This is a genomic window from Rhodobacter flavimaris (assembly GCF_021378075.1).
Classification (GTDB): Bacteria; Pseudomonadota; Alphaproteobacteria; order Rhodobacterales; family Rhodobacteraceae; genus Rhodobacter; species Rhodobacter flavimaris.
In genome coordinates, this window is sequence record NZ_JAJUOS010000015.1 from 1 (window position 1) to 57,671 (window position 57,671).

The 57,671-nt window shown below is 63.9% G+C and carries 49 protein-coding genes and 3 pseudogenes (1 of these 52 running past the window's edge); 33 read left to right on the plus strand and 19 right to left on the minus strand.

Annotated elements, in window-relative coordinates:
* From LZA78_RS15785 to LZA78_RS15815, 7 genes and pseudogenes are all read right to left on the minus strand, one after another.
* Positions 1–124, minus strand: a pseudogene (locus LZA78_RS15785) (electron transfer flavoprotein subunit beta/FixA family protein); the annotation flags it as partial.
* A gap of 54 nt (positions 125–178) precedes the next feature.
* A complete protein-coding gene (locus tag LZA78_RS15790; RefSeq protein ID WP_233677880.1) occupies positions 179–1,102 on the minus strand; it encodes a branched-chain amino acid ABC transporter permease in 924 nt (307 codons plus the stop codon).
* A 13-nt stretch (positions 1,103–1,115) separates the two neighbouring features.
* Positions 1,116–2,006: a branched-chain amino acid ABC transporter permease gene (locus LZA78_RS15795; protein ID WP_233677881.1), complete on the minus strand. Its 891-nt coding sequence runs from the start codon at positions 2,004–2,006 to the stop codon at positions 1,116–1,118.
* Between the two features lie 73 nt (positions 2,007–2,079).
* Entirely contained in the window at positions 2,080–3,285 is a 1,206-nt protein-coding gene (locus tag LZA78_RS15800; RefSeq protein WP_233677882.1) for an ABC transporter substrate-binding protein, read from the minus strand.
* Between the two features lie 37 nt (positions 3,286–3,322).
* A complete protein-coding gene (locus LZA78_RS15805) occupies positions 3,323–4,021 on the minus strand; it encodes an ABC transporter ATP-binding protein (protein WP_438811091.1) in 699 nt (232 codons plus the stop codon).
* Positions 4,022–4,071: 50 nt separating this feature from the next.
* A complete protein-coding gene (locus LZA78_RS15810) occupies positions 4,072–4,830 on the minus strand; it encodes an ABC transporter ATP-binding protein (RefSeq protein WP_233677884.1) in 759 nt (252 codons plus the stop codon).
* Positions 4,831–4,897: 67 nt separating this feature from the next.
* Positions 4,898–6,538: an acyl-CoA synthetase gene (locus LZA78_RS15815; RefSeq protein WP_233677885.1), complete on the minus strand. Its 1,641-nt coding sequence runs from the start codon at positions 6,536–6,538 to the stop codon at positions 4,898–4,900.
* Between the two features lie 189 nt (positions 6,539–6,727).
* Here LZA78_RS15815 and LZA78_RS15820 point away from each other — a divergent pair, with 189 nt between their 5' ends.
* The 3 genes from LZA78_RS15820 (at position 6,728) to LZA78_RS15830 (ending at position 9,820) form a co-directional block, all read left to right on the plus strand.
* Complete coding sequence (locus LZA78_RS15820) at positions 6,728–8,719, plus strand: hybrid sensor histidine kinase/response regulator (RefSeq protein WP_233677886.1); 1,992 nt, start codon at positions 6,728–6,730, stop codon at positions 8,717–8,719.
* Entirely contained in the window at positions 8,716–9,432 is a 717-nt protein-coding gene (locus tag LZA78_RS15825) for a response regulator (protein ID WP_233677887.1), read from the plus strand. The genes LZA78_RS15820 and LZA78_RS15825 overlap by 4 nt, the downstream gene beginning before the upstream one ends.
* Before the next feature lie 94 nt (positions 9,433–9,526).
* Positions 9,527–9,820, plus strand: coding sequence for a hypothetical protein (locus LZA78_RS15830; protein ID WP_233677888.1), 294 nt, complete (start codon positions 9,527–9,529; stop codon positions 9,818–9,820).
* A 3-nt stretch (positions 9,821–9,823) separates the two neighbouring features.
* Here the strand turns inward: LZA78_RS15830 and LZA78_RS15835 are convergent, their stop codons facing one another.
* Both LZA78_RS15835 and LZA78_RS15840 read right to left on the minus strand, forming a co-directional pair.
* The gene (locus LZA78_RS15835) at positions 9,824–10,516 is read right to left on the minus strand and encodes a class I SAM-dependent methyltransferase (RefSeq protein ID WP_233677889.1); all 693 of its coding nucleotides are present in this window, start codon (positions 10,514–10,516) and stop codon (positions 9,824–9,826) included.
* The gene (locus LZA78_RS15840; protein WP_233677890.1) at positions 10,513–11,502 is read right to left on the minus strand and encodes a glycosyltransferase family 2 protein; all 990 of its coding nucleotides are present in this window, start codon (positions 11,500–11,502) and stop codon (positions 10,513–10,515) included. The genes LZA78_RS15835 and LZA78_RS15840 overlap by 4 nt, the downstream gene beginning before the upstream one ends.
* Before the next feature lie 217 nt (positions 11,503–11,719).
* Between LZA78_RS15840 and LZA78_RS15845 the strand changes: the two genes are divergently transcribed.
* The 4 genes from LZA78_RS15845 to LZA78_RS15860 all read left to right on the plus strand — a co-directional run bounded on the left by LZA78_RS15845 (position 11,720) and on the right by LZA78_RS15860 (position 17,044).
* Entirely contained in the window at positions 11,720–13,216 is a 1,497-nt protein-coding gene (locus LZA78_RS15845) for a glycosyltransferase family 39 protein (RefSeq protein WP_233677891.1), read from the plus strand.
* A 198-nt stretch (positions 13,217–13,414) separates the two neighbouring features.
* Positions 13,415–14,146 carry a hypothetical protein gene (locus LZA78_RS15850; RefSeq protein ID WP_233677892.1) on the plus strand — a complete coding sequence of 244 codons (732 nt, stop codon included), beginning with the start codon at positions 13,415–13,417 and terminating at the stop codon, positions 14,144–14,146.
* Positions 14,147–14,186: 40 nt separating this feature from the next.
* Positions 14,187–16,055 (plus strand): MFS transporter, encoded by a 1,869-nt coding sequence (locus LZA78_RS15855; RefSeq protein ID WP_233677893.1) that lies wholly within the window; start codon positions 14,187–14,189, stop codon positions 16,053–16,055.
* Positions 16,052–17,044: an ABC transporter substrate-binding protein gene (locus LZA78_RS15860; protein WP_233677894.1), complete on the plus strand. Its 993-nt coding sequence runs from the start codon at positions 16,052–16,054 to the stop codon at positions 17,042–17,044. Before LZA78_RS15855 ends, LZA78_RS15860 begins: the two co-directional genes overlap by 4 nt.
* A gap of 30 nt (positions 17,045–17,074) precedes the next feature.
* Here LZA78_RS15860 and LZA78_RS15865 read toward each other — a convergent pair whose 3' ends face one another.
* Positions 17,075–17,356, minus strand: coding sequence for a DUF4242 domain-containing protein (locus LZA78_RS15865; RefSeq protein ID WP_233677895.1), 282 nt, complete (start codon positions 17,354–17,356; stop codon positions 17,075–17,077).
* A gap of 160 nt (positions 17,357–17,516) precedes the next feature.
* On the opposite strand from LZA78_RS15865, the gene LZA78_RS15870 reads away from it, so the two are divergent.
* Positions 17,517–19,214, plus strand: coding sequence for an AfsR/SARP family transcriptional regulator (locus LZA78_RS15870; protein WP_233677896.1), 1,698 nt, complete (start codon positions 17,517–17,519; stop codon positions 19,212–19,214).
* A 4-nt stretch (positions 19,215–19,218) separates the two neighbouring features.
* On the opposite strand, the gene LZA78_RS15875 is transcribed toward LZA78_RS15870, so the two are convergent.
* From LZA78_RS15875 to LZA78_RS15905, 7 genes are all read right to left on the minus strand, one after another.
* Entirely contained in the window at positions 19,219–20,400 is a 1,182-nt protein-coding gene (locus tag LZA78_RS15875) for an aminotransferase class I/II-fold pyridoxal phosphate-dependent enzyme (protein ID WP_233677897.1), read from the minus strand.
* Between the two features lie 102 nt (positions 20,401–20,502).
* On the minus strand, positions 20,503–21,711 hold the full coding sequence (locus LZA78_RS15880; RefSeq protein WP_233677898.1) for an MFS transporter: 1,209 nt from the start codon (positions 21,709–21,711) through the stop codon (positions 20,503–20,505).
* 82 nt (positions 21,712–21,793) lie between these two features.
* Complete coding sequence (locus LZA78_RS15885; RefSeq protein WP_233677899.1) at positions 21,794–22,726, minus strand: LysR family transcriptional regulator; 933 nt, start codon at positions 22,724–22,726, stop codon at positions 21,794–21,796.
* Positions 22,727–22,736: 10 nt separating this feature from the next.
* The gene (locus LZA78_RS15890) at positions 22,737–23,822 is read right to left on the minus strand and encodes a saccharopine dehydrogenase family protein (protein WP_233677900.1); all 1,086 of its coding nucleotides are present in this window, start codon (positions 23,820–23,822) and stop codon (positions 22,737–22,739) included.
* A 9-nt stretch (positions 23,823–23,831) separates the two neighbouring features.
* Positions 23,832–24,596 carry an amino acid ABC transporter ATP-binding protein gene (locus LZA78_RS15895; RefSeq protein ID WP_233677901.1) on the minus strand — a complete coding sequence of 255 codons (765 nt, stop codon included), beginning with the start codon at positions 24,594–24,596 and terminating at the stop codon, positions 23,832–23,834.
* Between the two features lie 10 nt (positions 24,597–24,606).
* Entirely contained in the window at positions 24,607–25,269 is a 663-nt protein-coding gene (locus LZA78_RS15900; protein WP_233677902.1) for an amino acid ABC transporter permease, read from the minus strand.
* Positions 25,270–25,366: 97 nt separating this feature from the next.
* Complete coding sequence (locus tag LZA78_RS15905; RefSeq protein ID WP_233677903.1) at positions 25,367–26,209, minus strand: transporter substrate-binding domain-containing protein; 843 nt, start codon at positions 26,207–26,209, stop codon at positions 25,367–25,369.
* Positions 26,210–26,514: 305 nt separating this feature from the next.
* Between LZA78_RS15905 and LZA78_RS15910 the strand changes: the two genes are divergently transcribed.
* The 9 genes from LZA78_RS15910 (at position 26,515) to LZA78_RS15955 (ending at position 36,774) form a co-directional block, all read left to right on the plus strand.
* Positions 26,515–27,672, plus strand: coding sequence for an NAD(P)/FAD-dependent oxidoreductase (locus LZA78_RS15910; RefSeq protein ID WP_233677904.1), 1,158 nt, complete (start codon positions 26,515–26,517; stop codon positions 27,670–27,672).
* Positions 27,669–27,929, plus strand: a complete 261-nt coding sequence (locus tag LZA78_RS15915) for a 2Fe-2S iron-sulfur cluster-binding protein (RefSeq protein WP_233677905.1) — start codon at positions 27,669–27,671, stop codon at positions 27,927–27,929. The genes LZA78_RS15910 and LZA78_RS15915 overlap by 4 nt, the downstream gene beginning before the upstream one ends.
* Entirely contained in the window at positions 27,922–29,226 is a 1,305-nt protein-coding gene (locus LZA78_RS15920; RefSeq protein WP_233677906.1) for an NAD(P)/FAD-dependent oxidoreductase, read from the plus strand. The genes LZA78_RS15915 and LZA78_RS15920 overlap by 8 nt, the downstream gene beginning before the upstream one ends.
* Positions 29,223–30,620 carry an aldehyde dehydrogenase family protein gene (locus LZA78_RS15925; RefSeq protein ID WP_233677907.1) on the plus strand — a complete coding sequence of 466 codons (1,398 nt, stop codon included), beginning with the start codon at positions 29,223–29,225 and terminating at the stop codon, positions 30,618–30,620. Before LZA78_RS15920 ends, LZA78_RS15925 begins: the two co-directional genes overlap by 4 nt.
* The gene (locus LZA78_RS15930; protein ID WP_233677908.1) at positions 30,620–31,276 is read left to right on the plus strand and encodes a dihydrodipicolinate reductase C-terminal domain-containing protein; all 657 of its coding nucleotides are present in this window, start codon (positions 30,620–30,622) and stop codon (positions 31,274–31,276) included. The genes LZA78_RS15925 and LZA78_RS15930 overlap by 1 nt, the downstream gene beginning before the upstream one ends.
* 9 nt (positions 31,277–31,285) lie before the next feature.
* Positions 31,286–32,176, plus strand: coding sequence for a 4-hydroxy-tetrahydrodipicolinate synthase (gene dapA / locus LZA78_RS15935; protein ID WP_233677909.1), 891 nt, complete (start codon positions 31,286–31,288; stop codon positions 32,174–32,176).
* 127 nt (positions 32,177–32,303) lie between these two features.
* Positions 32,304–33,455 carry an aminodeoxychorismate synthase component I gene (locus tag LZA78_RS15940; RefSeq protein WP_438811090.1) on the plus strand — a complete coding sequence of 384 codons (1,152 nt, stop codon included), beginning with the start codon at positions 32,304–32,306 and terminating at the stop codon, positions 33,453–33,455.
* Positions 33,410–34,066, plus strand: a complete 657-nt coding sequence (locus tag LZA78_RS15945) for an aminotransferase class IV family protein (RefSeq protein WP_233677910.1) — start codon at positions 33,410–33,412, stop codon at positions 34,064–34,066. Before LZA78_RS15940 ends, LZA78_RS15945 begins: the two co-directional genes overlap by 46 nt.
* Before the next feature lie 530 nt (positions 34,067–34,596).
* Positions 34,597–36,774: a cyclic nucleotide-binding domain-containing protein gene (locus tag LZA78_RS15955; RefSeq protein ID WP_233677911.1), complete on the plus strand. Its 2,178-nt coding sequence runs from the start codon at positions 34,597–34,599 to the stop codon at positions 36,772–36,774.
* A 320-nt stretch (positions 36,775–37,094) separates the two neighbouring features.
* Here LZA78_RS15955 and LZA78_RS15960 read toward each other — a convergent pair whose 3' ends face one another.
* Positions 37,095–37,361: an SDR family oxidoreductase gene (locus LZA78_RS15960; RefSeq protein ID WP_233677912.1), complete on the minus strand. Its 267-nt coding sequence runs from the start codon at positions 37,359–37,361 to the stop codon at positions 37,095–37,097.
* 8 nt (positions 37,362–37,369) lie between these two features.
* On the opposite strand from LZA78_RS15960, the gene LZA78_RS15965 reads away from it, so the two are divergent.
* From LZA78_RS15965 to LZA78_RS16015, 11 genes and pseudogenes are all read left to right on the plus strand, one after another.
* Positions 37,370–37,963 carry a LysR substrate-binding domain-containing protein gene (locus tag LZA78_RS15965; protein WP_233677913.1) on the plus strand — a complete coding sequence of 198 codons (594 nt, stop codon included), beginning with the start codon at positions 37,370–37,372 and terminating at the stop codon, positions 37,961–37,963.
* A gap of 833 nt (positions 37,964–38,796) precedes the next feature.
* Positions 38,797–39,705, plus strand: coding sequence for a hypothetical protein (locus LZA78_RS15970; RefSeq protein ID WP_233677914.1), 909 nt, complete (start codon positions 38,797–38,799; stop codon positions 39,703–39,705).
* Between the two features lie 375 nt (positions 39,706–40,080).
* Positions 40,081–40,179: pseudogene (locus tag LZA78_RS15975) on the plus strand (IS5/IS1182 family transposase); the annotation flags it as partial.
* Between the two features lie 369 nt (positions 40,180–40,548).
* Positions 40,549–41,904 (plus strand): annotated as a pseudogene (locus LZA78_RS15980) (IS1380 family transposase).
* A 371-nt stretch (positions 41,905–42,275) separates the two neighbouring features.
* Entirely contained in the window at positions 42,276–46,919 is a 4,644-nt protein-coding gene (locus LZA78_RS15985; RefSeq protein WP_233677915.1) for a beta strand repeat-containing protein, read from the plus strand.
* Positions 46,920–47,219: 300 nt separating this feature from the next.
* Complete coding sequence (locus tag LZA78_RS15990) at positions 47,220–47,903, plus strand: IS1/IS1595 family N-terminal zinc-binding domain-containing protein (protein WP_233677916.1); 684 nt, start codon at positions 47,220–47,222, stop codon at positions 47,901–47,903.
* A gap of 667 nt (positions 47,904–48,570) precedes the next feature.
* Positions 48,571–49,389 carry a phosphonate ABC transporter ATP-binding protein gene (phnC, locus tag LZA78_RS15995; protein ID WP_233677917.1) on the plus strand — a complete coding sequence of 273 codons (819 nt, stop codon included), beginning with the start codon at positions 48,571–48,573 and terminating at the stop codon, positions 49,387–49,389.
* A gap of 50 nt (positions 49,390–49,439) precedes the next feature.
* Complete coding sequence (gene phnD / locus LZA78_RS16000; protein ID WP_233677918.1) at positions 49,440–50,351, plus strand: phosphonate ABC transporter substrate-binding protein; 912 nt, start codon at positions 49,440–49,442, stop codon at positions 50,349–50,351.
* Between the two features lie 62 nt (positions 50,352–50,413).
* A complete protein-coding gene (phnE, locus tag LZA78_RS16005; RefSeq protein ID WP_233677919.1) occupies positions 50,414–51,268 on the plus strand; it encodes a phosphonate ABC transporter, permease protein PhnE in 855 nt (284 codons plus the stop codon).
* Positions 51,265–52,599: a phosphonate ABC transporter, permease protein PhnE gene (phnE, locus tag LZA78_RS16010; RefSeq protein WP_233677920.1), complete on the plus strand. Its 1,335-nt coding sequence runs from the start codon at positions 51,265–51,267 to the stop codon at positions 52,597–52,599. Before phnE (LZA78_RS16005) ends, phnE (LZA78_RS16010) begins: the two co-directional genes overlap by 4 nt.
* Positions 52,600–52,602: 3 nt before the next feature.
* Positions 52,603–53,220 carry an LbetaH domain-containing protein gene (locus LZA78_RS16015; RefSeq protein WP_233677921.1) on the plus strand — a complete coding sequence of 206 codons (618 nt, stop codon included), beginning with the start codon at positions 52,603–52,605 and terminating at the stop codon, positions 53,218–53,220.
* On the opposite strand, the gene phnF is transcribed toward LZA78_RS16015, so the two are convergent.
* Positions 53,217–53,927 (minus strand): phosphonate metabolism transcriptional regulator PhnF, encoded by a 711-nt coding sequence (gene phnF, locus LZA78_RS16020; protein ID WP_233677922.1) that lies wholly within the window; start codon positions 53,925–53,927, stop codon positions 53,217–53,219. The genes LZA78_RS16015 and phnF overlap by 4 nt on opposite strands.
* Positions 53,928–54,019: 92 nt before the next feature.
* Here phnF and phnG point away from each other — a divergent pair, with 92 nt between their 5' ends.
* The 5 genes in view from phnG to phnK are tightly spaced (each overlapping or abutting the next) and all read left to right on the plus strand, a layout consistent with a single transcriptional unit that may run on beyond the window.
* Complete coding sequence (gene phnG, locus LZA78_RS16025) at positions 54,020–54,451, plus strand: phosphonate C-P lyase system protein PhnG (protein WP_233677923.1); 432 nt, start codon at positions 54,020–54,022, stop codon at positions 54,449–54,451.
* Positions 54,451–55,023, plus strand: a complete 573-nt coding sequence (phnH, locus tag LZA78_RS16030; RefSeq protein WP_233677924.1) for a phosphonate C-P lyase system protein PhnH — start codon at positions 54,451–54,453, stop codon at positions 55,021–55,023. Before phnG ends, phnH begins: the two co-directional genes overlap by 1 nt.
* On the plus strand, positions 55,023–56,111 hold the full coding sequence (locus LZA78_RS16035) for a carbon-phosphorus lyase complex subunit (protein WP_233677925.1): 1,089 nt from the start codon (positions 55,023–55,025) through the stop codon (positions 56,109–56,111). Before phnH ends, LZA78_RS16035 begins: the two co-directional genes overlap by 1 nt.
* Positions 56,108–56,980 carry an alpha-D-ribose 1-methylphosphonate 5-phosphate C-P-lyase PhnJ gene (locus tag LZA78_RS16040; RefSeq protein ID WP_233677926.1) on the plus strand — a complete coding sequence of 291 codons (873 nt, stop codon included), beginning with the start codon at positions 56,108–56,110 and terminating at the stop codon, positions 56,978–56,980. The genes LZA78_RS16035 and LZA78_RS16040 overlap by 4 nt, the downstream gene beginning before the upstream one ends.
* Positions 56,977–57,671, plus strand: the 5' portion of a protein-coding gene (gene phnK, locus LZA78_RS16045) for a phosphonate C-P lyase system protein PhnK (protein ID WP_233677927.1). Its footprint extends 94 nt past the window's final position; 695 of the gene's 789 nt are visible here — the first part of the coding sequence; it begins with the start codon at positions 56,977–56,979; its stop codon lies beyond the right edge, outside the window. The genes LZA78_RS16040 and phnK overlap by 4 nt, the downstream gene beginning before the upstream one ends.

Here is a 57,671-nt window from a genome sequence, read left to right on the forward strand (position 1 = left end):
CGATCTCGTCAAACGGGTTCATCGACATCTTCACATTCGCAAGATCGACACCGCTACCGTCCGCCTTCACGCGAACCTTCACGTTATAGTCGATCACCCGCTTAACAGGCACCAATACCTTCATGGGAAAACTCCTGTGGGCAGAAGATGCCGGGGCCCCGCAAGGCCCCGGACAGGATCAGAACGAACGGCGCAGGAACTCGCGCAACTCGCCGACGACACCACGGCGGAACGAGAGCACGCAGGTCACGAAGATCACGCCCAGCACCACCGGCACCCAGGCGGCCAGCGGCCCCGAGGCAAGGTAGTTTTGCAGCGTCACGATGATACCCGCGCCCACGGCCGGACCGGCGATGGTGCCAAGGCCACCGAGCAGCGTCATCAGCACCACCTCGCCCGACATGTGCCAATGCGCATCGGTCAGCGAGGCCAGCTGGAACACGACCGTCTTGGTCGCACCGGCCAGACCCGCCAGCGTCGCCGACAGCACGAAGGCCAGAAGCTTGTAACGCTCGATGTCATAGCCAAGCGAACGGGCGCGGTCTTCGTTGTCGCGGATGGCGCTGAGCACCTGGCCGAAGGGTGAATGCACTGCCCGCGCGATCAGCAGGAAGCCGGCCAGACAGATCGCCAGCACGAAGTAATACATCGCGCGGTCGTTCGTCAGGTCAATCAAGCCAAGCGCGGTGCCGCGCGGCACGCCCTGAAGGCCGTTCTCACCGCCGGTGAAGGGCGAGGAGATGAAGACGAAGTAAGCCATCTGCGCCATGGCAAGGGTGATCATGGCGAAGTAGATGCCCTGACGGCGGATCGCGAGCGTGCCGATCGCCAGCCCCAGAACCCCCGCCGAAAGCGCGCCGACGAGGATGCCGAGTTCAGTCGGCAGGCCCCAGACCTTGAGCGCATGGCCCGAGATATAGGCCGCGCCGCCGAAGAAGGCCGCGTGACCGAAGCTGAGCAGCCCGCCATAGCCCAGGATCAGGTTGAAGGCCGAGGCGAAGAGCGCAAAGCACAGCAGCTTCATCAGGAAGACAGGGTAGATGACCAGCGGCGCTGCCAGCGCAAGTGCCAGAACGATGAGATAGCCGAGAAACTTGTTCATTGTCCGTCTCCTCTCAAGCCGGCTTGCCGAACAGCCCTGCCGGGCGCAGCACCAGAACGATAGCCATGACGACGAAGATCACGGTCGAGGACGCCTCGGGCCAGAACACCTTGGTCAGTCCTTCGATGATGCCCATGCTCAGACCGGTCACCACCGCGCCCATGATCGAGCCCATGCCGCCGATCACGACGACCGCGAAGACGACGATGATCAGGTTCGAGCCCATCAGCGGGTTGACCTGAGTGATCGGCGCGGCGAGCACACCGGCAAAGGCCGCCAGCGCGACGCCATAGCCATAGGCCAGCGTGGTCAGCAGCGGCACGTTCACGCCGAAGGCTTGCAGCAGGCGCGGGTTTTCAGTGCCGGCGCGCAGATAGGCGCCGATCTTGGTGCGCTCGAACAGATACCAGGTCGCCACGCAGACCGCGAGCGAGGCCACCACGACCCAGCCGCGATAGAAGGGCAGGAACATGAAGCCGAGGTTCACGCCGCCTTGCAGCGCTTCCGGCGTGGGATAGGGAATGCCCGAGGCGCCGAAAAGTTTGACGAAGGTCCCCTCGATCACCAGCGCGAGACCGAAGGTCAGCAGCAGGCCGTAGAGGTGGTCGATGCCCGACAGGCGGCGCAGCAGAACGCGCTCAAGCCCGACACCGATGGCACCAACGATGAGCGGCGCAAAGATCAGCGCGCCCCAGTAGCCGATGCCCAGGTATTGCGTCAGCCCCAGCGTGGCGAAAGCGCCCAGCATGTAAAGCGCGCCATGGGCGAAGTTGACGATATTGAGAAGGCCAAAGATGACGGCCAGGCCGAGCGAAAGCACCGCGTAGAACGCGCCGTTGATGAGGCCCAGAAGCAATTGGCCGAAAAGCACTTGCGGGGGAAAGCCCAGCAGATCCGTCAGCATAGGTTATGTCCTTGTTTGCTTTGCCAGACGCTCCACCGGATGCCGCGAAGGCATCCGGTGGTCGCATCTCGCATTACTTCGTGGGGCAGGTGCTTTCGGAAAGAGGGCCGAAAGCCTCTTCACCCGGAATAGTCCGCACGATTTTGAGGTAGTCCCAGGGCCCGGAGGAGTCGGCCGGAGATTTCACCTCTGCGAGATACATGTCGTGGACCATGCGGCCGTCGGTGCGCAGCACGCCACCATGGGCGAACATGTCCTCGACCGGCATTTCGCGCATCTTCGCGACGACGGTATCGGTGTCATCCGAACCGGTGGCTTCGATGGCCTTCAGGTAGTGACGCACGGACGAGTAGGTACCCGCCTGGATACCCGTCGGCATCTTGCCGGTCTTCTCGAAGAAGCGCCTCGACCACTCGCGGGTCTCGTCGTTCATGTCCCAGTAGAAGCTCACGGTCATCTGCAGGCCCTGAGCGGTGTCGAGGCCAAGCGCGTGGACGTCCGACAGGAAGACCAGCAGACCGGCGATCTTCTGGCCAGCTTCGACGATGCCGAATTCCTTGGCGGCCTTGATCGCGTTGATAGTGTCGCCACCCGCGTTGGCCAGGCCGATGACCTTCGCGCCCGAGGCCTGCGCCTGCAGCATGAAGGACGAGAAGTCGGACGCCGGGAACGGGTGCTTGACCGAACCAAGAACCTTGCCGCCAGCGGCCTCGACCACTTTCGACACGTCGTTCTGAAGCGCCTCGCCAAAGGCGTAGTCGGCGGTCAGGAAGAACCAGCTGTCGCCGCCTTCGGCCACGACGGCCGAACCGGTGCCCACGCCCAGCGCGCGGGTGTTATAGGTCCAGTGCAGACCGGTCGGGATGCAAGCATCGTTGGTCAGCGGCGAGGAGGCCGCACCCGACACGAGCGCGATCTTGTTCTGCTGCTTGGCCACTTCGAAGACCGCCATGGCGACCGAGGTGGTCACGAGTTCGGCGAAGGCGTCAACCTGCTCGGTGTCGCCCCACTGGCGCGCCTTGTTGGCCGAGATGTCGGCCTTGTTCTGGTGGTCAGCCGAGACAAGCTCGATCGGCGCGCCGGCGACGGTGCCGCCGAATTCCTCGATCGCCATTTCGGCTGCGGTGATGGTGCCCGGGCCAGCCACGTCCGAATAGGTGCCCGACATGTCGGTCAGCAGGCCGATCTTGACGACGCCATCGCTGATTTCGGCGCTCGCACCGCTGGCGAGCATCGCCAGAACCGAGGCGCTGGCCGCGAGTTTCTTGAACAGTTTCATTAAGTTCCTCCTCCTTGGAAAGATTCCGGCGTCCTCCTCAGACGCTCAGATATTGGTCGAAAATGTGCTGCTTGCTCTCCAGTTCGTCGGCCTTGATGGTCGCGACGATCTTGCCGTGATCCATCACGAAGTGACGGTCGGCGAGCGGGGCTGCGAAACGGAAGTTCTGCTCGACGAGAACGACGGTGTAGCCGCGCGTCTTCAGCTCGATCAGCACCTCGGCCAGCTTGTCCACGATGACCGGGGCAAGGCCCTCGGTGATCTCGTCGAGCAGCAGGATATTGGCGCCGGTGCGCAGGATGCGTGCCATGGCCAGCATCTGCTGCTCGCCGCCCGAAAGACGGGTGCCCTGGCTGCGGCGGCGCTCGGCGAGGTTGGGGAACATCTCGTAGAGTTCCTCTACCGCCATGCCGCCATCGGCCACGCGCGGCGGCAGCATCAGGTTTTCCTCGACCGACAGGCGCGAGAAGATGCCGCGCTCTTCGGGGCAGTAACCCACGCCCAAATGCGCGATGGAATGGGGCGTCGCGTGGATCACCTCTTCGCCCTTGAGCATGATCGAACCGGTGCGGTGGCCGATCAGCCCCATGATCGAACGCAGCGTGGTCGTGCGCCCCGAGCCGTTGCGGCCCAGAAGCGTGACCAGCTCGCCCTGATAGACCTTCATATCGATGCCGTGCAGCGCATGGCTTTCGCCGTAGAAGGCGTGCAGGTCCTGGATGCGCAGCTCCTCGATATGCTCCGAGACGTGCTGGCCGCCGATGTCGTGGTTTTCGATCACGTCGCTCATGCCGCTTTCCCCATATAGGCTTCCTTGACGCGCGGATCGGCCGAGACCTCGGCATAGGTGCCCTCGGTCAGGACGGCGCCGCGCTGCAGGACGGTGATCTGGTCGCAGAGCGTCGAAACGACGCCCAAGTTGTGCTCGACCATCAGGATCGTGCGGTTCTTCGAGACCTTGCGGATCAGCTGGGTGATCAGCTCGACATCCTCGCGGCCCATGCCCTGGGTCGGTTCGTCGAGCAGCATCATCTCGGGTTCAAGCGCGAGGGTCGTCGCGATCTCAAGCGCGCGCTTGCGGCCATAGGGCAGATCGCCCACCATCGCCTCGCAGAAGCGCTCGAGCCCCACCATGCCCAGCAATTCGTCGGCACGGTCATTGAGCTTGTGCAGCGTCTTTTCCGAACGCCAGAAGTGGAACGAGGTGCCCAGCTTGCGCTGCAGCGCCACGCGGACGTTCTCGCGCGCGGTCATGTGCGGGAAAACGGCCGAGATCTGGAACGAACGCACCACACCCATGCGCGAGATTTCGGCGGGCTTGGCATTGGTGATGTCGCGCCCGTTGAACGCGATCGAGCCGCGCGTCGGGATCAGGAACTTGGTCAGCAGGTTGAAGACCGTGGTCTTGCCCGCACCATTTGGCCCGATCAGAGCGTGGATCGTGTGGCGGCGGATCCGCAGATCGACCTCGCTCACGGCGGTGAAGCCCTTGAACTCCTTGGTCAGTCCCCGGGTTTCCAGAATGAAATCGTCGGATTTGCTCATGACACTCGCTTTGCAGAAAGAGGGCGGCGTGCAGGACCAGGCCCGCAACGCCTCCAGTTCAGGGGGGTCATTTCGACGTGTTCAGTGCCTTTGCCTGCTCGCGCAGGACGAACTTCTGAACCTTGCCGGTCGAGGTTTTCGGGAGAGACCCGTAAACGATCGTCTTGGGCACCTTGAAATGCGCCATGTTCTGGCGGCAGAAGGCGATCAGCTCGGCCTCGGGCAGCTCTTGCCCGGTTTTCAGCTCGACGAAGGCGCAAGGCGTCTCGCCCCATTTCGGATCGGGTCGGGCGACAACGGCCGCCTCCATCACCGCGGGGTGCTTGTACAGCACGTCCTCGACCTCGACCGACGAGATATTCTCGCCACCCGAGATGATGATGTCCTTCGAGCGATCCTTGAGTTCGACATAGCCATCGGGATGCATCACGCCGAGGTCGCCCGAGGCGAACCAGCCGCCGTTGAACGACTCGTCCGTGGCCGAGGGGTTCTTGAGGTAACCCTTCATCACGTTGTTGCCGCGCATGAATATCTCGCCCATCGTCACGCCGTCCGAGGGAACCGGCTCGAGCGTGGTCGGATCGGCGACCATCAGCCCCGAGAGCGCCACGTTCTTGACGCCCTGGCGGGCCTTGAGGCGCGCACGCTCTTCGGGCTTGCGCTCATCCCAGTGGCCTTTCCAGGCGCAGACGACCGAGGGGCCGTAGGTTTCGGTCAGACCGTAGACGTGGGTGACCTCAACGCCCATGGCTTCCATCTTCTCGATCACGGCGGCCGGCGGCGAGGCCCCGGCGGTCATCACCTTGACCTTGTGCGAGAAGTCCTTCAGTTCGTCGGGCGCGTTCGCCAGCATGTTCAGAACGATCGGCGCGCCACAGAAATGGGTGACCTTCTCGGTGCGGATCGCCTCGTAGATCGGCTCGACGCGGACCGAGCGCAGACAGACGCAGACACCGGCATTGGCCGCGATGGTCCAGGGGAAGCACCAGCCGTTGCAATGGAACATCGGCAGCGTCCAGAGGTAGCGCGAATGATGCGGCATCCCCCAGGTCATGATGTTCGACATCGCATTCAGCGCGGCGCCGCGGTGGTGATAGACGACACCCTTGGGGTTGCCGGTGGTGCCCGAGGTGTAATTCAGGCTGATCGCATCCCATTCGCTGGCGGGCGGGTCGTAACGGAAATCCGGGTCGCCCTCGGCCAGCAGCTCGTCATAGGTGACCGAACCGATGCGGTGACCACCCTCATAGGTGGCATCCTCGATGTCGATCACCAGCATGTCGCGGCGGCCGCTGATCTTGATCGCACGCTCGACAACATCGCTGAATTCGGGATCGACCATCACTGCCTTTGCCTCGGCATGGGCGAGGATGAAGGCAATCGCCTCTGCATCCAGACGGGTGTTGACGGTGTTCAGCACAGCGCCAACCATCGGCACGGCGAAATGCGCTTCGAACATCTCGGGGATGTTGGCGGCGATGACCGAAACGGTGTCATCTTTGCCGATGCCGCGCTTGGCCAGTGCGCTGGCGACGCGGCACATGCGCTCGTAGGTCTCGCCCCAGGTGCGGCGCAGATCGCCGTAAACGACGGCGGTCATCTCGGGATAGACCGAGGCGGTGCGCTCTGCAAAAGACAGGGGCGTCAGCGCGGCATAATTTGCCGCATTCGCATCCAGTCCACTTTCGTAGATGCTGTGCTTGTTCATGATGTAAGTCCCTCCGCTCGACCCGAAACCCCTCCTGCTCCGAGTCAACGCGAAAAACTTACACACGGGCATATTGCCCAATTTTCCACGAAATGTATCCAATTGTGACATGCCGGGAATTTGGCTTGGGAAACCCGGCGCGCTGACGCATCGTAGGGTGTGCCAAGCCAACGCCCAACGGACCCAATGATGCGAGACGCGCCAAATGATCTCGGCCTTTCCGGCCTCGTCCTGGAAGGGCTTGGCAAGCTGGACCAGGGGATCACCATCTTCGATCAGCACCTGCGCATGATCGCCTGGAACGACCAGTTCCTGGAAATGTGCGACTACCCCGCCCATCTGGCCTTCCAGGGAGCGGATTTCGCCAGCTTCATCCATTACAACGCGGCGCGCGGCGAATACGGCCCCGGCGACCCCGATGCGCTGGTGGCCGAGCGCGTCGAGAAAGCCCGCCGATTCGAGCGCCACCAGTTCGAGCGCGCACGCCCGAACGGCCGCGTGCTTGAGGTCACCGGCACGCCCCTGCCCGGCGGCGGTTTCGTGACGATCTACACCGATGTCACCGAGAGCCGAAACCAGAAGGCTCGGCTTGAGCAACTTGTCGAGGAACGCACCCATGCTCTGCAACTCAGCGAGGCGCGGCTGAAGCTGATCGCCGACGAGGTGCCAGCGGGCATTGCCCATATCGACCGCGACATGAAGGTGCTGTACGCCAACCGCCGCTTTGCCGGGGCCTATGGGCGCACGCCCGAAGAGGTGATCGGTCTCAATGCATCTGACATCCTGCATCCGCGCACGCTGAGCGAGTCGGCGCGGTTTTTCGAACAGTCACGGCGCGGCGCGGTGGTGGATTTCGAAATGCGCATCGAGCTGCCCGACGGCCGTTTCAAGGATATCCGCACCCTGTTGCGCCCCGAGACCCCGTCGTCGGGTGAAGTGATCGGCTTCTACCTGCTCTCGATCGACGTGACGCGCCGCAAGGCCACCATGTCGGCGCTCATGGGCTCGCAGAAGATGGATGCGCTTGGGCGTATGGCCAGCGGTATCTCGCATGATTTCAACAACCTGCTGACGATCATCCTGGGTAACCTCGTGCCGCTGGCCGAGGAGCTGGGCGATGGAGAGCTGGTCTCGGATTACCTCGCCCCGGCGATCTCGGCGGCGCGGCGCGGCTCGGCGCTGACGCAACGCTTGCTGACCCTGGCGCGGCGCGAACAATTCGCCCCCGAGCCCACCGATATCGTCGGCGCCGTAGAAGAGATCCACACGCTGCTGCGCTCATCCCTGCCGCGCAGCCTTGAGATCGTGCAGAACTACCGCGCCGATGTGCCCTCGGCCCTGGTCGATCGAGCGCAGCTTGAGATGGCGCTGCTGAACCTTGCGATCAATGCCAAGGATGCGACCGGCGGCGTCGGTCGGATTGCAATCGACGTGGCGCCTTACGACCTGCCGCCCGAAGAGGCCGAACTGCTGCACCTTCCCGTGGGTCATTACGTGCGCATCCGGTTCTCGGATGACGGCTGCGGCATGACGGCCGAACAGACCGAGCGGGTCTTCGAGCCCTTCTACACCTCGAAAGCGGCAGGTGCGGGATCGGGCCTTGGGCTGTCGATGGTCTATGGTTTCGTCACCCAGTCGAATGGCGCGATCTCGGTGGACAGCGCGCCGGGGCAAGGTGCACGCTTCACCATCCTGCTGCCGGGGGTTGAACTGCGCGCGCCCTCCGAACCCGCCCCCGCCGCTGAAGACAGCCCAGATGCGGGTGCCCCCGAGTTGCTACTTCTGGTCGAGGATGACATGCAGGTGCGGCGCACCATACGCCGCCAGATCGCGGCGCTTGGCTATCCGCTGATCGAGGCCGAAACCGGGGACGAGGCATTGAACCTGCTGGACCACATCGACGAGGTCGGCATCGTGCTGACCGACATCGACATGCCGGGCAAAACCGACGGTCTTGCTCTGGCCCGGCATCTGGCCGCCGCCCGCCCCGAGATCGCCGTTCTCCTGATGAGCGGTCAGGCCAGCCTGACCCAGCCCGATGACGGCGAGCTGACCGATATTCCCGCCTTGCGCAAACCCTTTACTGACGCGCAGCTGACCGCCGCGCTTGCCAGGGCGCGCCAACGCGCGCGCCGCGATATTTCCCGTGGAATGTCCATTGCAGAGAGATCGGGCAAATGAGTGCACTTGTGTACCTTCTCGAAGATGATGTGGATATCAGCCGGCTGATCGAGCGCAGCCTGGTGCAGCAGGGCTTCACCATGCGCAGCTTCCGCCGCCTGGCCGAGTTCGAGCGCGAATTGCGCCGCCAGACGCCGGACCTGTGCCTGATCGACCTCTCGCTACCCGACGGCGACGGGCTGAGCCTGATCAACGGCAACACCCTGCCCGAGAACATGCCGCGCGTGATCGTGACCGGGCGGGGCTCGGTCACCGACAAGGTCGTCGGGCTCGAGATCGGCGCGGATGACTATATCGTCAAACCCTTCGAGCCGCGCGAGCTGGTGGCCCGCCTGCGCGCCGTGCTGCGCCGCAGCCGAAAAAGCCGCGAAGCCGCCGAGAGCGATCCGCATTCGGTGGCCATCTTCGGCGGCTGGACCGCGAACCTAAAGGCCTGCACCCTGACCCATGCCGATGGCCATCAGGTGACGCTGAGCTCATCCGAGAACAGCCTGCTTGAGGCCTTCCTGCGCGCACCGGGCCGGGTGCTCAGCCGCTCGAACCTGCTTGATGCGACACAGGGGCGCTCGAACGAGCCCTTCGATCGCAGCATGGACGCGCGCGTCTGCCGCCTGCGCCGCAAGATCGCGCGCGCCCCCGACGATGGCGAGGTGATCCGCACGGTCTATGGTGCGGGCTACATCTTCACCGCCGAGGTGGACTGGAACGGCTGAGGCCTTTCCGCTTCACGCGCAGACGTCGCCGCAGCAGCAAGCTGGACGACACCGGCAAGTGCTCCTATCAAGGAGTGGCATCGCGGGGAGCATCATGCTTGAGATCTTTCAATCGCTTCAGCAGCAGTTCATCCAAGAGTTCTTCGGCATTGTCGGGGGGGTGATCTTCTTTGGCTCCTGGATGCTTCAGGCTTGGGAATCCAAGCGGGCCTCGGCGCCCGTGGTCTCGGAACGCTTCTTCTGGCTGCGCTCGCTCGCATCGGCCCTGCTGACCTATGAAGGTTACCGAACCGGCTCTGCCTCAATCACTTTCGTGATGTTCGCAACCCTTTTGCTGATGCTTTACAATATCTACCTGCTGCGCAAGCGCAGGTCGGCAAAGTTCTAAACCTCAGCGTGACAATAGCGCCGTGCTGTCGGGAAGCGGCAGGCAGGCCGCCAGCCCATCGAGATAACGCACGCGCAGATCGGTCGCGGCCACCGCGTCGCGATACCGTCTCCGCTTGAAATCGTCGAACAGGATGATCCCACTCGACGCCAGCCGCGGAATCGCTTCGGCAAGGCATGCCTCGCGCGCACGACCGTCAATAACGATCAGGTCGAATACGCCTTCTTCGTCGCGGATCGCGGCGACGTAGTCATCGAAGAACTGACCCTCAAACCCGTATTTCTGCGACCGAATTTGCCCCGAATTGCTGGCAGGGACGCGTCTCAATGCAACATGGCCAAACTGCGCGAGTTTCGGCTCGACGACATCGGCCCATTCGGCATCATGCTCGACCGAGATCACCTGACCCGTGCGCTTTGCAAGCCAGACCGTGCTGGCACCCGAGCCCCATTCGAACACGCGCGCACCAGGGCGCTGCGCGAGCAGCCGATCAACCTCGTCAATCGCGTCCATGGTCCACCATGCAAGATCAAGGTGAACCAGGTCGTCAATATCGTAGATCGCGAAGAGCGAGCGGAACCAGCGCGCCACGCGGCCATCGCGCTTTTCGAAATATCCCAAAAGGCCCACGGCGTCGAACAGGGCCCGAAGCTTGCGCAGGGTGAACACGTATGCAGAGCGAAGTGCCTGTTTCACAGGGTGCCCTCCAGCATCTCGGCATCACCGTGCGAAATCGTCTCGGCCACGACATATTTGTCGCGCTCCTTCAGCCCGGCGGCCTGCAACAATTCGGCGACCAGCCCGACCCCAAGGATCTGCGTCCCGGTAACAACCATCAATATCCCGATCAGCAACAGCGGGCGGTTGCCGATCGGCCCCATGCCCAGAAGCCAAAGCACCGAGAGATAGCCGATGAAGGCAAGCCCCAGCAGCAACAGCGGCAGACCGATCATCGCGAAGAAATGCAACGGGCGCGACTGATAGCGCGTCAGCAGCTTGACCGTCCCGAGATCGAGCATCCCCTTGATCATGCGCTTGGAGCCGTATTTCGAAACACCATGCGCCCGGGCATGGTGACGAACAGGGATCTCGGCGCAGCGATAACCGACCGCATGCAAAAGCGCGGGGGTAAAGCGATGCAATTCGCCATAGAGGTTCAGCCGCTTCGCCGCGCGGTGCGTGTAGGCCTTGAAACCGCAATTGATGTCGTGGATGTCGATGTCGAACATCTTCGCGGTCATCCAGTTGAACACCCGCGACGGCAGGGTCTTGCCCAAGGGATCATTCCGGTTCTGCTTCCAGCCCGAGACGACGTCATAGCCCTCGGCCAGCTTGTCGAGGAAACGCGGGATCTCTTCAGGATCGTCCTGCAGATCCGCATCCATCGTTATGATCACATCTCCGCCTGCCCGCGCCATACCGGCCGAAAGCGCTGCGGCCTTGCCGAAGTTCCGGGTAAAGCGGATCAGGGTCACGTTGTCGTTCTGCTCTGCCAGACGCACCACTTCCTGGTCACTGCCATCGCGACTTCCGTCATCGACAAATATCGCTTCCCACTTGCGACCAGAGCCCTGCATCACCGAGGCGATTTTCTGGAAGAGCGCCTCCAGCGTGGCGCGTTCATCCAGAAACGGGATCACCAGGGATACGGACTTCAGTGTACGCTCCTTGGTGACTTGCATGTTTGCCTGCTTGTGAACAATCTGCATCCGCTGCCTCAATCAACAATTCAAGCTAGTGTGTCTCTACGTCAGCGGCTAGTCTTTCTGGAAAAGCAGCCTTTTTTTAGGCAAGAGCAAGGCGGTAAGTGTATTGCAGGCAAATAATCCGGGACTGCTAGGCTCGAAAAATCATATCTGGTGGACCGCGCGCATTGTTGCCATTCTGTCAACAGTGCTAATGGGCAGCTATACTCTGCTTGAGCCGTTCGGACGTGATCAGGGTATTCACGCGACCATCGCCTATGCGCTGGATGAGGGGCTTATCACCTACCGGGACGTCTACAACATTAAGCCGCCCCTAACGACTGCGATGCATTGGATCTCGCAGGAATTGTTTGGCCACTCCATGATGGCCATTCGCGCGCTGGATCTGCTCGTAACCGCATTGACCGCCTGCGCCCTCGTCGAGGTTGGTCGTACGCTGAAAAAAGGTGCCGCTTTCGCGTTCCTGGCACCGGTCACCTTCACGACGATCTATTATAGCTACAACTTTTGGAGCCATGCTCAGACCGATGGATGGGCCGGCTTCCTGGTCGTCTTTGCGTTCTGGTCCATGCTCGCGGCTTGGCGGCGCGGGGCTGGCGTACCCCGCTTTACGCTGATGCTGCTGTCAGGGGCGCTACTGGGGCTGGCATTCGGGCTCAAGTATACGATCGGGGCGACCGGAGGGCTGGTGTTCGCGCCGCTCCTTGCACGCCTACTCGGGGCGACGAATGTTAGGTTTCATTTCAGCGATCTGTTCGCCAATGTGTTGGGGGGGATAGCGGTCCTCACAGCCGTTTCCGGGACAATGGCGCTGGCCGGGGCGCTGGCGCCTTTTCTTGAGATTCAGTCCTTCATTCGTGGCTACGTCGGGTATGTCGCGCAGACCCCTCCCGCTTTTCTAGATGAGATATTCTTGCCCGGGCAACACTCGCAACACCTTGAGGTATTGATCGGCGTCATGGCCCTTGTTGCCCTGCTGGATGCGTCCCGCGCCCACAGCCCGCTTGGCGTCGTCGCCGGTTTGATCTGGTATGCGGCGGCGTGGCTGTCTGGAAGCATACAGGGCAAAGGGTTCGCCTATCACTACCTGCCACTTGTGCCCGCCCATGCCTTCATGATCGGACTGGGCGCAGAGGCGCTGCTTGCCCGTATTCCCGCAGGTTCGATCCGGCGCATGACCATCCTCATCAGTGCGGCTGCCGTGTATCTGCCCAGCATCGCCGCCCAGAACGCGGTACTGGTTGCAAGCCTGTCCCAAATGCCCGATCCAAAGGCGAGCTACTACTCGACATTTCGCGCCAGTTCAGATTTCGACATCAACGGTACGCTCGCGTTCGCCGAGACGCTGCGCGCCCGGCGCAACCCCGAAGACAAGCTCTTCGTATGGGGCTATGAGACCATGCTCTACTTCCTCGTCGAGTCCCCTCCGCACTATCGCTACGTATATAATTGGCCCTTCATGGTGTCCTATTACGATGGTCGATACACGGAAGACCTGCTGACAAGACTACGGGCCGACCCCCCGGCACAATTCGTCGTGCAAAAAGAGGATGCCACACCCTGGGTCACCTATCGCGAAGAAAGTTCGGACCAAATGCTGCACGAGTATCCGGCGCTGGAGGCATTCCTGCGCGACAACTATCATCTGGTATCCAGCGAACCCAAGTATGATCTGTACGAGATCAACTGAGCTCTGCCGAAATTCCTGCAGCGAGACGACCGGCGGGCGCCGCGTCTAGGGAACCTGCCTCGCCGAATCGGAACAGTCACTTCCGCAATCGGCTTTCCGATGGCATGCTGATCCGCAGCTCTGGTCAACTGTCGCGAGAAGCCGCGTTTTGCTTATCCCTCCCAGCTCCTCAGCCTTCCACATTCGGGGCCGCCGCTAGTGGCGGTCTTTCTCAGGCTTTGGGCCGTTGCCGTGGCCACGCTTGCGCTGGTTGTGGCGCTGTTCGTCGGGCTCGCGATCCTGAACTTCAAGCAGATTCAGACCGATCTACTTGGCGGGCGGCTGGCCGTTCTGGCCGAGATGACGGCCGAGCCTTTCGAGGCGGCGGCGCGCATCGGACTGCCGCTCGGCAGTGTGCGCAACTCGGCCGCGCTGCTCGAACGCGCCCGGCAAAGCGACGACGCCATCGCGGGCGTCTATGTGATCGGCGCGGATGGCGCGGTGATCCGCGCCACGGGGGACGCCGCTCTGCACGTGCCCCCTGGCAACACCGAGGGCACGCGCTGGAGCTGGTCTGATCCCGATCATCTCTTCAGCGCCGTGCGCATTATCGGCGCGGCGGGCCAGCCCCTTGGCGCCGTGGTGGTCGAGATCGACCGGCGCGAAAGCACCATCCTCGTGCGCGCGATGGCGGCGGAACTGCTGACCTCGGCGCTGGCGATCTGGAGCGTGATGTCGGCCCTGTCGGGCGCCGGGATCTGGCTTTGGCTGCGCCCGCAGATAACCGCATTCCGCGGCGCCGAAGAACAAATCGAAGCGTTCGAGCAGGATCTCTGGTCAGGCCGCGCGACGGCAGACAGGGCGAACTCGGGCGATCTCGGCCACGCCCTCCGGGCGGCGCTATCAGGCTACCGGCATGCCATGCGCGATAGGGGTGACGAGCATGGTTGAGGGCGCGGAAATTGCGGGCACACAGCGCCTCCGGGGGCGAATGCTGGCCATGCTGGCGCTGCTGATCGCCGCCACGGTGCTTGCCTTCAGCTTCGTCACGCTGGTCTCATTTGACCGCGCCGTCGCCCCTGAGCTGCATCAACGCACCCGCCTGATCGGCGAGATCATCCGCTCGAAGGTCGAGCAAAGCGTTGCCTCCGGCATCCCGATCGACTCTATCGCCGGGCTTGATAGCTATCTGGCTGCCACCATCGCGCAATTCCCCGAGGTGCAGCGCGTATCGCTGGAAACCCGGCGCGGCGTGACCATCGCCGAAGCCGCGAATGAGGTGAAACAGACACTTCTGAACCGCACCGGGCTCGATGTCCGGCTGGGCGTGGAGGCGACCGGCTTTGCCCTGCCGATCCTCGTGCGCAACGACATGGTGGGCACCGTCCGGGTCGAAAGCTCGGCGCAAGTTGCAGAAACGAAGCTGCGCGGGGTGTTGCTTGATGTGTCGGTGCTGGCCATCGCGCTCTTGCTGATCGGCGTGGAACTGGCGCTGGCCGTGGTGGCGGCGTCGATCTGGAAACCCTTGCGCCGCATTCAGGGGCTGCTCGCCCTGCAACAGGCCGGGGATTATTCCCGCGCCATCCGGCCCGCCGGGATCGAGCTGCTCCACCGGCTGGCGCGGCGCCTCAATGCCTTCTCGGCGGCGGTCACGCGCCAGACGGCAGAGGCACTACCCCGCCTGCGCTATTCCGAGATCATCGACGTCCGCCTTGCCCTCTTCGTCTTTGTGGCAGGCGCCGAGGTCTCGGCCTCGTTCCTGCCGATCTACGCGCGCTCCGAAGGGCGGCCCGAATGGCTCTCGGCCAATCTCGCGGCAGCTTTGCCGCTGATGTTCTACCTGGCAGCAGTGATGATGTTGTCGCCTTTCGGTGGACGCTTGGCCGAGCGGATCGGCGCGCGGCGGCTGTTCGTGGCCTCCGCCATTCCGGCGGCCCTGTCGCTGCTGGTCATGGCTGCAGCGCGCGACGTCTTCGTGATCGCCCTAGCGCGTGCGGGAGTGGGCATCAGCTACGCGCTGGCCTCGATCGCCTGCCAGGAATACGCGCTGCGCGCCGAGCGTGGGGCCGCGCTGTCGCGCACCTCGGGCACGTTCATCGCGATGATCTTTGGCGGAACCTTCTGCGGCTCGGTCCTGGGCGGGGTCATGGCACAGCATTTCGGCTATGGCTTTGCCCTGACAATCGGGGCGGCGCTGGTCTTGGGTGCGGCGGCTGTGGGGCACCAGAGCATGTCGCCCGATACGACAACCAGCGCGGAGCGAGCGGCGGCCGCACAGGGCAAGCGGCAACGCTTGGCGCCGCTGCGTTACGCGGCGTTGACGGTGGGCATCGCAATCCCCCTCAACCTCGTGACGGCGGTGTTCGTCTGGTATCTCGCGCCGATGCAGCTTGCGGCGCTTGGGGCGGATACCTCGGAAACGGCCCGCGTCGTCATGCTGTACTACCTCGCGCAGATCCTGCTGGGCGGCGCACTCGGCGGTATCGCGCGTGGTCGGTGGGCCGTCGTGACCCTTGGGGCGATGGTCTCCGCAGGGGCGCTTGCCGCGCTGTCGCGAGATACGGGACTCGTGCAGATGATCCTGGCCACGGCGGGCATCGGGATCGGCCACGCGCTGATCCGTGGGCCGCTGCTGGCCCTGATTACCGAAATCGCGCAGGCGGCAGGCCTGAGCCTTGCGGGCCTGCGGATGGCCGAGCGCCTCGGCGCGCTGGCGGGGCTATTGCTGACCACGCTGGCGCTGCGGACGCTCCCCACAGGTTCGATCTTGGAAATGTTGGCCCTGTTGGTAATCTTGGGGCTTGCGGGCGCGGGCGGCATCGCCTTGTCCAGCCGCGAGAAGGGGGAGCGCAGGCGATGAGATCGAAGATTGCAGCAGTGGCACTGGCGCTTGTTCTGGCGACCGGGACCGCAGCGGCCGAGGCCGCGAAGGTCATGATCGTGACCTGGCGCGGTTGCGAAGAGGCCTGCAGCGGCTTTCAGGACTACCTGACCGCTAGCGGGCATGACGTCGCCTTCACCCTGCGCGATGCCGAACAGGACAAGACCCGCCTGCCCGGCTTCCTCGACGAGGCCCGCCAGAGCGGGACCGAGCTGATCCTGACCTGGGGCACCAGCGCCACCATCGGCATCGCCGGAACGCTGGCCGATCTGGAGGCGCCGCAGTTCAACCACACCATCCCGCAGATCTTCATGATCGTGGCCGATCCGGTTGGCGCGGGCGTCGTGCAATCGCTTGAGGAGACGGGCCGCACGAATGTCACCGGCACCTATAACCGGATGCCTGAGACCGTCACCCTCCAGACCATCCGCAGCTACATGCCCGCCTTCGCTCACCTAGGTCTTCTGTTCAACGCGGACGAGAAGAACTCGGTCGTGAAGCGCGACGAGATGGCCGCGCTTGCCGCCGAGCAAGGCATCGCCTTCACCGCCGTCGAGCTGCCCCTTGCCGAGGATGGCCACCCGCGCGCTCAGGATATCGAGGCCGGAATGCAGGCCCTGAAAGACACTGGCGCCGAGTTTGTCTATGTCGGAAGCTCTTCCTTCCTGCAGGCCGAAAGCGAGGCGCTGCACGCGGCCGCACTGACCACCAAGATGCCCGTCATCAGCCCCTATGAGGACATGGTCCGCAAGGGCCACGCCCTGATCTCGGTCGCGGCGCGTTATGACGATGTGGGCAAGCTTGCTGGCAGACTGGCCGAGCATATCCTGTTCGAAGGCGCTACGCCGGGCAGCCTGCCGGTGGCGCGGATGCAGGACTTCGCCATCACCATCGACACGAACATGGCGCGCGAGATCGGCACCTACCCGCCGCTGGAATTGCTCGATATCGCCGAAACGGTCGAGTGACGGGGGGCGCGGCACGCCCCCCAAGGTGGCTCAGGCAGCCAAGTTGGCGGTCTCGGGGCCGATAATTGCCGAAACCTCGACGACGAGGTCGGCAGGAAAGCCGCCCTCCTTCGCGTGGCGATAGATCGTCTCGACGCTGTCGGCCTCGTGCACGCAGTAGATCTTGTCGCCTGCGACATAGCTTTGGTGCCACAGGTAAGGCACCCCCAACCCCTCCACGACCGCATTCGACTTGGCGGCGATCTCGCGCAACTCTTGCGGGGTCAGCATGTTGGCGCCGGGGATATTTCTTTCAACGAGATAAGTGGGCATTTCGCTCTCCTGTCCGATTCGGGGTCCGATAGGGTCAGGCTGCGCCGCGCCCGTGGGCGGCCGCATGTGACGCGCCGGACCCGGTCGAAAAGATATGCAAACGCTTCTTCACACGGTGCTATTGTCGGATGATCCCGAACATTCGGCACGGAGCCCGAAGATGAGGATCTCGGTCATCGGCAAACCCTCTATCGTGAACCGGAACGGCGAGGCGCTCTCGGTTCCAGGGCAGCAATCCTGGGCGCTTCTGGCGCGCCTGCTGCTGGCACGCCGCCCCCTGAGCCGCCGCACCCTTGCCAGCGAGATCTTCTGCGACGCAACCGACCCGCTCGGGGCATTGCGCTGGAGCCTCGCTTCGCTTCGGCGCGCCCTTGGTTCCGAGACCCTGCGCGGCGACCCGGTCGAGCTGAACCTGCCGTCCGAGACCGAGGTTGACCTGTGGCAGGTCGCGGCCTTCCAGATCGCTGCGATTGATCCGGCCGAGTTGCTCGAAGGGATCGAACCCGCCGCCAGCCACGAGTTCTCGACCTGGCTTTTGATCGCGCGCGAGCAGGTTGCCAGCCAGTTGCAAGAAGGGTTGCGGCGCGCGACCATCGCGGCGCTGGCCAGCAGCGATGCACCCCTTGCAATAAAGTATGCCGAACGCGCGGTGCGGCTGCGCCCGTTTGATGAAAGCGGGCATGTACTGCTGGTCAAGGCGCTTGCGGCGGCCGACCGGATGGACGCCGCCAGCGCGCATATCAAGGCCACCGAGCAGGTTTTCGAGAAGGAGTTGGGTGAGCAACCCAGCCGCGCCCTGCGTCTGGCGGCGCGGCGCAACCTGACCGACCTGCCCGCAGGTGTCTCGGAAGAGGCCGCGATTGACGCGCTGATCAAAAGCGGGGTCGCGGCCCTCGCCGCCGGAGTGCCCGAGGCAGGGCTCGATTGCCTGCGACAGGCCGCCGTCCGCGCGGAGAAGTCCGGCAATCCGAACGCCACGGCCCGCGCATTTCACGAACTGGGCTCGGCGCTGGTTCACGCGATCCGGGGGTTCGACGACGAAGGCGCCGTGATGCTGCGCAAGGCCGCCGACACGGCGACCGGCATCGGCGCCTCTGGCCTTGCGGCCGGGTCGCTGCGCGAGTTGGGCTATCTTGAGGCCCTTGCCGGGCGGCGCCCCTCGGCCGCGCGCTACCTGCAAGAGGCGCTGGAATTCGCAGCCGGGGACGATGACGCGCTCGCGGGCGTTCACGCGGTGATCGGCTTCAACCTCGTGGATGGCGGGCAGCACAGCACGGGCCTGACGCATTTCGCGCGTTCCATCGCGCTCGCGCGCCACTCGGGCAATCGTCGGCGCGAGGTCTGGGCACTGGGCATCGGCGGATGGGGCCAGTTGCGCGCCGGAAATGCGGCGCTTGCGGAAACCTGGCTGACCCGCTGCCACGAGATCTGCGAGGATATGCGGTGGGTCGCCTTCCAGCCCTGGCCGCAGGCGATCCTGGCCGAGGCCCGGCTGGCGCAGGGCAAGCACGACAATTCCGCGGTAACGGTTCTGCAAGAGACACTGGCGCTCAGCAGTCAGTTGGGCGACCCGTGCTGGGAGGCTGCCAGTGCGCGCTCCCTTGCGCTGGTGAAGATCGCCACCCGCGACTTTGGCGAGGCGCGCTATTGGCTGGATCTCGCCCGTGCCAAGTGCTGTGCGGTGACAGACCTTTACGCCGCTCTGCTGGTCGAGATCGTGGCCGACCAGATGAGTCTTGAAACCATGACAGGCGCACATGATCAGGCCGCGGCAACCGCGCGGCAGCTCTTGTCACTTGCGGCGCGGACCCATGCGGATGCGCATCTCGAACGGGCGCTGACCGTGCTGCGCGGCTGACGCGCTAGCCGCGAACTTCCGCCGCCGCGCGGAACGCGGGCAGCGCCGCCGCGATCATTGCATCGGTCGCGGTCAGGCAGATGCGGAAATCCGTGGGCCGGTCGAAAATGGTTCCGGGCATCACGTAGATCCCGCTCTGGGCCAAGGTCTCGGCGAAGGTCTGGCTATCGCCGCCGGGCGCGCGGCCCCACAGGTAGAAGGTGCCCTCGGGGCGCGTCATCCGGTAGCCCCAGTCTGACAGCGCCCCAAGCATATGGTCCCTCCGACGCGCAAGCGCACCAAGGTCGATGCTGAGCGTTTCTAGATCGGGCAGCGCATAGATCAGCGGCGCGTCCGGCACGTTCCAGCCATCGGCCATCTGCACGGCAAAGCGCAATTCACGCAGCTCGTTGCGTTCGGCCTCGGGCAGCGTGGGGGTGATCGCCAGGTAGCCAAGACGCAGCCCCGGCGCCAGAAGGATCTTGCCGTAGGAATAGTCGATCAGCGTATGCGGATAGACCGCTGCCGGAGAGGTGAAACCAACCCCGTCAAAGCGGATGCGCCGGTAGGGCTCGTCCGACAGGATCCAGATCCTCCGGCCGATCTCGCGCGATTTGGCGTTCAGCAGTTCGGCAAGCGCCTCAAGCTCCGCGCGGGAATAGATCCGCCCGGTCGGGTTGTGCGGCGTGTTGACGACGACGATGCGGGTTTTCGGCGTAATCGCCCCGGCAATCGCCGTCAGATCCAGATCGAAGCTCTCTGACGCCAGCGGCACCTGAACCTCGCTCGCCCCTGCGGCGGCCAGCATTGAGCCATAGCAAAACCAGCCGGGCAGCGGCACGATGCATTCGTCGCCAGCCTCCAGCAGCATGGTGAAGGCCATCTTGATCGCGCCGAATGCGCCCTTCGTCAGGGCGATATCCTCTTCCTCGTAGGGCAGTCCGAGTTCGTCGGAGAGCACATTGGCAAGCAACGCGCAGGCCTCGCTTTCGTTGGATTTATAGGCGTACCAGTTGACGTCCTGCGGCTCGGCGCGGGCCTTGATCGCCTGGACAAGCGGCGGCAGCGCCATCTCATGCGGGTTACCGAAAGTGAAATCGGCAACCGCGGGGGTTTGGCTCACGGCGGCCTGATGCGCCATGAAGAAGGTCTCGACTTTGCTGATCGATTGCGCGGCGGCATGGGCACGCGCGGCGGCGGTAGACATCGGCTTCTCCCATCAGATGGGCCGTGAACGAACCGGCGGTGATGCGCAGATGATACCCGATTTGCACCGATTTCGCACTTGCGGATTGCGGGGCGCTGCGCGTCAAGCCGACGTGCGCCCGCGCCGCGCCAGAAGCAGCACGCCAAGCAACGCCGCCAGCGCGAAACCCGCCCCGGCGAGGAAGGTCGCCTCGGCGCCGATGCCCTGCCAGAGCGCGCCCGCGATCACGCTGGCCAGCAAGAGCGCCACCCCGGTCACAAGATTATAGATCCCGAAGGCGGTGCCGCGCAGCACGGCCGGTGCGGCATCGGCCACCAGCGCCGACAAGAGACCTTGGGTCATGCCCATGTGCAGCCCCCAGATCAGCACCCCAAGCCCGACACCCCAAAGCCCCGCCGCCCGTGCCAGCACAAGATCGGCAACGATCAGCACCGCCAGCCCGATGACCAGCAGGCCCTGCCTCCCGATACCGTCCGACAGCGCCCCCACCGGATATGCCGAGAGCGCATAGACAAGGTTCATGCCCACCAGCACCAGCGGCACCAGCGCGGGCGCCAGCCCGGCATCGGCGGCGAGCAGGATCAGGAACGCCTCGCTGAAGCGCGCCAGCGTGGAGGCAGAGGCGACCACGACGGTAGCCCAGAAGGCGGGCGGCAGCTGCGCCAGCTCGGCCCGCGATAGCGGGTTGCGCGGGTGGCGTTTAGGCTGCGCGGGCGGCTCATGCACCGCCGTGACGATCAGGAACAGCGCCAGAAAGGCGGGGATCACCGCAACCCAGAAGACCTTGACGAAATCAGCCGCGAACAGCGCCATCAGCCCGATCGCGGCAAGCGGCCCCAGAAACGCCCCGAGCGTATCGAGCGACTGGCGCAGGCCGAATGCCGCGCCGCGCAGCCCCTCGGGCGTCAGGTCCGCGATCAACGCATCGCGCGGCGCACCGCGTATGCCCTTGCCCACCCGGTCGATGAAGCGCGCGGCGACAACCCATCCAAGCGAGGTCGCAAGTGGAAAGATCGGCTTGGTCAGCGCAGCCAGCCCGTAGCCAAGCGCCGCAAGCCCCTTGCGCCGCCCAATACAGTCGGAAAGCGCGCCGGAGAACACCTTGGTGATCGCAGCGGTTGCCTCGGCAATGCCTTCAACCACGCCGACCGCCAGCGCCGTGGCACCAAGTCCGGCCGTCAGGTAGATCGGCAAAAGCGCGTGGATCATCTCGGAGGAGATATCCATCAGCATCGACACGAAGCCGAGCGCCCAGATCCCGGCAGGCAAGCCGCGCCAGCCCTTGGTCTGCGTCGTCTGGGCTTCGGTCATGGGCTACTCCGGCAAACTGGCAAGGCACCTGCGCACCATCATGCGCCGCCTTCGTGGCCGGGACAATGCGGCCAGACGCCCCTCAGTTCAGGCCCAGATGCGTCTCGCAGACCTTGCGCAGCAGGCGGATGTAGCGGTTGGTTCCCAGAAAGGCGGTGTGCGAAAACCAGATCCGGATCGGCTCGATCTCATGCAGGATGAGCTTGTCGATCTCGGGGTCGTTGTCGGGCACCGCCCAGTCGGGCGTCACGCCAAAGCCAAGGCCCGCGCGGATGATCTGGGTGACGGCCGTGCTGCCCGAGGCCGAGGTCGCCACGCGAGGCGCCCGGCCGGTGCGGCGGGTCAGGTAATCGACCGAGCGCGTGCGCAGCGCCTGCCCCGGCTCGTAGCTGATGAAGGGGCGCTCGATGATCTGATCGAAGCCCCCACCCGCCAGGTTCAACTCCCACACGCGCGGCCAGACCAGTGCCAACCGGTAGCTGCCCAACTCATGCTGGGTGATGGCGGGCTGGTTGAAGCTGCGCTCGCTCACTGCGGCGTCCAGCGCGCCTTCCAGCATCATGGATTCAAGCAACGTGTCGCGCTCAAAAAAGGCCAGGTCGATATCCTGCGCCTCCTCGCGGAAATCACGCAGGATGGCCGGGAAGAAGTGGTGAAACAGCGCCTGCGGCACGCCCACCCGCAGGACCGAGCGCACATCGTGCAAGAGCACCGAGATTCGCGACAGGATCGTGTCGAGTTCCTCGCCAAGCGAAGCATGCAGCGCCTTGCCCTGCGCGGTCAACGTAACCCGGCGCGATCCCTGCTCGGTCTCAAGCAGGCGCGCGCCATACATTTGTTCAAGCCGCCGAACATGGTTCGCGGCCGATTGGTAGGACAGGTTCAGCTCTCGTGCGGCGGCCGAGAACGACCCCGTGCGCGCCACGAGGTGGAAGGTCTGCAAGAGCGCGATATCGACCTTGGGCTGGCGCCGGGTCGAGCCGACCGGCCCGTCGTTGAATTCTCGCTCTGCCACGCGTCCTCCGTCAGGCCGGCACCGGGTGGTGGGGGGCGGCCTGTTCCAGCAAAGCAAAGGCGGGGCTGCGGCGCAAGTCATCAAGGCTGGTATCGCCGGGCATCAGCACCGGACCGATTGCCGCGCTGCTTTGCATGTGATCGAGCATCGCCACCGTATGCGCCGCCGCCAGCGTGGCCATGGCCGAGCCGCTATCCGGGCTGGCCACATATTGGCGCGTGATCCAGCGCGGGCGGCTGCCCGCCCCGGCCACGCTGCGCAGCGCGATCACCACGCGGTCGGCCTCGGTCGCGGGAAGCGAGGTCATAAGCAGGCTCGTCAGCCGGTGCAACTGTTGGCGCAGCCCCAGATCGTCAAGCAGGAACAGCATGTATTCGAGATGGCCGGGATAGCGCAGCGTCTTGAAGGACAGCCCCTGCACCTGCCCTTCGCGAGCGCGGGCGAGCGCGTCGATACTGCCCGCGGTCGAGAAGGCCTCAAGCGCGATCCCGTCGATGGTCAGCGCCTCATAATCGCCAAGCGGGGCGCTCGCGGCAACCTGCCCGCCGCGCAGGCCGATGACGGGGCGGGTATATTCCTGAAGCAGCCCCGGCACGCCCCAGATATTGGCATAGCCAAGCCGGTTCACCGGCGTGATCGGCAGCACGCCGACATAGGCGGTAATCTCGGCCGAGCGCGGCGCGCGGGCGATCTCTTCGGCCAGCAGCGCGGTGACGTAACCCGGTGCAAGGCCGCAACCGGGCGCGAAACGCAGATGCCCAGGCGCACCCTTTGCCGCCCGCGCCACATCCTTGGCGCTGGCGTCGCTTTCGTTCAGATCGAGGTAGTGACAGCCCGCCTCGCAGGCCAGCGCAACAAGATCGGCAGAGGGCAGAACCGCCTCCACCACGATCAGCGCGGTGGCACCGGTCAGCGCTCGGCGCAGGGCCTCGCGCCCGACGCCGGGCGGCAGTGCCTCGGCCGGCAGGCCCGCAGCCTTCGCCAGATCAAGCTTGGCCGGGTCATGATCTAGCAGCACGGCCTGCGCGCGATCGCGAAGCAGCCCGGCAATCCGCCGCCCGATCCGACCCGCGCCCAGAATGACAACCTTGTCCATCCCGCCCCCTCAGCTGTGAAAGCGCGACAGGAAGCCCTTGAGGCGTTCCGACTTGGGCGCGCGCAAGATTTCCTCGGGGCTGCCCTGCTCGGCGATAGCCCCGTTCTCCATGAAAATGACCCGGCTCGCCACATCGGCGGCAAAGCCCATCTCATGGGTGACCAGCACCATAGTCATGCCGTCCTGCGCGAGGCGGCGCACCACGGCCAGAACCTCTCCCACCAACTCAGGGTCGAGTGCCGAGGTAGGCTCGTCGAACAGCATCACCTCGGGGCGCAGCGCAAGCGCGCGGGCAATCGCCACGCGCTGCTTCTGCCCGCCCGACAGATGCGCGGGATAGGCGGCGGCCTTGTCGGCCAGACCCACTTCGGAGAGCAGCTGCATCGCATGGGCCTCGGCGTCTTCGCGGCTCTCGCCCAAAACGATGCGCGGCCCCTTGGTGATGTTTTCCAGCACGCTCAGATGCGGAAAGAGGTTGAAGTGCTGAAACACCATGCCGACGCGGCGGCGCAGCTCCCCCGCGCCGATGGCAGGCGCCTTGGCGCGAAACTTGAGCGAGACGGGGCGCCCCTGGAACGCGAAAGTGCCTGCGGTCGGCTCTTCCATCAGGTTGAGGCAGCGGATCAGCGTGGACTTGCCCGAGCCGGACGGCCCGATGACGGAAAGCACCTCGCCGCGATGCAGTTCAAGGTCGATGCCCTTGAGCACCTCCAGCGAGCCGAAGCTTTTGCGCAGACCTTCGAGGCGGATGACGGGATCGGTAGTGGCGGTCATGGATCTGTCCTCAGTCGCTGCGGCGCATCTTGCGCTCGAAATGGTCGGCCACCTGCGTCAGCGGGAAGAGCATGACGAAGTAGAGCACGGCGGCCAGCGAATAGGCCTCGAGCGGGCGATAGGTTTCGGAGTTCACGACCGAGGTCATGTAGGTCAGCTCGGCAATCGAGATCGCGTAGAGCAGCGAGGTGTTCTTTACCTGCACCACCGACTGGTTGATGAAGGCGGGCAGCATTTTCTTGATGGCCTGCGGCAGGATGATATGCGTCATCGCCTGCACGCCGGTCATGCCGACCGCGTTGGCGGCCTCGCGCTGGCCCTTCTCCACCGCCAGAATGCCACCCCGGAAGATCTCGGCATAGAACGAGCCGACATAGAGCGACAGCATCATCAGGCCCGCGGTCGTGTTGGAGAGCGACACGCCCAACAGCATCGGCAGCGCGTAATAGGCCCAGAGGATCTGCACCAGCAGCGGGGTGCAGCGGAACAGCTCCTGATAGCTGCGTGCGATCAGCCGGATGATCCCGTGCCGCGAAAGCCGCGCGAAACAGGCGGTCAGCCCCACGATGACGCCGACCAGGATCGAGCCCACGGTGTAGAGAAAGGTCGTCCAGATCCCCATCAGGAAGAGATCGAAGGACTGCAGGACCGTGTAGAAGTCCCATTGATACATTTGGCTCGTCTCCTGCCTCGGAATGTCCGGCGCGCCGGGTGACGCGCCCGAGTTGGGTGGGAATGCCGCGGACCTGTCCGGCCCGCGGCGGCGGCCCTTAGCCGTTCACGTCAAAACCTTCGGGCAGATCCTCGATGGTGACGCCGAAGGGCTCAAGCCCTTTCACGATCCAGGTCTGGTTGTTGCCCACGCGGCGATTGTAATCGGCCCAGGCCGAGACAAAGCCTTTCCAGGTCGAATCCGCGCCGAGGTTCATGCCGATGACCGAGGGCGACGAAAGCACCGGTTCGGGAATATAGACCGCGCCCAGCGCCGCGTTCTTCTTGGTCATCACCATACCGTTCAGCACGGTGTTGATGACCGCATCAGCCTTGCCGGTGGTCAGCGCCAGGATCGCCTCATCACGGGTCTTGAAGCGCAGGATATTGGCCTTGGGCAGGTATTGCTGCGTGATCAGATCCTGCGCCGAACCCATGTCCACCGCGATCGTGTAAGCCGCGTCGTTCAGCTCGGCCCAGCTCTTGCCCTTCAGCTCTTCCTTGGGCGAGATCATCACGAAGGAGTTGTAATAGGTCGGCGAGGAGAAGCTGACCGACAGCGCGCGGGTCGGCAGCGCGGTCAGCGCGAAGGCCAGATCGACCTTGCCCGACTGAACATCGAGGATCGAGTTCGCCCAGCTCGACTCGACCACCTCAAGCTCGACGCCCAGCGTGGTGGCCATGTCCTTGCCCATCTCGACCACGAAACCGCGCCACTCGCCCGAGCGGGGATCTTTCGAGAAATAGGGATCTTCGTTCAGGATACCGGCGATGCGCAGCGTGCCGCGGTCGCGGATCTGATCGACGACGGATTTGTCCTGCGCCTGCGCGGCGCCAAGCGTGGCCCCGAGCGACAGGGCTGCCGCCACCACGCCGGTTGCAAGGGTTTTCATAAAGCTCATGTCGGGCTCCCGTGTTGGATGATGCGTCTTGTTTGTTTTGATCTGGTTCGAAGCGGTGCCGGAGGTTGTCCGGCTCAGGGCTTCAGGTCAGCCCGTTTCCAAGCGTTAAGCAATACAAGATCACTTGGGCGAAATACAAACTTACCTGTATGTACTGGCGGCAAGTTAGGATTTTCAGCGGCTGAAATGCTGTACCGTAGCGCGTCTATATAAAATATTTTGTAGGTTATCGGCGTATCTTTATGTCGCCTCCTGCCCGGCCCTCTCCTAGCCTGAATAGCAACCAACCGGGCAGGAGGGCGGATTTGAACGCTGAGGGCATATATGATGCGGTCGTGATCGGCGCGGGCGTCGTGGGCGCCTCAAGCGCTTGGCACCTCGCGCAGGCTGGCCTCAGCGTGGCGCTTGTCGATGCAGAAGGGCCCGCCGCCGCCGCATCGGGTGCCTCCGATGGCGCGGTGTCTGTTGCCTCGAAAAAGCCCGGCCCGCTAGCGCGCCTCGCGACGGCATCTCTGCTTTACACGCGGGACCTGGCGCAGGGCGGGCCGCTGTCGAGCGCCTATCATCCGCGCCCCTCCTATATTTTCGGAACCGGCAGCGCCGAGAGCGCCGCGATCGACGCGCTGATCGCCAAGCTTGCGCAACTGGGCACTGCTGTGCGCCTGCGTGCGGATGGCGACGCGACGTTGCTTCCCGGCGTCGGCACAGGGATCGACCGCGTCGTGGCGCTTGAGGGCGAGGGCCACATGCCCGGCTACGCCGCCGTGCAGGGCTACCTGCGCGAGCCGCGCATCGACCGTTTCTGGCCCGCCCCGGTCACCGCGCTGGAGGAAAGCGGCAGCGAGGTGCGCATCGTGCTTGGCACGCAGACCCTGCGCGCCAAGCGGGTGATCGCCGCGCTTGGCACCGCAACGCCGCGCCTTTTTCCGACACTGCCGGTCCTGCCGCGCGCGGGGCAGCTTTTCGTCACCGACCGCGGGCTTGCCGGGCAGTTGCCGGGCGCGCTGACGTCGGCGGCCTATCTGCTGGCCAAGACGACGGCGCCCTCGGTCCTGCCCAAGCCGCCGGTCGTGATCGACCCGCTGGCCACCGGGCAATATCTGATCGGCTCCACCCGTGAAGACCACGGTGACCCGACGCGCGTTGATTTCGAAACCCTGCGCGAGCTGATGCTGCGCGCGGTCGAGGCCTGGCCTGCACTGCGCGCGCGCCGCGTGATCCGGGCGTTTGCGGGGGTTCGCGCGGCCGTCAGCGACGGGTTGCCCATCGTCGGCTCCGCACCGGGCTATGAACGCGTGCTGCTTGCCACGGGTTTCGAGGGCGACGGCATCTGTCTTTCCGCCGTGATCGGGCGTGAGGCCGCACGCATGACCGCGGGCCTTTCCCCCGACGCGGCGCTGGCGGCCGATTTCGCCGCGCTGTCACCCGCGCGCTTCGCACAGGTGCAGGAGGGCGCAGCATGAGCGGTGGCACGATTTTCTGGGGCTCCCGCGCCGTCCCATTCCTGACGGGCGAAAGCGTCGCCAGTGCGCTTGGTCGGGCGGGGGTTCGCAGCTTCGGCCTCGGCCCCACCGGAACCGCGCGCGCGGTGTTTTGCGGCATCGGCCAGTGTCAGAACTGCCTTGTTTCAATCGAGGGGCGCAGCGCCGAAGCCTGCCTGACGATCTGCCGCGATGGCCTGCATGTCCTGCCCGAAGCGGAGGGCCTGTCCGATGTTTAACCCCGAAATCCTGATCGTTGGCGCGGGCCTTGCCGGCGTCGCCGCCGCGACCGAGCTGGCCCGTGCGGGCCATCCCGTCCTGATCGTCGATCGCGCCGCACGCGCGGGCGGCGCGATTCATCGCCAGCCTCTGCCCGGGCAGGCCGGTGTTGCCACCGCCGCCGCGCGCTGGAATCGCCTGATCGCCGAGGCCGAGGCCCTGCCGATCCGGTGGGCTTTCGAGACGCGTTTCAACGGCGTCGATCATCAGGGCACCGCCCTTTTGACGGGCGCCGAGAACCGGATGCTGCGCCCCAAGGCCCTGATTCTAACCACCGGCGCGCGCGAGGCCGTGCGCCCCCGTCCTGGCTGGACATTGCCCGGCGTGACCACCGCAGGCGCGGCACAGATCCAGCTCAAGACCATGGGCGCCGCGCCGCAGGGCCGCGTGGTGCTGGCGGGCTCTGGCCCCTTGCTCATCGCGCTAGGGGCGCAGATGACGCGGCTGAAAAACCCGCCAGTAGCCATCGTCGAGGCCGGGCGCCCCTTTGCCCATCCGCTGACCTCCCTGCGCCTGCCGCTTGGCTATCTGCGCGAGGCGGCCGGATATATGGCGACGCTTCTGGCGGCGCGCGTGCCGATCCTGACCGGCACCCGGCTTGCCGCGATCCGGGCCGAGGGCGAGACGCTTGTGAGCACCCTTACCGACGGGAACACCTCCCGCGAGATCGTGGCCGACATGGTCTGTCTGCATGATGGCATCCGCCGCAACGATATCGGCCTGACCGATTGCCCGGCCCTCTCCGTGCTGCGGCTTGGCGATTGCGCCGAGGCACTGGGCGCCCGCGCGGCGCTGGAGGCCGGCCGGGCGGGCGGGCGGGCAATGGCGCAAGCCCTGGCAACTGGCACCACCCCGACCGCGCCTAACAGCCCCCTGCTTGACCGCGAGCGCGCGGCGCAGGCCCGCCTTGCCCGGATCTACGCCCATGACGATTTCGCCGCCCTTCACAGCCTGCCCAGCGACACCGTGATCTGCCGCTGCGAAGGCCGCACGCTTGATGACCTGCGCGCCCTCGGCCCCGCCCCCCGCACGCGCGAGTTGCGCCTTCTGGGCCGCTTCGGAATGGGCCCATGCCAGGGCCGTTTCTGCGGCGAATGGGTGGCTCGTGCGATCTCGGACACCCCTCAGGCCCCCGTCCCGGCGCATCCGCTCGGGGAGCCGCGCTGGCCCGCCGCACCGATTGCCGTGGCCGACCTGCATGCCGCTGCGCCCGATACCGGCGCGGCCCCTCCCCATCCTCACGGAGTTCACGAATGACCCAAGTCTCCCCCCTGATCGCGCGAGCCGCGGCTGAATTCGAGGTGCGCAACCCGTTCTCGGGCGCATTGGTCGGCAAACTGCCCGAAACGCCCGAGCCCGAGATCCTCGCCACCGTCCTGCGCGCACGCCGCGCGGCGGCCGCCTTCCGCAACTCGACCCCGCATGAGCGGCGCGTGCTGCTGGAGCGTCTCGCCGCGCTGGTCGAGAATGAACGCGAACCGCTGGCGCAGATCATCTGCGGCGAGATGGGCAAGACCATCGCCGAGGCGCGCAACGAGGCCCGCCGCGCCGTCAACACCCTGCGCCTGTCGGGCGAGGCCGTGGCCTTCCTTGATGGCGAGGTTCTTTCCTGCGCGGTGCTTGAGGGCGGTGTGAACCGGCAAGCGGTGATCAGCTATGTGCCGACCGGCGTCGTAGCTGCGATCACCCCGTTCAACTACCCGCTCAACCTGCTGTGCCACAAGCTTGGCCCCGCGATCGCGGCGGGCAATGCCGTGGTGGTGAAACCCTCGCCGAAAGCGCCCTTCGCGGCGCAGCGGCTGGTCGAGATGACCGAGGCTGCGGGCTTTCCGCGCGACCTCGTGCAGATCGTGCATGGCGGGGCGGCGGCAGCAACCGCGCTTGCCCGCGCGCCGATTGATCTTCTCTCCTTCACCGGCGGACCGAATGCGGGGCTGGCGCTCAAGCGCGCCTCGGGCCTTGTGCGCTGCCTGATGGAACTGGGCGGCAACGACCCGCTCTTCGTCATGCCCGATGCCGACCTTGCTGCCGCCGCCGAAACCGCCATTGGGCATCGCTACGAGATCGCCGGGCAAAGCTGCGCCGCGGTCAAGAAGCTTTATGTTCATCACGCCATCCGCGCCGAGTTCACCGAGACCCTGCTTGAGCGCGTTTCGCGGCATCGTTGGGGCGATCCGGCCGCCGACGAAACCCAGATGGGCCCGGTGATCGACGCCCCTGCCGCCGCCGAGATCATGGCCCGCCTGTCCGAGGCCACCCAGCTTGGCGCCCGCATCCTTGTCGGCGGCCAGCGCGAGGGGAACCTGATCGCGCCGACGGTGGTCGAGGATGTCCCCCTCGACGCACGCCTGATCGCCGAAGAGACCTTTGGCCCCGTTCTCGCGATCCGCCCGTTCGAGCAGCTTGAAACCGCCATGGCTGAGGTGAACGCCTCCGACTACGGCCTCCAGGCCGGGATCTTTACCAATGACCACGCCGCGATCCGGATGCTGTCGCGCGGGCTTCAGGTCGGCGGTGTGATGGTCAATGAAGGCCCCGACTTCCGGGCCGAGCATGTGCCGTTTGGCGGCATCAAACGCTCGGGCCTCGGGCGCGAGGGGGTACGAATCGCGCTGCGCGAGATGTCCGAGACGCGCGTGGTGATCGACTGATGCGCATCGTCGTTCACGGGGCAAACGGCAAGGTCGGGCAAGAGCTTCTGGCCCAGATCGACGAGGCGCCGGACATTGCGCTTGGCGAGGCAATTGGCGGGCGGTCCGATCTGCCGAGTGCGCGCTTCGCGGGCGATCTGGTCGTCGATTTCTCGGCCCCCACTGGGACACTCGCCCTGCTGGAAAGCCTGCGCGGTACCGAACTGCCGCTGGTGATCGGCACGACCGGCTTCGATGACAGCGTGCGCGCCCAGATCGAAGCTGAAGCGCAGCGCCGCCCGATCCTGATTGCCGCGAATTTCACCCTTGGGTTCGAGCCCTTCCGGCACGCCGCGATCCAGCTGGCGCGGGCCCTGCCCCAAGCGCGGATCATCGTGGGTGAGGTCTACAAGGCCGACAAGAAACCTGCCGCCTCGGGGACGACGCAACAACTCGTGGCCGACCTGTCCACCCCCGGCCACACCCCGGACACCGAGATCGGCCGTGTGGGCGACACACCCGGCATCAATACGGTCACGCTCGATCTCGGCGTGTGCCGGATCGACCTGACGATGACCGTGCGCTCGCGCGCGGCCTATGCGGCGGGGGCGCTGGCCGCTGCGCGTTGGCTGCACGGGCGGCCGCCGGGCCTTTATTCCAATTCCGACATGTTCTGAGAGAGAGCCATGACCAACCAGACCCGCTTCGATGGCGTGTTTACCGCGCTTGTCACCCCGTTCAAGACCGATGGCACGATCGACTGGGCGGCCTATGACCGGCTCCTCGACCGTCAGCTTGAGGCAGGCATTCGCGGCCTTGTGCCGGTGGGCACGACCGGCGAGGCCGCGACCCTGACGCCCGAGGAACAGCTGACCCTGATCGCCCACACCGTCAAACGCGCAAAGGGGCTTGCCTATGTGCTTGCGGGTACCGGCACGAATGTCACCAGCAGTTCCGTCGCCGCCAGCCGCCGCGCCGAGGATGCGGGGGCCGATGGCGTGCTGCTGATCACGCCCTATTACAACAAGCCCTCGCAAGAGGGGTTGATCGCGCATTTCTCAGCCGTGGCGGATGCGGTCGGCTGTGACATCATGCTGTATTCGGTGCCGGGTCGCGCAGGCGTCTCGATCACCTCGCAGACGGCTGCCGCGCTTGCGCAAGCCAAATCGAACATCGTCGCGATCAAGGAAGCCGGAGGCGATCCGGCGCGCGTGACGGCGTTGCGCGCATCGGCGGGGCCCGGCTTCGTTGTGCATTGTGGCGATGACGGTCTGGCACTGCCTTTCTATGCGCTTGGTGCGCGCGGGCTGACCTCGGTCCTGTCGAACTGGCGCCCGGCGGAATGCGTCGCGCTCTATCGTGCCTGGTCCGAGGGCCGCCTTGAAGACGCCCTGAGCCTGCACGAACAGCTGGTGCCGCTGGCCGAGGCGATGTTCATCGAATCGAGCCCCGCACCCGTGAAGCACATGCTTGCCCAGGAAGGCATGATGGAAGAGATCCTGCGCCTTCCGCTGGTCCCCGTCTCGGCCCAAGGCGCCACAACGCTCGGGCGGCTAAGCGCCAATGCGGTGCGCTGAGCCCCGTCACTACGGATAACTGCGCCCCTCGGGGCAGTTATCCAGAGAGGCACGTTGAACCTTCCCGGGTTGTGTTCTACGCATCGCGTTCAGTACGCGTCTGAACATTTGCCGGAGGGCCGCGCGATTGGATATCCGCTTTGACGCCGCTCCGGCCTTGCTCGGAGATGAAACGGGCCGCCCCCCCGCGGCCCTTTTCACGCGCCCGAACGCGATCATCGAAGCCTACGAGCTATCGCAAGTCGATGCGGCGCTGACCGCGCTCGACCGGGCGCTGGCGGACGGCCACTGGCTTGCCGGTTACGCCAGCTACGAACTTGGCTACGCGCTTGAGCCCCGCCTGAACCCATTGCTGCCCGGCGGGCGGGCTTTGCCGCTTCTGCGTTTCGGCGTCTATGACGGCCCGCAAGAGGCCCCGCCCCTTCCCCGCGCGACGCACGAGATCTCGGCGCTGCAACCGCGCTGGACGGCAGACGATTACGCGCAGGCGTTTGAGCGCCTGCACGCCTATATCGGCGCGGGCGATGTATATCAGGCGAACCTGACCTTCCCGCTCGACTGCGATGTCTCGGGTGATCCTGCGGCGCTCTATGCGGCGCTTTCCGAAGGCCATCCGGTGGGGCACGGCGCGCTGGTGTTGCAAGACGATGGCCTGCCCGCGTTGCTCAGCCGCTCACCCGAGTTGTTCTTCCGCACGCAAGCCGATGGCGCGATTGTCACGCGGCCGATGAAGGGCACGATCCAGCGCGGCCAGACCGCCGCCGAGGATGAGGCGAACCGGAACTGGCTGCAAAACGACTCCAAGAACCGGGCCGAGAACCTGATGATCGTCGATCTGCTGCGCAACGACCTGAGCCGGATCGCGCAGCTTGGCTCGGTGCGGGTTCCCGCGCTTTACCAGATCGAGACCTACGCGACCGTCCACCAGATGACGAGCACGGTCGAGGCCCGGCTGCACCCTGACGTCGGCCTGTCCGGCATCTTTCGCGCGCTGTTCCCCTGCGGGTCGATCACCGGCGCCCCGAAACTGCGCGCGATGGAGATCCTGCACGAGCTGGAGCCCTTCCCGCGCGACGCCTATTGCGGCACGATCGGCTGGGCCGCCCCGGACGGGCGGGCGGAATTCAACGTCGCGATCCGCACGCTGATGGTGCAGGACGGGCGCGGCGTTCTCAATGTGGGCGGGGGCGTCGTGTGGGACAGCACCGCCACCGCGGAATACCAGGAGGCACTGTGGAAAAGCCGTTTCGCGCAGCTATCCCCGCCGGCACGCGGCTGATCGAGACCTTCGGCTGGTGGCCGGGCGAAGGCGCGCGGCGCTGGCCGCTGCATCGTGCGAGGCTGCTGCGCAGCGCGGCCAGCCTTGGGTTTCCCTGTGACATCGCCGAACTTGAACGCGCCATTGCGGGCATCGGCCCGTCCGATGCGCCGCTGCGGTGCCGCCTGACCCTCGACGCTGACGGACAGGTCGAATGCACGACCGCGCACTTCGATCCGAACCCCGGCGTCTGGCAAATCGCACTCGCCCCCGAGAGGGTCTCGTCTTCCGACCCTTGGCTTGGCGTCAAGACGACGCAGCGCGCGCTTTACGACCGCGCACGCGCCGCCCTGTCCGCAGGTATCGACGAGCTTTTGTTCTGCAATGAGCGCGGAGAGCTTTGCGAAGGCACCATCACCTCGATCTTCGTGATCGACCAGGACGGGCGCAAGCTGACCCCGGCACTGTCATGCGGCTTGCTGCCCGGCGTTCTGCGCGAACAGATGCTGACGGAAGGCTGGAGCGAAGCCATCCTGACACCCGAAGACCTGCGGCGCGCGAAAGAGGTTTTCGTGGGCAACAGCTTCCGCGGTCTGATCCGGGCGCATTGGCAACCCGGCGCGGCGGATTGATCCGCCCATCTCGGGGCGAATGCAGCATCGGCCTGCGCACTTCTGAGCTGGCGTAAACCTGTTTGCTCTGAGCGAGGTCACAATGGCAAAGCCAATGCGCGCTGGTCTGCCAGCGGTTCAACCTTGTGCTGCGCATGGACGTGGCCTCTGGGCCATCGCTCGACCCTAGCGACGCTGTTCGATTTGTGGTCCGAAAAGGACATCCGCCGCGCGCGCCCGAACCTCGACCGGCTCGGGAATTCGGAGCCGACGCTCAAGCGCATCCAGACCGTTTTTGCGGGACATCGCCCCGCGACGATTGCGTCGGTGTCACGGACCCGTCACAGTTCCATAGCAATAGGGAAACCAGAAAACTGGAGTGACACGAATGAGACAATGGATGGGCGGAGTGCGCCGGACCCGGCTGGCAGCGCGGCACGGCGCTGCATAAGTAGCCTAGACGTTCCGTCCCTGGACTTCCGGAACCTGATTTTGCAGAAGGCGGCCAATAACGCGGCCACCATTGTTTCATTAAGAATTCAATCTGACGTATGAAAACCCGCTCTTCGCTTTACCGGATCGACCAGCTCAGCAAGGCTATTCTCGCCGGGGTGATCTCTGGCATTCTGGTCTCCTTTTACGCTATCTCCTTCGCGTTTCTGATTTTCGCGAACGCGGCGCCCTCGGCCATTCCGATCGGCTTCTGGGTCACCTTCGCGGGTCAGGCCGTCGCCTCGATCTTCGCCATCATTGGCTGGCGCCAAAGCAACATGATCTGGCAGGGCCAGAGTATCGTCGTCGTGACGCTTGCGGGTATCGCCGTGCATTACGCGGCAAGCGAGCCCGCGCTGTCCGAGGCCCAGGTGACCGCGCTGATCCTCGCCGCGGTCATGCTGGCCACGCTGTCCACTGGCCTCGTCATGTGCCTTGTCGGCTGGACGCGCAGCGCGCGCTTCGTCAAGAACGTCCCCTTCCCAGTCGTCAGCGGCTTCCTGACCGCCACGGGCGTCCTGCTTCTGATCAATGCCGCCGGACTTGTGCTGCCCCGCAATCCGGGTTGGCCCGAGGTTTTCGCCGCCGAAACACTGGCGCGCTGGAGCCTCCCGATGCTCCTTGCGGTCGCGATGGTCTTGTTGAAGACCCATCGGGCGATCGAGATATCCGTGCCGCTGGCCACCGTGGCCGTGGCCGGCGTCACCTATCTCATCGCGGCCCTATCGGATGGGGGCCTTGCCGAGGCGCTGAAAACCGGAATGTTCCTGCAGGGGAAAGTTCCGCTTGGCACCCACATTGGCCTCCCGCACCCGGAGATGTTCGCGGACTTTCCAACGAGGGTTTTCGCCAGCGAGATCCCGAACCTGCTGGTTGTTGCCGGCCTTTCCCTTCTTGGAATGCTGCTCAACCTGTCCGCAGTGGAGTTGTCGAGCGGGCGGACGATCGACCTTGACGCCGAGGTCGGGCGCGCGGGCCTTTCAAACCTTGTCGCGGGCCTGACCGGAGGCGTCGTCGCCTATCAGTCGGCAACGCTTTCCTTCCTGTCGAGAGATATTGCACCGGGCGCCGGGCGCCTTCTGCCCGTCACGGCGATGGTCACCGCTGTCGTGATCGGGGTGATCGGGATTCCCTACCTCGCCTATGTGCCGAGCGCCCTTATCGTTTTTCTGCTGTCCTATCTGGGTTTTGGCCTGCTGACCCGCTGGTTCATCTCGGAACTCCCGCGTCTGACGCCGGGCGACATCGTCACCATCGTTGTGATCGTCGCGATCACCTTGCTGAACGGGCTTCTTCTGGCGGTCATCGTGGGTATCGCCCTCGCGGCGCTGAATTTCACCATCGGTTACTCGCGCCTCCCGATCTTCCGCAGCCGCACCACGGCCGAGATCAGGCGCTCCACAACCGAACGCTCTGCCGAGGCCGAGAAGCTCCTCGATCAGGCCGGCAAGGCCACCCGGATCTATGAACTTCAAGGCTACCTCTTCTTCGGCACCGTGACGCGGATGTACAAAGAGGTGCGCCAGGATCTTGCGCAAAGCGATGTGGCGGTGCGCCATGTGATCCTCGATTTCCGGCGCGTCTTGGGCACCGAGGTTTCGGCCACCCTCATGGTCGTCCGACTGGCCCGCTCCATCCGCGAGATCGGAGCGGATCTGATCGTCACCGCGATGCCGGAAGCCCTAAGCCGGGAACAGGAACTGGGCGGCGAAGATGTCGCGGATCGAAGCTTTGCGACCCTGAATGACGCGCTAGCCTGGGTCGAAGACCTGGTGCTCGATGAGGCACATCACCTTCACAGCACCGGCGACAGCCTGAACGAACCGATCCGATGCCTGCTGGACCGGATCGAGCAAGCGGTTCCCGGCGTCTCCTTCCCCAGCCGAGAGATTTGCGCCGGAGCGGACGTGTTCAGGATTGGCGAGAAGCCGAATGGTTTCGTCTGCGTTGAAAGCGGCCGGCTTGTCGCGTTAACCGCTGGCCGCGCGGGTAGCGAAGTGCAGATCGCCAGCTACCTCCCGGGCGCGATCGTCGGCGAAATGGCGGTTTTCTCCGGTGCGGGGCGAAGTGCGACGGTGCGCGCCCAAAGCGATGCCGTCGTGCGCCTCGTGTCGCAAGACGCGCTCGATCAGCTGGGCCGCGCACGCCCGGACCTTGCCGTCATGCTTCTATCCATTCTGGGCAAACGAATGGCCGCAAGGCTGAGCCGGACGACAGCCCTGCTTTACAGCCAATAGACTGCCGCCAAAGGCCCTACGGGCGATGAAGAGCTAAGTTTGGCGGAGTTTCAGACCTCGGTGGATGCGCTATCCTGAACCCACCGAAATCTGACTGACGTCATCAAATCATCCGGCGTTGGGAACAGTTGAGGTCGGTGAGGTGGGATACGATCAACTCAGCGCAAAAGGTATTTTGAGTGTTTGAATTGCCTGCCTAGGAGGGCCTGCCGCGCGATCGACGCCTGTCGGATGCCGCGGCCTGATAGGCGATCTGTCTGGTGTTTCGGCATCTTGGAACTGCGGGGGCAAGGCCAACGCCTCGCCCCCGGTTGGGTTTCTTACCACGCCTGAACAGTGGGGCCGACCGTCAGTTCGCTGACGTTCGTATCCGCTGGCTGCTCGATCGCGAAAGCCACGACGCTTGCGATACGGTCTGGCGTGATCCCGACCTGCTCATACAGTGCCGCCATGCCCTCAGCCGTACCCTTGTCGCTGATCGTGTGCAGCAGTTCGGTGTTGATTGCTGCCGGATAGATCGTCGCGGTTCGGATGTTGGTGCCCTCCATCGCGGATTCCATGCGCAGAACCTCCATGAAGTCGCGCACGAACCACTTTGTGCCGCCATAGACCGCTGACGCAGCTTATCTGGCCCAAGCTGCGGTCTGTCCTGCACGACTACCCGGATATCAGGCTTGAGCTCAACGTTGATGGCGGGTTTCGGGATATCGTCGAAGACGGGTTCGACGCGGGGATCCGTCTGGGCGAAAGCGTCGAACACGACATGATCGCCCTGCGCGTCGGTCCGGACTGGCGCCTGGTTGCGGTGGCCACGCCGGATTACGTTGCCAAACATGGACGCCCCGAGCACCCCCAGGATCTGCTCGCGCATGACTGCATAAACCGACGGCTGGTTACTGCGGGTGGGTTATATGCCTGGGAGTTCGAGAAGGACGGCAAGGAACTTCGGGTGCGCGTCGAGGGACGGCTTACGCTTAATGACGAAGGAACAATGGTCGAAGCCGCACTCGATGGTGTGGGGATCGCCTATGTTCCCGAGGACATGGTGTCAGCACATGCCCATAGTGGCGCCCTAGTCGTGCTGCTTGAGGACTGGTCGCCACGTTTCTCGGGTTACCATATCTATTACCCAAGCCGTCATCAGAACCTTCCCGCCTTCAAGGCGGTGCTAAACGCGCTGCGGCATTAAACAATCACGAGGAACAACGACCGCACGACACTGACATCCGCCACAGCTTGCTTGCTTCCTGAGTGCATCCAGCGGTGGAATTGGAACGCAAAAGCCCGCCCTTGCACAGCCGGATGCCGTTGAGGGTCTCGATGCGTGTTCGTTTGAAGTGGTTGCGGGGGCTCGCAACCACAGAATCTTACCCAGACCACATTGCCGCTTCTGATCTCGTCATTTGTCAGAACCGAATGCTGAAACAAAGACTTGGTGCGATGGGGGCTCCAGCCAAGAAGCCCACCAATCCTGCCTTTCAGCTTATCAACAACGTGCTGAATAGCTCAGAGACCGAGGACGGCTGGTCAGCGTTATCTTGGGTCGGGTAGAATTTGCGCCAAAGGTACCCAGACTTTGATGTGCGCACCTAGGGTGCGTCGAGCCTGAAGTCACGGGTCAAAGGCATTGATAAATTGGAGCTCCGCGGTGAAGGCAAAACACTCGCGATCAAGCTGAAATAGAATCCGCAGAGCAACACGCTTCATTCACCCGCACGACATCCCCACCCGATGATTACTTTCCCAAATTTCCTGCAACTTGCATCTGCCTATTGTGCAGCAAAGGCCACGGGTAAGCTCACTTACGCCCCTGACTACTCCCCACTTCTCTCCCGCTCTCGTGATCTTACCGAAGAGCAAACACGCCAAGCCGATCGGCTGCGCAAGCGAATGAAGAGACGAGGGAATAGCCTCTCGACTTCGCAGGAGGAGGGTTTCTCGAAGCCGTCCGACCGCGAATTTCTTGACTTCCTTAAGAACCGCCTAGACTTGCGCGATTCTAACGATCTAACGATCGGAGCGATGAATGAAGCGCTCGATGCGTTTCTTCGCGACCAGCGGATAAGTCGAGCGGAGTTTTTCAGATGGCATGGAGCTTGCAGCTTCCTTCTTGGGATCCAAGTTTCCCGACGCCCGGAAACCAACCGGCAGCGTTCCGTGTTCGCGCATCTGTTGGACGAATTCAGTCTGCCGTCGCAAACATGGGTAGCTTTGGAACGGGGCCAAATTTCTAAGAATGATATCGACGCTAAAGTTCTAGAGGGTTTGCCGGCAGGAACCGCCGTTCGGCGCTGGCTATCGTCCGGCATCGATTTCGATACGGAACGACTCTATCGCATGGCTGCGGTGACCGGTCTAACTTGGCAACTCGCGTATCTCTATGCGTTTTTGTGCCACCACGGGCCGGACAGCCCAAAATATTCTCCTGCGCCAGTCGCAACAGATGGCGCTCTCTGGTCCGCAGCACCAGCCTGGATCGACGCGGTAGCAGCGTTCGAAACCCGTTTTCATGGCGAGCCACGCGGCTCAAGAGGCCCGAAAAGCAAAGCCTCGCCGATCGCAGCCATGTTGGCAAAGGCTCGCGCCCCCGATCTCGATCAGGATTCCATGAAACGCAAGATCCGGAAACTCGATAAAGGAAAGAGACCGCTGACCTACTTTGATGTCACGGAGATCTGGTCCCTAATGGGACAGGCGTCAAACATCGAGGAGGTGGAGGATGATTGGCAAACCACGCATTTTCAGCTGGGGGTACAGGGCCATTTTGCGGGCTTCATGGGCTATCTGGAGCGGGCTTGGGCCCAAGCTGCTGAGAGATATGACCAACCCGAAATGCTCTCGGATCTACACGAGGTCTGGCAGGATTGGCCGCTTCTGCTGGAGGATGCGATTGCCTGCCAGCATCGAATTTTGACCCGGCACGCACTGTGAGCTGCAAGGCAGTAATCAACTTCGACACTGGCAGAGCGCTTGATCAGGCGTGAGACTTGCGCCCCTCATTCTGGATGGCGGCCTTAGTAAAGCGCCGCACGAAGCCCTTGTCCTGCGCTGGTCCCTTCGTAACGCGCTGGACGTCCGACAGGGTGGTCGCCTTCGGGGCTTTTCCGCTTGTTGGTGATGGCGGCTTTATCTTGGGAGGATTGGTCGTCCGCCCACCGCCTGAGGCCTTACCCGGTTTTTTCGAGGGCCAGTTTGGGGAATTGCGCTGTTTAGGTGCCATGATCATCTCCTTGTCTATTCATCGCCAAGGCAAACTTTCATGATGTTGTACGAAAACTAGGTGGAGTCGTGGGACAAAAGGCCCCCGGAAAACGGAGCCGAGCCCCGCAGGCAGGATCCATTCAGATCTGTCTGACGATGAAGGTGCTGTTCGACATGGCGCTGCGGCAAACGACAGGGTTCGTCGTCGGCACAAAGCACCGCGATAAGTCGAGCACCCAATCAGAAAATCAGGGGACGGCAGCACACCGTATAGGAATCTGCTCGATAAGCCCTGAGTTCTGATAGGGAAACTCAGGAAGCACAGCCTGAATATCCGGGACAAACGTAGCGATTGTTAGAGCACTGTATTCCTGCAGCACATTGATCGAGTACATCGTTGTCGAACCGCCTGCATCTTGCGGAACACAGACGACCGTTCTCTGGGAAAATCCACAATCGAGCGACGAGATTTCCTTCACCCCACATTCCCCAAGTGAGGCGCTGATTTTGCTGTCTTGATGGTGATATTTCGCATATAAATCATGGCGTTGTCGGCTTCGAGGGGCATGTTTGATGGATCACCCAAGGGGTGCGAGCCTGCAGCGGGCAGATCGGGTGGATTTCGACACTCGCGTGCGGCTGGAATTTCGAGGTGCGCAGCTCAGTTCCGACGGTGGCCTCCTGGTGATGCGGGAGATGGATGACGCGCTCGGCTTGTCCGATCTGGCGGCAACGGCGCTGCGCGACACCCGGCGCGGCAAGAACACGACCCATCGGCTTGACGGGTTGTTCCGGCAATCGGTGTTCGGGCGGTTGGCCGGATACGAGGATGTCAACGATGCCGACCGGCTGGCCCTTGATCCTGTCATGCGTCAGGTCGTGGGTGGAAGGGCAGTCGATGCGCAGGCGGCCTCGGCCTCACAGATGGGGCGGTTCGAGACCGAGACACTGGCCCTGGCCGAGAACCGTGCCGCGCTGGCCGACCTGAACGGACAATGGATTGACCGGTTCCATGACCGCAATGGGCTGAAGTACGTCGTGCTGGACATGGACAGCTCGGTCAGTCCCACCCATGGCGATCAGGAGGGCGCGGCCTGGAACGGGCATTTCGACTGCACCTGCTATCACCCGAACTTCCTGTTCAACCAGTTCGGTATGCTGGAGCGCTGCGCCCTGCGCCATGGCAATGTCCACAGCGCCGATGGCTGGCGGGACGTTCTCGACCCTGTCATCGCCCGCTACGCGGAACGCAACCTTGGCGGCCGGTTCTTCCGGGCCGATGCCGCCTACGCGATCCCGGCGATCTATGAGCGGCTGGAAGAAGCCCGGTTCTTCTACGCCATCCGGCTGCCTGCCAACAACGTCCTGCGCGAGAAGATCGCGCATCGGCTGACGCGGCCCGTGGGGCGGCCTTCGCTGACCAAGGTCAAACGCTTCTTCGAAGACTTCGAGTATCAGGCGGCGTCCTGGGACAAGGAGCGTCGGGTGATCGCCAAGATCGAATGGCATCCGGGCGAGCTGTTCCCGCGTGTCGGCTTCATCGTCACCAACATGCCTATGGACCCGGACTGGGTGGTGCGGTTCTACAACCAGCGCGGCACCGCCGAGCAGCACATCAAGGAAGGCAAGTACGCCTTCCGCTGGACACGGCTGTCGTGCCGTAAGTTCCGCGACAACGAGGTGCGGCTGCAACTGCACGCGTTGGCCTACAACCTGGCCACCTTCCTGCGCTGCATCGATTTGCCCGAGGCCATGGCGGACTGATCATTGACCAGCCTGCAACTCAAGCTGATCAAGATCGGGGCACGTGTCGTCCGCCACGCCCGCGCCATTACCTTCCAACTGGCCGAGGTCGCCGTCACCGGCCCGATGGTGCGCGCCGTCCTTGCCGCCATCCGCCGATTGCGAGCGCCTCCGTCATGTGCATGACAGCGATCCACGTTCAAACTGAACGAAAGCGGCAGGACAGGTCTGCCCGCCGCGCTGAAGAACACCACCGACGAGCAAGGACGCGTCGACTTCGGGGGCTGATCCGCCCAGTTCCAGGCGTTTGCACGACCGAAGACGCCGGTCGGGGCGAAAAACGCTTGTCCAGCGGACGGATACAGGCGATCCTCACCTCAAACAGCATGCCACTTGGGGAATGTCGGTCTCAGCCCCTTGAACCCATGCCCCTTGACCTCGCAGCGTGAAAAGCTGATCAATCACATGCTCGGAGCGCGCCGTCAGGGAATTTCCACAGCATTCGCGACACGACCGGAGTTCCACTTAAACAATTGAATCAAAGGGATTGATTTCTTATGCAAAAATCGCTCAAGGCCCGCCAACTTGGCGTCCGTCAACTCAGTGTTGTTCCGAAGTACGGGCGGGCGACGGTACTTGCATTCGTTGTCGCCAGCGGGGCAACGGTTGTTCTGCCGGCGATCGTGCAGGCGCAGGACCTAACCTGGGACACGACTACCGGGGATACAGCTGTGGTCGGTGGCAGTGGCACTTGGGACGCGGCGACACAAAACTGGACCGCCGATGCCGGAGCTACTAACGAGGCATGGGCAACGGGGGACAACGCGACCTTCAGCGGCCCGGCGGGCACGGTGACAGTCACTGGCACGCAAGAAGTCGGCAACATTACATTCAGCACTGATGGCTATGTGCTGACCGGCGGTGCGCTTGCCTACACGAACGCCTCGCCCGGTATTACCGTGACCACGGGCACTGCAACTATCGGCAGCGATATCACGACGACGACCGGGCTCCAGAAGTCAGGAAACGGCACGCTCGTCCTCAGCGGCACTAACTCGATTTCAGGCACACTTGATGTCTCTCGCGGCAATCTTACAGCAACAAGTCCTGATGCATTATCGGGTGTCACGACTTTTATCATGCAAAGTGGCACCGGCGCACTAAACGTCGACCTCGGCGGTGCGACGCTGAATGTTGGCGGTTTCATCATCAACTCCCCTGGCGCCAGCAGCCTGAACAACGGTACGCTTTCGGTCAGTACGCTCGGACAGGTGGGATTTGCCACCATCAATGCCGTCATCGCTGGTGCTGGCGAATTGCGGAAGACCTTGTCTTATCTGACGACACTCAACGCGGTGAACACGCTGACCGGCCCCGTGAATGTCAATGATGGTACTCTTGCAGTCAGTGCAACTGGGAGCATTCTGAACACCTCAGGGATCACAATTGCGGCAGGTGGAACGCTGAGCGTGAATGGTGCCGGGGGTAATGCGATCAGCGATACCGGTACCGTCAACAACAGCGGTAACTTTGTTCTGAGCGGCAGCAACGAGACTGTTGGCGCAGTCTTTGGCAGCGGCAATATCAACCTCAACGACAATACGTTGACCACCGGCGACGCATCCAACCGCGAGATTTCGGGGATCGTTTCAGGCACTGGAAATCTTACCAAGCAAGGCAGCGGTACGCTGACGCTGAGCGGGACGAATACGGCAACTGGGACTCTGACCAATAGCGCTGGAACAACTGTCGTTTCTGGTACATGGGCGGGGAATGTCACTAATGACGCCACGTTCGATTTGATCGGCACATCGACGGTCAATGGTACGTTCACCAACAACGGCACGGGCTCAATTACCAACTCTGGCGCGGGGACGGTTTCGCTAACAGGTCTGTCGAACTTTATCTCCAGTGGTGCAATTGGCAGCGCGACGGGGACTGTGACGGTCAACACTGTCGACATGACGTATCGCAATGGCCACTCAGAGACCGGCGCAGTCTCGTTCAACGTTTCGGATACCATTACCGAGGAGCGCACATCAGGCCCGACATGGCAGGGAACAGGATACACCTCTAACTTCGCGACAGCAGTTGCGGGTGTTTTCACAACGGGCGGAGACTTCACAACGACTGGTGGCTTCACACATGACAGCACAGCGGCGCTGACGGTCAGCACGGGCGATACCATGACGGTCGCGTCGCTCACCAACACCGCCGGGTCCGTCATCAACGTTCAGACCGACGCCAGTCTGGTTGGCACCGGCAACACCACCAATAACTCTGGCACTGTGAACGTGGCCGGGGGAGGTTCGTTGGTCGAGGTAACGGGTGATTACAACAACCTGTCGACCGGCATCGTCAATTTCAACGACGCCGCGGCCAAGACATTCGATGTCCAAGCTGGCGTGATTTCCAATGCCGGTGTCCTGAACTTCAATGCGGGCACAACCAACGTAAATTCCGTCGGAGGAGCGATCCAGAACACTGCGACCGGAGACATCAATATCGCCAACAATGCCACTCTGGATGCGACAGGCGACACGATCAATAACGCTGGTGCCATCGATATGCTGGGTACCGGATCGGTACTGACCGTGGGCACGCTGACCAACACCACCGGCGGCGTCGTGAACGCGCGGGGCGTGCTGAACGGGGATGTGGTCAACACCGGCACCGGGGATTTCAACGCCCTGAGCACTTTGACCGGGATCGGGTCCTTCACCAATGAAAGTGCGGCGACATTCGATGTCACCGGCACTACCACGGTCGACAGCCTGACCAACACCACGACCAGCGGCACTGGCACGACCATTGCGACATTCGGGACGCTTTATGTCAATGGCCCGATCGAGAACGGTGTGGCGGGTGGCACGGCCGCATCACTGATCACCAACAACTGGAACCTGATCGGCGGTGGAACCGTTACGAACCATGCCGGGGCGACGCTGAATTCCAACGCCTTAACCAGCGCCCTGTTTGCCACCGCGCTGACCAATAACGGCACGATGAACCTGCAGGGCCGCGTCGATGCGGGCAGCATCACCAACAGCGGTGCGGGGGCCGTGCTCAATATCGTTGGTAACACCTATGGCGGCAGCGTCCCCACGGGTAGCACCCCCTCCACCACCCCGACCGGCAGTTTCCTGAACGAAGGCAGTGCCACGCTGAACATCTCGGGTGGCGAACTCGAAGTGGCAGGATTCACCAACAGTTCGGCGGGCAGCGGCACGACACTGGCCACTGCGGGCGTGCAGGTCGAGGCCAGCGGCATTCTGGATGCCAGCACCATCGAAAACACCGGGAGCGGTACGATCAACAACGCAGGCACGATGCGCGCCACGAGCGTGACCAATGCTGCGGACGCGACCCTTGTCAGCACCGGCACGATCAGCGGCAATACCCAAAACAGCGGGACGCTGAACGCTGCGGGTACGCTGGCCGGATCGCTGAGCAACACCGGCGCGGGCACCGTCACCACCAGCGGCGATCTGGTAGGGATCACCACGCTGGATCAGACCGGCACCGGCCTGATTACGGTGTCCGATGGCGACACACTTGAGGCGCAGACGATCACCGTTGCGGCCGGGTCGGGGGGCATCGCGATTGGCGCGGGCTCAACCCTGTCGGGGACCGGCAACACGCTCAACAACAGCGCGCTGATCGCGGTCGCTGCGGGGGGCACGCTGAGCGATGTCGGTGCGATCAACAACCTGTCCGGCGGGGTGTTCGATTTCGCGGGCGGAGGCTATCTGTCTGCCGATACCGACGCCACGGGCGACGAGGATATCACCAACGCGGGCAGCATCACCCTGGGCGCGGGCACGCTGGAGGTCGCCCTGGGCGGCGCCGGGGCCTTCGTTAACAACAGCCTTCTGCAGCTTGCCTCGGGCAGCGCGGTGACGGTGGACGGGCGTTATGCCAACAACGGTACGTCCGACATGCAGAACGGCACTGCGGGCGAAACCGTAACGGTGAACGGCGAATACTCCGGTGGCGGTGTGTTGGCCATTGATGTGGACTTCACCGCAGACACCTCTGACCGGCTGCTGGTGAACGGGGATGTGACGGGCGCCCAGACGAGCGTCGCGGTGGCCGATGTCTCGACCGGCGGGGCCAGTGGCAACCCGGTGGTGATCGCCTCGGTCAGCGGCACCGCCGCAGCCGACGCCTTTACCCTGTCCACGCCGCTGTCCTTCGGCGCATTGGTCTATGAAATCAGCCAGAGCGGAGCAGACTTCGTTCTGGCCGGAACCGGCGGCTTCGTGGCCGAAGTGACCGGGCTTGAAGCCTTGCCCTATGCGATGCTGCAGCAAAGCAGGCTGCCGAGCCTGCGCGAACGCTCTGGAACGGATCAGCTTGGGGTGCCTACCGAGCTGCAGTCTGTGTGGTTCCTGGTCGATGGCGGCACATCGGAGTTTGCACCGGCGTTTTCCGGTTCCGGCTTCCAGGCCGAGATGGATCAGGCCCGGATTCGCGGCGGCCTGAACTTCGACGCCCATACCTCCGATACCGGGCATCTGGTTCTGGGGGTCAATCTTGGCTACGGGTCCGCCCGTTCGACGATCTCCTCAGACGTCGCGACAGCGAGGATCGACACCGATGCGCGCTCGCTCGGGTTGACAGCGACATGGTTCGGCAATTCCGGCTTCTATGTCGACGGGCAGCTGCAATACACCGATTTCAGCAGCGACATGACATCGGCGGGTTTCGCCAGCGCGATCTCGGGCGAAGGTGTCTCCAGCGAGCTTGAAATCGGCCAGCGGTTCCGCATGGCAAATTCGCCCTGGTCTCTGACGCCGCGCGGGCGGCTGAAATACAGCACTGTCAGCTATGATCCGTTCACCAGCGGGGGCGGGCTGGCGACATCGCTGGACACGGCCGAAAGCCTGCAATTGGGCATGGGTCTGGTCGCCGAGCGGCAGACCGCATCGCGCGCGGGCGGGCAGGATCAAGGCCCGACGTTCTATGGATCGGCCGACATCTTCCGCGAACTCGCGGGCGACATCACCACGATAGTTGCGGGAACGCCGGTGGTGAGCGCGGCCGAGGATTGGAGCGGCGAGATCGGTCTGGGCCTGCAACATCGTTTCGGCAACGGGCGCGGCACGATCAATGGCGAACTGACCTATGTGACGGGCTTTGACAATCCCGGGCGCAACAACGCGCTCTCCGTGGCGATCAGCGGCCGCATCGCCTTCTGACGAAACGGATCAGGGGCGGCCCGCACACCGGCGCCGCCCCTGCCAGCCCCTTGCCGCAGATCACAATGCGCGCCGGACCCCAATCCAAGACTGCCTCCTTCGCCAAGCGCAACCGCCCGAGAACCCGATCATCAACGCTTGGGCAAAAGGCGTTAAGTAAACTTAACCACATTCGCGTCACGACCCGCGGCATCGATAGAACACTTGAAGTGGGAAAACTTTGGATGTGTCCGCAAACCGTGTGGGCTCGCTTCGATCTCTGAGAAAAAGGCCAACATTCTTCCGTGAAAGCCACGGAGGATGACCTTGTTACACCACGAATTTCGCCGACTTCTCGAAGTTCTCGAGGAACTGAACCCGGCGCAAGTCGAGGATGCGCAGACGAAAATCCACGAGATCCGCCGCAAGACGGAAGCGATCTCAGAGATCGAAGCACGGTCAGGCCGGGACCAGAGATGCCCGTTCTGCGGTGTCGATCGGCGCATGAAGTGGGGTCGCACGAGGACTAAGGTTCAACGTTATCGATGCGGCGGTTGCAACAAGACATATTCCGGTCGAACTGGAAGCGTCATCGGTCGCATTCATCGCCCTGACCTGATTCTGGCTGCTGTTCAGGATATGCTGGGCACTGCGCAGCCGCAGTCTGTGCGAAAGCTCGCGCGACAGCTCGGTCTCAACAAATACACGGTCTGGCGGTGGAGGCTGCTGGTCTTCTCCATTATCGGCAGCGGCCAGGCAGCAAGTTTTTCGGGAATCATTGAGGCGGACGAGACTTATCAGCGGGAGTCGCGGAAAGGATCACGCGAATGGGTTCGGCACTTTGCGGATCCTGGAAATGTCCCACAGCCGCCGCGTCCTCGATGGGCGGATTTCACAGCCCAGGGATTAAAGATGAAACGCGGTCTTTCGAGGTGGCAGCTTCCTATTCTCGCCGTGGCTGACCGCGGTGGATCTCGGTTCACACCATCGAGCTTGGAAATGTAGCTGTAATAACCCGTTGCACCATCGACATAGAGAGTGTTTTCGGCTTCGAGTTCCCCCTCCTCAGTCGTAATGCAAGAGAACGGCTGTGCATTTACGGCAGTCGCCAGGAGCAAGCTATAGATCGCAAGTGACTTAATGAAAATTGTATTTACTGGCATTTGTGTTAGCTCTCATATTGGCAAGGTAGCGGGCGTGAGTTGTGACGATCATCAGCTATCTTGTTATCTTGAAGTGAGCTAGCCTTTTTCACCCAGGGTCAGGACTTCGGTAACGGACCCCTCTCCGTCAAGAGTTTTTAGCCAAGAGGACCGATCCTGCCGATGGGGTGTTTTGGCTCGGCCGATCTGACCGCCGCATTGCGGCTCTTGGATGGAGTCCTTTGGGAACATGCTTCGGTTCGTGGTCAGCGCACGGGCTACCAACATGATGCTGGTTCGATGCAGTTCCGGATACCCCCATCAAGTGGTCCGGGTGGCCCAGATTCCCTAAGCAGAGCAAGCCTAGCTCTGACATGCCTATCCATGGTCCAGCAAATGACAGCGAGGCGGGCGCGCACGGCAGCTACGCACCCGCCCGCCCCTTCATTAAAGTTTTACGGTCCCGACATTCGGCCTTCACGGACCACACCTAGTTATCCCCGGCGACGTAAACGACCGAGGAGAGACCGGTGCTGGATGTCCGAAATGTGACCCGAATGTTCGGCACAAAGGCCGCCGTGGACAATATCAGCTTCCACGTGGACGGCCCGGCCTTCGTCGGAATCATCGGCCGTTCCGGAGCGGGCAAGTCTACGTTCCTGCGCATGCTGAACCGCCTGACCGACGCTTCGAGCGGAGAGATTCTCGTTGATGGCGTGAACGTCCTTGCCTTGGGCGGCGCGGCGAAGCGGCAATGGCAAAGCCAATGCGCGATGGTCTTCCAGCAGTTCAACCTCGTGCCGCGCATGGACGTGGCCTCGAACGTGCTGCACGGGCTTCTGGGCCATCGCTCGACCTTCGCGACGCTGTTCAATCTGTGGTCCGAGGAGGACATCCGCCGCACGCTTCAGATCCTCGACCGGCTTGGGATCTCGGAACAGGCGCCCAAGCGCGCCGAGGCGCTCTCGGGTGGGCAACAGCAGCGCGTCGCGATCGCACGGGCGCTGATGCAGGATCCCAAGATCATCCTCGCGGACGAGCCCATCGCCTCGCTCGACCCGATGAACGCGCAGATCGTGATGGAGACGCTCAAGCGCATCCAGACCGAGGATGGCCGGATGGTCATCGCCAACCTTCACACGCTCGACACCGCGCGCCGCTACTGCGACCGCGTAATCGGTATGCGGGACGGGCGCATCGTTTTCGACGGGCGCCCCGACCAGCTCACGCTGGGCGTCGCGCGCGAGATCTATGGCGCCGATCACACCTTCTCGGAAAGCGCCACCTCGACTGAACTCGGCGCACTTGAGAACGACACCGAATACGCCTTCGCCATGCTGGGCGACTGACGTGCCACCCGCTGGCGGCCTAGACCGCTGGCAAACAACCGGAGACGACCATGAAAAAACTGCTCGCCGTTCTGGCCGCCACCACCGCTCTTGCCGGTGCTGCCGCCGCTGAAGAGATCAAGGCATTCAACATCGGCCTCTTGGGCGGTGAAAACGCCCAGGACCGCCTGAACTCGAACGAGTGCCTGCGCAAATATGCCGAAGAGGCCCTCGGCGTTCCGGTCAAGCTGTTCGCTCCGGCGGATTATGACGGCGTGATCCAGGGCCTTCTGGGCGGCACGATCGACATGGCCTGGCTGGGTGCCTCAGGCTATGCGAAGGTCTATCTGACCGACCCGGAAGCGGTTGACGTGGCGCTGGTCAAGGCCAACCTTGACGGCTCGTTCACCTATCACTCGATCGGCTTCACCCGCAAGGAAACCGGCATCAAGACGCTTGCCGATGTGAAGGGCCGCAGCTTCGGCTTTGGCGATCCGAACTCGACCTCGGGCTACCTGATCCCCTCGGTCGAAATCCCCGCCATCACCGGCCATTCGATGCAGTCGGGCGAGTATTTCGGCGAAGTGAAATTCACCGGCGGCCACGAGCAGACCATCGTTGCAGTCGCCAATGGCGACATCGACGCCGGCGTGACCTGGGCCGATGGCCAGGGCAACTGGGAAGACGGCTACAACTCGGGCGCGCTACGCAAGGCTGTGGACGCGGGTCTCGTGGACATGAACAACCTTGTCGAGATCTGGCGCTCGAAGCCGATCCCCGAGGGCCCCGTCGTCGTGCGCCGCGCCCTGCCGGAAAACGTCAAGACCACGATGATCGACCTCGTGAAAGGGCTTCAGGCGAAGGATCCGGATTGCGCCTATGGCGTTGCTGCCGGTGACACCTCGGGCTTCGTTCCGATCACCGCTGACTACTACAACTCGATCGTCGAAGTGCGCCGCCAGATGATCAAGAGCGGCTCGTAAGCTACGGCTCCAACCTGGGGGCGGCGCGTCATGCGCCGTCCCTTTTCCATCTCGGGGAAGATATGACCGACGCGACCGCGATTGATACCACCGGCTATCTGGCCCTCGTGCGCCGCAAGCGCCTTTACGGCACGCTTTTGCTTGCCGTCTTCGCAGCCCTCATGGCTAGCGGCTTCTACGTCGCCGATGATCGCAATGCGGGGGGCTTCTTCGATGGCCTGCACCGGATCTTCGACTTCCCCGCCGAGATTTTCTCGGAGGCCTTCCAGAACTGGCGCAACCTGCCGGGGCTGTTCCTCAAGTTCATCCCCTCGCTGATTGAGACGCTGAACATCGCGGCGGTCTCCACCCTCTTCGGGGCCTTGCTCGCGATGGCGATGGCGCTGCTGTCGACCCGCGGATTGGCGCTTTGGCCACGGCTGACGCCCCTGTTCCGGCGGATGATGGACGTGATGCGCGCCGTCCCCGAGATCGTCATTGCGCTGGTGCTGATCTTCCTGCTCGGTGGCGGCCCGGTCCCGGCGATGATCGCGATCGCCTTTCATACCACGGGCGCTCTGGGCAAGCTGTTCTCGGAAGTCGCCGAGAACGCCGACACGAAACCGGTCGAGGGCCTCGCCTCGGTTGGCGGCAACTGGGTGCAACGCATGTGGTTTGGCGTGCTGCCGCAGGTGGCGCCGAACTGGTCGTCTTACGCGCTGCTTCGCTTCGAGATCAACATTCGGGCCTCGGCGATCCTGGGCTTCGTGGGCTCGGGCGGCATCGGCTATGACCTCAAGACCGCGCTGCAATGGGGTCAGGGGAAATACGACCAGGTCGTCGCGATCTTCGCGCTGCTCTTCCTAACGATCATGATCGTCGACCATTTCTCTGATCGCGCCCGCGCGCGTCTTGTCAAAGGGGGCCGCCGCGCATGAGCGTTACCGCCCAGATCACGCCGCTTGAGGCGCTGCACTCCCGCATGAGCCGCGAATTCGCCATCCGCAAATGGCGCGCACTGGCCATTCCTGCGGCAGTCCTGCTTTACCTGACCTACATTTTCTTTGCCTTCGACATGCCCGGCATTGCCGCCCGTGCCCGCCCCGAAAATGCGGCGATCCTTCTGGGGGATTTCTGGTCCTACAAGACCCATGTCACGCGCGAGAACAAATCGGGCGAAGTCACCGTCGCCGTTGAGGGCGAGCGCAAAGGCACCTACCCCATGGGCACCGCCCCCGGCTGGGTTGCGCTTGGCGAGGATACCGCGATCACCCTACCCGACGGTAGCGCGATCCGCTATCGCGCCGACGGCGACGTGATGCTTTCGGTCAGCGGCTACGGCGAGATCGTGGCCCGTGTGGATGGGCGCAAGGTCACGCTTGAACTCCCCACCGCCGAACCGCCCAATTGGATGAGCATCTCGCGCACCCGCGTGAATATCGACCGTGGCACATGGCGCTTTGCGCTGACGCCGTCCAAGGCCGAAACCTTCCGCTATGAGACGGGATGGGAACTGTTCTTCTTCACCTTCGACAGCCCCTTCGCCGACAAGTCCTGGGGCGAGCTGGCCGCGCTGGCGCTTTGGGGCGAGCGGGTGGACCCGGCGCTGCCAAACATCGCCGCGATGGCGCGCGACTTCTGGAACAACAAGATGTGGCGTCATGGCGATGTCTTCTGGGCTCTTGGCGAGACGGTTCTGATGGCCTTCCTCGGCACGATGGGGGCGGGGATGATCGCCTTCCCCCTTGCCTTCCTTGCGGCGTCGAACTTCACCCCGGCGCGCGCCCTGCGGATCGGGTTGCGGCGGATGTTCGACCTGTTCCGAGGAGTGGACGGGCTGATCTGGACGGTGATCCTGAGCCGCGCCTTCGGCCCCGGGCCGCTGACCGGCTCGCTCGCGATCCTGATGACCGACACCGGCACCTTCGGCAAAACCTTCTCGGAAGCGCTGGAAAACATCGACCAGAAACAAACCGAGGGCGTTGCCTCGACCGGGGCGAATGCCTTGCAGCGCGCGCGCTTCGGCGTGATCCCGCAGATCGCGCCTGTGATCCTGAGCCAGCTACTCTACTATCTCGAATCCAACACCCGCTCGGCCACGGTGATCGGCGCGCTGGTCGGCGGTGGCATCGGCCTGCTGCTGACGCAGGCGATCATCACCCAGAAAGACTGGGAAGAGGTCTGCTATTACATCGTTCTGATCGTGGCGATGGTGATGGCGATGGACAGCTTCTCGGGCTGGCTGCGGCGCAAGTTCATCAAGGGCTGACCGATGCCAAAACTCTGCGCAGACACACCCCACATTCACCCCGGCTGCGAGATCGTCAACGCGCAGTTCGGCGCCTATGTCGAGATCGGTCAGGGGTCACGGATCGTCAACACGACCTTCGAGGATTACGCCTATTGCGACCGCTTGGCCGACGTCGCCAACTCGACCGTGGGCAGGTTCTCCAATATCGCCGCGATGACGCGGATCGGGCCGACCGATCATCCGTGGCGCAACGCGGCGCAGCATCATTTCCTCTATCGCTCGTCCTATTACTTCGAGGATGCGCAGGATGACCCCACCTTTTTCGCGCATCGCGCCTCGCGGCGCACGACACTGGGGCCGGACTGCTGGATTGGGCATGGCGCCATCATCAAACCCGAGGTCAGTATCGGCGCGGGCGCCATAGTGGCCTCGGGCGCCGTGGTCACCAAGGATGTCGCGCCTTTCATGATCGTCGCGGGCTGCCCCGCGCAGCCCCTGCGGATGCGCTTCCCAGAGGCGGTGGCGGAACGCTTGCTGGCCCTCGCCTGGTGGGATTGGGATCACGCCACCCTGCGCGCACGGCTGGACGATTTCCGCAACATACCCGCCGAAGCCTTTCTGGAGCGCTACGAGGCCTAACCCCCCGGCGCGACCGTCAGCGCAACCCGGTCCCCGGCAAACCAGCTCTGGCCGAACTCGACCGGGACACTCTCGGGGTCGACGTTAATCGCCTCGGTGCGCAGCACCGGCGCGCCCTCGGCCACCCGCAAAAGACCGGCCCGCGGCCCGCGCGCGACCTGCGCGGTGACGCGCGTCGAGGCGCGGGTGTAATCGGTCAATCCCTGCTCGGCCAGTGCCGCGGTGACCGAACTGAGCCGTTCAAGCGCAGCGGGTAAGTCGGGAAAACGCTCGGCCGGAAAGACCGAGCGAAACAGGCAAATCGGCAGGGCATCGCCATACGAGACACCCTCGAACACATGGACCTTTCCGACGCCGAGGGCGGCCTGTTCCTCAGGGCTGGCCGGACGGGTTTCGATCCGCGTGACCTTGCGTGAGGGCGTGCGCCCCGAGGCCGCGATGTTCTGCTGAAAACGCACCCGCCGCCCAAGTGGGTAGTCGGCGGGCGGGCGCGCCGCGACGAAGACACCGGCACCACGCCGCGCGACCAAAAGGCCCGCTGCGGCCAGATCCGCAAGAGCATGGCGCACGGTGTGGCGATTGACCCCGAAGCGTGACGAGAGTTGCGCCTCGGTCGGCAGCTTGCCGCCCTCGGGGTAAAGCCCCTCGGCGATCTCCTGACGCAGCGCATCGGCGATAGTGCGCCAGACCGGCACCCGATTTGTCATGGAAGTTTCATTTGTCATCGCAGACGTTTCCCGTCAATATTTGTCTAGTTGTATAGAACCATAGACAAGTTGACAAGATGTCCAGTTCGACGATGACACAGACGCGGCGTCAGGAATGGATGGGCGTTCTTGCCCGTGCGCGGCCCGCGCAACTCGCGGCCCTGCTCCCCGATCTGCCCGCTCATGACTACCTGCGCGCCCCTGAAACCGGCTGCGTCATGGTGCGCGGCCGGATCGGCGGGGCCGGCGCGCCCTTCAACCTGGGCGAAATGACGGTCACCCGCTGCGCACTGAAGATCGACGGCGGAGCGGTTGGGCATGGCTATGTCCAGGGTCGCGACAAGATGCACGCGATGCGCGCCGCGCTGGTGGATGCGCTGATGCAGGGCAACGATGCCGGGCGGATCGAGGCCGAGGTTCTTGCGCCGCTGCGCGCCGAGCAGTCAGGCCAGCGCCTTGCCCGCGCCGAGAGGGCCGCGGCGACCAAGGTCGAGTTCTTTACGATGGTGCGGGGGGAAGATTGATGACGCAGGCCGATATCCTGTCCGGCGGGTTTGCCGAGGCCCCTCAGCAAGCAGCCCGCGCCTTTCGCGCCTGCCTTGAGGCGATGGCACGCCCCGGCCGCATCCAGCGCATCGAGGGGGCCCACCCGCCCGCGCCGCTGTCACCCGCTGCCGGGGCGGTTCTGCTGACCCTCGTGGACAGCACGACCCCGCTTTGTCTCGCGCCCTCCCACGATCTGCCCGCAGTGCGCCAGTGGATCGCCTTTCACTGCGGCGCGCCTCTGGCCGAACCTGCGCAGGCGGTCTTTGCCCTTGGCACTTGGGAGGCGCTGCAACCGCTTTCCGCCTTCCCGATCGGCACGCCGCAATACCCCGACCGCTCGACGACGCTGATCGTTGAGATGAACGCGCTCAGCCCGCCGAACGCCGTGCTGACGGGGCCGGGCATCGAAGACAGGCAGCCCGCCCGCCTGCCCGAAATCGACAGCCTCATCGCGAACCGGGAACTCTTCCCGCTTGGGCATGATTTCTTCTTCACCGCAGGCTTCGAGATCGCGGCCCTGCCGCGCACGACCGAACCGGAGGCGCTCTGATGTATGTCGCGACCAAAGGCGGAGAGCGCGCGATTGACGCCGCGCACCAATGGCTGGCCGAAGAGCGGCGCGGCGATCCTTCTGCGCCCGAGCTGACGATTGTGCAGATCCGCGAGCAGATGGCGCTGGCGGTCAACCGCGTCATGGCCGAGGGCTCGCTTTATGACCGCGATCTTGCCGCGCTGGCGATCAAGCAGGCGCGCGGCGACCTTATCGAGGCGATCTTTCTGATCCGCGCCTATCGCACCACGCTGCCGCGCTTTGGCGCCTCGCAGCCGGTCGATACCGACGCGATGGCGCTCTCGCGCCGGATCTCGGCCACGTTCAAGGACGCGCCGGGCGGCCAGGTGTTGGGACCGACCTTCGATTACACGCACCGGCTGCTGGACTTCACATTGATGGCCGAGGGCGAGGCGCCGCAAGCCGCGCGAAAACCCGCCGACCCGGCGCCCGCTCCGCATATCCTGCAACTGCTGGACCGCGACGGGTTGATGGAGCCCCTGCCCGCGTCTGACGAAACCCCGCCCGACCTCACGCGCGAGCCGCTCGAGATGCCCGCCGACCGGCCGCTGCGCCTGCAAGCACTTGCGCGCGGCGACGAGGGGTTCGTTCTGTCCATGGCCTATTCGACGCAGCGCGGATACGGTCGCACGCATGCCTTCGTGGGCGAGCTGCGCATCGGGACCTGCGCCGTTGATATGGAGATCCCCGAACTTGGCTTTGCCATCGAGATCGGTGAGATCGAACTGACCGAATGTGAGACGGTGAACCAGTTCACCGGCTCGAAGACGGAACCTCCGCAATTCACCCGCGGCTATGGCCTTGTCATGGGCCAGTCCGAGCGCAAGGCGATCTCGATGAGCCTTGTCGATCGCGCCCTACGGTGGGCGGAACTGGGAGAAGACGACATGGGCGCCCCCGCGCAGGATGCCGAGTTTGTCCTTTATCACTGCGACAACATCCAGGCGACGGGCTTCCTTGAGCATATCAAGCTGCCCCATTACGTCGATTTCCAGTCCGAGCTGGAGCTGATCCGAAAGCTGCGCCGCGACGCCGGGGCCGAGACCTGCAAGGAGGCCGCGGAATGAGCGAGGCCGCGTATAATTTCGCCTATCTCGACGAGGCGACGAAACGGATGATCCGCCGCGCCCTGCTCAAGGGCCTCGCAATCCCCGGCTACCAAGTGCCCTTCGCCTCGCGCGAGATGCCGATGCCCTATGGCTGGGGCACGGGCGGGGTGCAGGTGACCGCCGCCTGCCTTACGCCCGAAGACTGCCTCAAGGTCATCGACCAGGGCGCCGATGACACGACGAACGCGGTCTCGATCCGCAAATTCTTCGAGCGCACCGCGGGCGTCGCCACGTCCGAGCACACTGCGGCCGCCAGCGTGATCCAGACCCGCCACCGCATCCCCGAACAGGCGCTGACCGAGCGGCAGATCCTTGTCTACCAGGTGCCGATCCCCGAGCCCCTGCGCTTTCTGGAACCGCGCGAGAGTGAGACGCGCAAGATGCACGCGCTTGAGGAATACGGGCTGATGCATGTGAAGCTGTATGAGGACATCGCCCGGCATGGCGCGATCGCCACCTCCTATGCCTATCCGGTCAGGGTCGAGGGGCGCTACGTGATGGACCCCTCACCGATCCCGAAATTCGACAACCCCAAGCTGGGCGGCATGGCTGCGATTCAGCTGTTCGGGGCCGGACGCGAGCAGCGCATCTACGCCGTGCCGCCCTATACCCGGGTCGTCAGCCTCGATTTCGAGGACCACCCGTTCGAGGCCTCGAAAGCCGCGCATGACTGCGACCTGTGCGGCGCGGCGCATAGCTACCTCGACGAGGTCATCACCGACGATAAGGGCGGTCGCATGTTCGTCTGCTCCGACACGGATTTCTGCGCTATGCGCCGCGCCGAAGGGCATGTCGGACGGCTTTCCCCGAAAGGAGCGGCGGCATGACCCTGCATCGGACCATCAACCTTGATCTCGACTCGCCACTCTTGCGGGTCGAGGCTTTGACCAAACTCTACGGCGCGCGGATCGGCTGTGCGGACGTTTCCTTCGATCTCTATCCCGGCGAAGTGCTGGGGATCGTCGGGGAATCCGGTTCGGGCAAGTCCACGCTTCTGTCCTGCCTTGCCGGGCACTTGGCCTGCGATGAGGGCCGCGTTCTTTACCGCAATCGTGATGTCGTCACACTCTCCGAACCCGAGCGGCGCCTGCTGTCGCGCACCGAATGGGCCTTCGTGCACCAGAACCCGCGCGACGGTCTGCGCATGGGCGTCTCGGCGGGCGGCAATGTCGGCGAGCGTCTGATGGCCGTCGGCGCGCGCAACTACGCCGCGATCCGCGCAAGCGCGACGGACTGGCTTGGCCGGGTCGAGATCGCGGCCGAGCGGATCGACGACCGTCCGCGCCAGTTCTCGGGCGGAATGCAGCAGCGTCTCCAGATCGCGCGAAACCTGGTGACCTCGCCCCGCCTTGTCTTCATGGACGAGCCGACCGGAGGACTCGACGTCTCGGTTCAGGCGCGGCTGCTTGATCTGCTGCGTTCTCTTGTGCGCGACATGGGGCTAAGCGTGATCATCGTCACCCATGACCTCGCCGTGGCGCGCCTGCTGGCCGACCGGCTGATGGTGATGAAGGATGG

Excerpts from the sequence above, each read along its gene's own strand:
- LZA78_RS15840 (WP_233677890.1), bottom strand. The coding sequence starts at position 11,502 with ATGCAAGTCACCAAGGAGCGTACACTGAAGTCCGTATCCCTGGTGATC.
- LZA78_RS15875 (WP_233677897.1), bottom strand. The coding sequence starts at position 20,400 with ATGTCTACCGCCGCCGCGCGTGCCCATGCCGCCGCGCAATCGATCAGC.
- LZA78_RS15790 (WP_233677880.1), bottom strand. The coding sequence starts at position 1,102 with ATGAACAAGTTTCTCGGCTATCTCATCGTTCTGGCACTTGCGCTGGCA.
- LZA78_RS15900 (WP_233677902.1), bottom strand. The coding sequence starts at position 25,269 with ATGTATCAATGGGACTTCTACACGGTCCTGCAGTCCTTCGATCTCTTC.
- LZA78_RS15880 (WP_233677898.1), bottom strand. The coding sequence starts at position 21,711 with ATGACCGAAGCCCAGACGACGCAGACCAAGGGCTGGCGCGGCTTGCCT.
- phnH (WP_233677924.1), top strand. The coding sequence starts at position 54,451 with ATGACGCAGGCCGATATCCTGTCCGGCGGGTTTGCCGAGGCCCCTCAG.
- phnG (WP_233677923.1), top strand. The coding sequence starts at position 54,020 with ATGACACAGACGCGGCGTCAGGAATGGATGGGCGTTCTTGCCCGTGCG.
- LZA78_RS15870 (WP_233677896.1), top strand. The coding sequence starts at position 17,517 with ATGAGGATCTCGGTCATCGGCAAACCCTCTATCGTGAACCGGAACGGC.
- phnE (WP_233677920.1), top strand. The coding sequence starts at position 51,265 with ATGAGCGTTACCGCCCAGATCACGCCGCTTGAGGCGCTGCACTCCCGC.
- LZA78_RS15795 (WP_233677881.1), bottom strand. The coding sequence starts at position 2,006 with ATGCTGACGGATCTGCTGGGCTTTCCCCCGCAAGTGCTTTTCGGCCAA.
- phnE (WP_233677919.1), top strand. The coding sequence starts at position 50,414 with ATGACCGACGCGACCGCGATTGATACCACCGGCTATCTGGCCCTCGTG.
- LZA78_RS15830 (WP_233677888.1), top strand. The coding sequence starts at position 9,527 with ATGCTTGAGATCTTTCAATCGCTTCAGCAGCAGTTCATCCAAGAGTTC.
- LZA78_RS15800 (WP_233677882.1), bottom strand. The coding sequence starts at position 3,285 with ATGAAACTGTTCAAGAAACTCGCGGCCAGCGCCTCGGTTCTGGCGATG.
- LZA78_RS15895 (WP_233677901.1), bottom strand. The coding sequence starts at position 24,596 with ATGACCGCCACTACCGATCCCGTCATCCGCCTCGAAGGTCTGCGCAAA.
- LZA78_RS15915 (WP_233677905.1), top strand. The coding sequence starts at position 27,669 with ATGAGCGGTGGCACGATTTTCTGGGGCTCCCGCGCCGTCCCATTCCTG.
- LZA78_RS15865 (WP_233677895.1), bottom strand. The coding sequence starts at position 17,356 with ATGCCCACTTATCTCGTTGAAAGAAATATCCCCGGCGCCAACATGCTG.
- LZA78_RS15810 (WP_233677884.1), bottom strand. The coding sequence starts at position 4,830 with ATGAGCAAATCCGACGATTTCATTCTGGAAACCCGGGGACTGACCAAG.
- LZA78_RS15930 (WP_233677908.1), top strand. The coding sequence starts at position 30,620 with ATGCGCATCGTCGTTCACGGGGCAAACGGCAAGGTCGGGCAAGAGCTT.
- LZA78_RS15890 (WP_233677900.1), bottom strand. The coding sequence starts at position 23,822 with ATGGACAAGGTTGTCATTCTGGGCGCGGGTCGGATCGGGCGGCGGATT.
- LZA78_RS15955 (WP_233677911.1), top strand. The coding sequence starts at position 34,597 with ATGAAAACCCGCTCTTCGCTTTACCGGATCGACCAGCTCAGCAAGGCT.
- dapA (WP_233677909.1), top strand. The coding sequence starts at position 31,286 with ATGACCAACCAGACCCGCTTCGATGGCGTGTTTACCGCGCTTGTCACC.
- LZA78_RS15970 (WP_233677914.1), top strand. The coding sequence starts at position 38,797 with ATGAATGAAGCGCTCGATGCGTTTCTTCGCGACCAGCGGATAAGTCGA.
- LZA78_RS15855 (WP_233677893.1), top strand. The coding sequence starts at position 14,187 with ATGCTGGCCATGCTGGCGCTGCTGATCGCCGCCACGGTGCTTGCCTTC.
- LZA78_RS15845 (WP_233677891.1), top strand. The coding sequence starts at position 11,720 with ATGGGCAGCTATACTCTGCTTGAGCCGTTCGGACGTGATCAGGGTATT.
- LZA78_RS15825 (WP_233677887.1), top strand. The coding sequence starts at position 8,716 with ATGAGTGCACTTGTGTACCTTCTCGAAGATGATGTGGATATCAGCCGG.
- LZA78_RS15905 (WP_233677903.1), bottom strand. The coding sequence starts at position 26,209 with ATGAGCTTTATGAAAACCCTTGCAACCGGCGTGGTGGCGGCAGCCCTG.
- LZA78_RS16015 (WP_233677921.1), top strand. The coding sequence starts at position 52,603 with ATGCCAAAACTCTGCGCAGACACACCCCACATTCACCCCGGCTGCGAG.
- LZA78_RS15990 (WP_233677916.1), top strand. The coding sequence starts at position 47,220 with ATGACCTTGTTACACCACGAATTTCGCCGACTTCTCGAAGTTCTCGAG.
- LZA78_RS16040 (WP_233677926.1), top strand. The coding sequence starts at position 56,108 with ATGAGCGAGGCCGCGTATAATTTCGCCTATCTCGACGAGGCGACGAAA.
- phnD (WP_233677918.1), top strand. The coding sequence starts at position 49,440 with ATGAAAAAACTGCTCGCCGTTCTGGCCGCCACCACCGCTCTTGCCGGT.
- LZA78_RS16035 (WP_233677925.1), top strand. The coding sequence starts at position 55,023 with ATGTATGTCGCGACCAAAGGCGGAGAGCGCGCGATTGACGCCGCGCAC.
- LZA78_RS15920 (WP_233677906.1), top strand. The coding sequence starts at position 27,922 with ATGTTTAACCCCGAAATCCTGATCGTTGGCGCGGGCCTTGCCGGCGTC.
- phnF (WP_233677922.1), bottom strand. The coding sequence starts at position 53,927 with ATGACAAATCGGGTGCCGGTCTGGCGCACTATCGCCGATGCGCTGCGT.
- LZA78_RS15985 (WP_233677915.1), top strand. The coding sequence starts at position 42,276 with ATGCAAAAATCGCTCAAGGCCCGCCAACTTGGCGTCCGTCAACTCAGT.
- LZA78_RS15925 (WP_233677907.1), top strand. The coding sequence starts at position 29,223 with ATGACCCAAGTCTCCCCCCTGATCGCGCGAGCCGCGGCTGAATTCGAG.
- LZA78_RS15820 (WP_233677886.1), top strand. The coding sequence starts at position 6,728 with ATGCGAGACGCGCCAAATGATCTCGGCCTTTCCGGCCTCGTCCTGGAA.
- LZA78_RS15860 (WP_233677894.1), top strand. The coding sequence starts at position 16,052 with ATGAGATCGAAGATTGCAGCAGTGGCACTGGCGCTTGTTCTGGCGACC.
- LZA78_RS15815 (WP_233677885.1), bottom strand. The coding sequence starts at position 6,538 with ATGAACAAGCACAGCATCTACGAAAGTGGACTGGATGCGAATGCGGCA.